Annotated in this window: 54 protein-coding genes, 1 tRNA gene and 1 riboswitch (1 of these 56 running past the window's edge); of the genes, 34 read left to right on the top strand and 21 right to left on the bottom strand. The window is 71.4% G+C overall.

The features are described from left to right. Positions 1-90: 90 nt before the first annotated feature. Genes AB0G35_RS13270 through AB0G35_RS13280 form a run of 3 tightly spaced genes read right to left on the bottom strand, consistent with a single transcriptional unit; the run spans position 91 to position 2,483 of the window. Complete coding sequence (locus AB0G35_RS13270; RefSeq protein ID WP_360947916.1) at positions 91-1,356, bottom strand: betaine/proline/choline family ABC transporter ATP-binding protein; 1,266 nt, start codon at positions 1,354-1,356, stop codon at positions 91-93. Continuing rightward, positions 1,349-1,996, bottom strand: a complete 648-nt coding sequence (locus tag AB0G35_RS13275) for an ABC transporter permease (protein ID WP_360947918.1) — start codon at positions 1,994-1,996, stop codon at positions 1,349-1,351. The genes AB0G35_RS13270 and AB0G35_RS13275 overlap by 8 nt, the downstream gene beginning before the upstream one ends. A 19-nt stretch (positions 1,997-2,015) precedes the next feature. Further along, positions 2,016-2,483, bottom strand: a complete 468-nt coding sequence (locus tag AB0G35_RS13280; RefSeq protein WP_360947920.1) for an Lrp/AsnC family transcriptional regulator — start codon at positions 2,481-2,483, stop codon at positions 2,016-2,018. Between the two features lie 129 nt (positions 2,484-2,612). On the opposite strand from AB0G35_RS13280, the gene hppD reads away from it, so the two are divergent. From hppD to AB0G35_RS13300, 4 genes are all read left to right on the top strand, one after another. After that, positions 2,613-3,770, top strand: coding sequence for a 4-hydroxyphenylpyruvate dioxygenase (hppD, locus tag AB0G35_RS13285; protein WP_360947922.1), 1,158 nt, complete (start codon positions 2,613-2,615; stop codon positions 3,768-3,770). A gap of 130 nt (positions 3,771-3,900) precedes the next feature. After that, positions 3,901-5,265: an FAD-linked oxidase C-terminal domain-containing protein gene (locus AB0G35_RS13290; RefSeq protein ID WP_360947924.1), complete on the top strand. Its 1,365-nt coding sequence runs from the start codon at positions 3,901-3,903 to the stop codon at positions 5,263-5,265. 63 nt (positions 5,266-5,328) lie between these two features. Then, positions 5,329-5,619 carry a ribosomal protein L7/L12 gene (locus AB0G35_RS13295; RefSeq protein WP_360947926.1) on the top strand — a complete coding sequence of 97 codons (291 nt, stop codon included), beginning with the start codon at positions 5,329-5,331 and terminating at the stop codon, positions 5,617-5,619. Between the two features lie 255 nt (positions 5,620-5,874). Continuing rightward, complete coding sequence (locus AB0G35_RS13300; protein WP_360947928.1) at positions 5,875-7,320, top strand: NAD(P)/FAD-dependent oxidoreductase; 1,446 nt, start codon at positions 5,875-5,877, stop codon at positions 7,318-7,320. Positions 7,321-7,330: 10 nt separating this feature from the next. Here AB0G35_RS13300 and AB0G35_RS13305 read toward each other — a convergent pair whose 3' ends face one another. Continuing rightward, positions 7,331-7,816 carry an SsgA family sporulation/cell division regulator gene (locus tag AB0G35_RS13305; RefSeq protein WP_360947930.1) on the bottom strand — a complete coding sequence of 162 codons (486 nt, stop codon included), beginning with the start codon at positions 7,814-7,816 and terminating at the stop codon, positions 7,331-7,333. 240 nt (positions 7,817-8,056) lie between these two features. Between AB0G35_RS13305 and AB0G35_RS13310 the strand changes: the two genes are divergently transcribed. Together AB0G35_RS13310 and AB0G35_RS13315 are read left to right on the top strand one after the other, a co-directional pair. After that, the gene (locus tag AB0G35_RS13310; RefSeq protein WP_360947932.1) at positions 8,057-9,646 is read left to right on the top strand and encodes an RDD family protein; all 1,590 of its coding nucleotides are present in this window, start codon (positions 8,057-8,059) and stop codon (positions 9,644-9,646) included. Positions 9,647-9,864: 218 nt separating this feature from the next. Further along, positions 9,865-10,575: an RDD family protein gene (locus AB0G35_RS13315; protein WP_360947934.1), complete on the top strand. Its 711-nt coding sequence runs from the start codon at positions 9,865-9,867 to the stop codon at positions 10,573-10,575. Between the two features lie 197 nt (positions 10,576-10,772). On the opposite strand, the gene AB0G35_RS13320 is transcribed toward AB0G35_RS13315, so the two are convergent. After that, positions 10,773-11,102, bottom strand: a complete 330-nt coding sequence (locus AB0G35_RS13320; protein ID WP_360947936.1) for a hypothetical protein — start codon at positions 11,100-11,102, stop codon at positions 10,773-10,775. A gap of 441 nt (positions 11,103-11,543) precedes the next feature. On the opposite strand from AB0G35_RS13320, the gene AB0G35_RS13325 reads away from it, so the two are divergent. Beyond that, a complete protein-coding gene (locus tag AB0G35_RS13325; protein WP_360947938.1) occupies positions 11,544-13,934 on the top strand; it encodes an immune inhibitor A domain-containing protein in 2,391 nt (796 codons plus the stop codon). Between the two features lie 123 nt (positions 13,935-14,057). Then, the gene (locus AB0G35_RS13330) at positions 14,058-14,474 is read left to right on the top strand and encodes a hypothetical protein (RefSeq protein WP_360947940.1); all 417 of its coding nucleotides are present in this window, start codon (positions 14,058-14,060) and stop codon (positions 14,472-14,474) included. Positions 14,475-14,724: 250 nt separating this feature from the next. Here AB0G35_RS13330 and AB0G35_RS13335 read toward each other — a convergent pair whose 3' ends face one another. Then, positions 14,725-15,321 (bottom strand): isochorismatase family protein, encoded by a 597-nt coding sequence (locus AB0G35_RS13335; RefSeq protein ID WP_360947942.1) that lies wholly within the window; start codon positions 15,319-15,321, stop codon positions 14,725-14,727. Positions 15,322-15,993: 672 nt separating this feature from the next. Further along, positions 15,994-17,322: a nicotinate phosphoribosyltransferase gene (locus AB0G35_RS13340; RefSeq protein WP_360947944.1), complete on the bottom strand. Its 1,329-nt coding sequence runs from the start codon at positions 17,320-17,322 to the stop codon at positions 15,994-15,996. 451 nt (positions 17,323-17,773) lie between these two features. On the opposite strand from AB0G35_RS13340, the gene clpS reads away from it, so the two are divergent. The 8 genes from clpS to AB0G35_RS13380 all read left to right on the top strand — a co-directional run bounded on the left by clpS (position 17,774) and on the right by AB0G35_RS13380 (position 23,814). After that, positions 17,774-18,070: an ATP-dependent Clp protease adapter ClpS gene (gene clpS / locus AB0G35_RS13345; RefSeq protein ID WP_030414513.1), complete on the top strand. Its 297-nt coding sequence runs from the start codon at positions 17,774-17,776 to the stop codon at positions 18,068-18,070. Further along, positions 18,067-18,663 carry a DUF2017 domain-containing protein gene (locus AB0G35_RS13350; RefSeq protein ID WP_360947946.1) on the top strand — a complete coding sequence of 199 codons (597 nt, stop codon included), beginning with the start codon at positions 18,067-18,069 and terminating at the stop codon, positions 18,661-18,663. The genes clpS and AB0G35_RS13350 overlap by 4 nt, the downstream gene beginning before the upstream one ends. Before the next feature lie 462 nt (positions 18,664-19,125). Continuing rightward, positions 19,126-20,583 (top strand): amino acid permease, encoded by a 1,458-nt coding sequence (locus AB0G35_RS13355; protein ID WP_360947948.1) that lies wholly within the window; start codon positions 19,126-19,128, stop codon positions 20,581-20,583. 78 nt (positions 20,584-20,661) lie between these two features. Further along, positions 20,662-21,087: a M67 family metallopeptidase gene (locus tag AB0G35_RS13360; protein WP_360947950.1), complete on the top strand. Its 426-nt coding sequence runs from the start codon at positions 20,662-20,664 to the stop codon at positions 21,085-21,087. Between the two features lie 131 nt (positions 21,088-21,218). Further along, positions 21,219-21,392: a putative leader peptide gene (locus AB0G35_RS13365; RefSeq protein WP_199816418.1), complete on the top strand. Its 174-nt coding sequence runs from the start codon at positions 21,219-21,221 to the stop codon at positions 21,390-21,392. Positions 21,393-21,538: 146 nt separating this feature from the next. After that, entirely contained in the window at positions 21,539-21,817 is a 279-nt protein-coding gene (locus AB0G35_RS13370; RefSeq protein WP_360947952.1) for a MoaD/ThiS family protein, read from the top strand. 2 nt (positions 21,818-21,819) lie between these two features. Continuing rightward, a complete protein-coding gene (locus tag AB0G35_RS13375; RefSeq protein ID WP_360947954.1) occupies positions 21,820-22,770 on the top strand; it encodes a cysteine synthase in 951 nt (316 codons plus the stop codon). Positions 22,771-23,061: 291 nt separating this feature from the next. After that, entirely contained in the window at positions 23,062-23,814 is a 753-nt protein-coding gene (locus AB0G35_RS13380; RefSeq protein WP_360947956.1) for an MBL fold metallo-hydrolase, read from the top strand. A gap of 104 nt (positions 23,815-23,918) precedes the next feature. On the opposite strand, the gene AB0G35_RS13385 is transcribed toward AB0G35_RS13380, so the two are convergent. Further along, positions 23,919-25,172 (bottom strand): PTS transporter subunit EIIC, encoded by a 1,254-nt coding sequence (locus AB0G35_RS13385; protein ID WP_360947958.1) that lies wholly within the window; start codon positions 25,170-25,172, stop codon positions 23,919-23,921. 234 nt (positions 25,173-25,406) lie between these two features. After that, a complete protein-coding gene (locus AB0G35_RS13390; RefSeq protein ID WP_360947960.1) occupies positions 25,407-26,720 on the bottom strand; it encodes a PTS transporter subunit EIIC in 1,314 nt (437 codons plus the stop codon). 251 nt (positions 26,721-26,971) lie between these two features. Between AB0G35_RS13390 and AB0G35_RS13395 the strand changes: the two genes are divergently transcribed. From AB0G35_RS13395 to rdgB, 4 genes are all read left to right on the top strand, one after another. Then, positions 26,972-27,211 carry a PTS glucose/sucrose transporter subunit IIB gene (locus tag AB0G35_RS13395; RefSeq protein ID WP_261951214.1) on the top strand — a complete coding sequence of 80 codons (240 nt, stop codon included), beginning with the start codon at positions 26,972-26,974 and terminating at the stop codon, positions 27,209-27,211. A 119-nt stretch (positions 27,212-27,330) separates the two neighbouring features. After that, positions 27,331-28,062 carry a ribonuclease PH gene (gene rph, locus AB0G35_RS13400; protein ID WP_360947962.1) on the top strand — a complete coding sequence of 244 codons (732 nt, stop codon included), beginning with the start codon at positions 27,331-27,333 and terminating at the stop codon, positions 28,060-28,062. A 280-nt stretch (positions 28,063-28,342) separates the two neighbouring features. Beyond that, entirely contained in the window at positions 28,343-28,741 is a 399-nt protein-coding gene (locus AB0G35_RS13405; protein ID WP_360947964.1) for a hypothetical protein, read from the top strand. Between the two features lie 79 nt (positions 28,742-28,820). After that, entirely contained in the window at positions 28,821-29,456 is a 636-nt protein-coding gene (rdgB, locus tag AB0G35_RS13410) for an RdgB/HAM1 family non-canonical purine NTP pyrophosphatase (protein ID WP_360947966.1), read from the top strand. A 62-nt stretch (positions 29,457-29,518) separates the two neighbouring features. On the opposite strand, the gene AB0G35_RS13415 is transcribed toward rdgB, so the two are convergent. From AB0G35_RS13415 to AB0G35_RS13425, 3 genes are all read right to left on the bottom strand, one after another. Further along, a tRNA-Leu gene (locus AB0G35_RS13415) sits at positions 29,519-29,602 on the bottom strand. After that, on the bottom strand, positions 29,602-30,033 hold the full coding sequence (locus tag AB0G35_RS13420; protein WP_360947968.1) for an HNH endonuclease: 432 nt from the start codon (positions 30,031-30,033) through the stop codon (positions 29,602-29,604). The genes AB0G35_RS13415 and AB0G35_RS13420 overlap by 1 nt, the downstream gene beginning before the upstream one ends. Before the next feature lie 375 nt (positions 30,034-30,408). Continuing rightward, positions 30,409-31,947, bottom strand: a complete 1,539-nt coding sequence (locus tag AB0G35_RS13425; RefSeq protein ID WP_360947970.1) for an MFS transporter — start codon at positions 31,945-31,947, stop codon at positions 30,409-30,411. A gap of 336 nt (positions 31,948-32,283) precedes the next feature. Between AB0G35_RS13425 and AB0G35_RS13430 the strand changes: the two genes are divergently transcribed. Together AB0G35_RS13430 and AB0G35_RS13435 are read left to right on the top strand one after the other, a co-directional pair. Next, positions 32,284-32,790 (top strand): hypothetical protein, encoded by a 507-nt coding sequence (locus AB0G35_RS13430; protein ID WP_360947972.1) that lies wholly within the window; start codon positions 32,284-32,286, stop codon positions 32,788-32,790. A gap of 38 nt (positions 32,791-32,828) precedes the next feature. Continuing rightward, a complete protein-coding gene (locus AB0G35_RS13435; RefSeq protein WP_360947974.1) occupies positions 32,829-34,064 on the top strand; it encodes a HAMP domain-containing sensor histidine kinase in 1,236 nt (411 codons plus the stop codon). 58 nt (positions 34,065-34,122) lie between these two features. Here AB0G35_RS13435 and bcp read toward each other — a convergent pair whose 3' ends face one another. Beyond that, the gene (gene bcp / locus AB0G35_RS13440) at positions 34,123-34,590 is read right to left on the bottom strand and encodes a thioredoxin-dependent thiol peroxidase (protein ID WP_360947976.1); all 468 of its coding nucleotides are present in this window, start codon (positions 34,588-34,590) and stop codon (positions 34,123-34,125) included. 179 nt (positions 34,591-34,769) lie between these two features. On the opposite strand from bcp, the gene AB0G35_RS13445 reads away from it, so the two are divergent. The 3 genes from AB0G35_RS13445 to AB0G35_RS13455 all read left to right on the top strand — a co-directional run bounded on the left by AB0G35_RS13445 (position 34,770) and on the right by AB0G35_RS13455 (position 36,062). Continuing rightward, positions 34,770-35,087 (top strand): DUF3618 domain-containing protein, encoded by a 318-nt coding sequence (locus tag AB0G35_RS13445; protein WP_360947978.1) that lies wholly within the window; start codon positions 34,770-34,772, stop codon positions 35,085-35,087. 176 nt (positions 35,088-35,263) lie between these two features. Then, positions 35,264-35,566, top strand: a complete 303-nt coding sequence (locus tag AB0G35_RS13450; protein WP_052287519.1) for a co-chaperone GroES — start codon at positions 35,264-35,266, stop codon at positions 35,564-35,566. Between the two features lie 76 nt (positions 35,567-35,642). After that, positions 35,643-35,710, top strand: a riboswitch (guanidine-III (ykkC-III) riboswitch). A 31-nt stretch (positions 35,711-35,741) separates the two neighbouring features. After that, positions 35,742-36,062: a multidrug efflux SMR transporter gene (locus AB0G35_RS13455; protein ID WP_360947980.1), complete on the top strand. Its 321-nt coding sequence runs from the start codon at positions 35,742-35,744 to the stop codon at positions 36,060-36,062. Between the two features lie 28 nt (positions 36,063-36,090). Here the strand turns inward: AB0G35_RS13455 and AB0G35_RS13460 are convergent, their stop codons facing one another. Next, on the bottom strand, positions 36,091-38,292 hold the full coding sequence (locus AB0G35_RS13460) for a transglycosylase domain-containing protein (protein ID WP_360947982.1): 2,202 nt from the start codon (positions 38,290-38,292) through the stop codon (positions 36,091-36,093). Positions 38,293-38,584: 292 nt separating this feature from the next. Between AB0G35_RS13460 and AB0G35_RS13465 the strand changes: the two genes are divergently transcribed. From AB0G35_RS13465 to AB0G35_RS13480, 4 genes are all read left to right on the top strand, one after another. Then, positions 38,585-39,382 (top strand): ABC-2 family transporter protein, encoded by a 798-nt coding sequence (locus AB0G35_RS13465; protein WP_360947984.1) that lies wholly within the window; start codon positions 38,585-38,587, stop codon positions 39,380-39,382. Between the two features lie 82 nt (positions 39,383-39,464). Beyond that, entirely contained in the window at positions 39,465-40,229 is a 765-nt protein-coding gene (locus AB0G35_RS13470) for an ABC transporter permease (protein WP_360948231.1), read from the top strand. A gap of 56 nt (positions 40,230-40,285) precedes the next feature. Beyond that, complete coding sequence (locus tag AB0G35_RS13475) at positions 40,286-41,317, top strand: ATP-binding cassette domain-containing protein (RefSeq protein ID WP_360947986.1); 1,032 nt, start codon at positions 40,286-40,288, stop codon at positions 41,315-41,317. Between the two features lie 54 nt (positions 41,318-41,371). Then, the gene (locus tag AB0G35_RS13480) at positions 41,372-42,094 is read left to right on the top strand and encodes a DUF1707 domain-containing protein (protein WP_360947988.1); all 723 of its coding nucleotides are present in this window, start codon (positions 41,372-41,374) and stop codon (positions 42,092-42,094) included. Between the two features lie 117 nt (positions 42,095-42,211). Here the strand turns inward: AB0G35_RS13480 and AB0G35_RS13485 are convergent, their stop codons facing one another. Beyond that, positions 42,212-43,522, bottom strand: coding sequence for an SGNH/GDSL hydrolase family protein (locus AB0G35_RS13485; protein ID WP_360947990.1), 1,311 nt, complete (start codon positions 43,520-43,522; stop codon positions 42,212-42,214). A gap of 282 nt (positions 43,523-43,804) precedes the next feature. Between AB0G35_RS13485 and AB0G35_RS13490 the strand changes: the two genes are divergently transcribed. From AB0G35_RS13490 to AB0G35_RS13500, 3 genes are all read left to right on the top strand, one after another. Beyond that, the gene (locus AB0G35_RS13490) at positions 43,805-45,157 is read left to right on the top strand and encodes a DUF445 domain-containing protein (protein ID WP_360947992.1); all 1,353 of its coding nucleotides are present in this window, start codon (positions 43,805-43,807) and stop codon (positions 45,155-45,157) included. Positions 45,158-45,278: 121 nt separating this feature from the next. Next, entirely contained in the window at positions 45,279-45,500 is a 222-nt protein-coding gene (locus tag AB0G35_RS13495) for a DUF3311 domain-containing protein (protein ID WP_360947994.1), read from the top strand. Between the two features lie 8 nt (positions 45,501-45,508). Then, positions 45,509-47,017 carry a sodium:solute symporter family protein gene (locus tag AB0G35_RS13500; RefSeq protein ID WP_360948233.1) on the top strand — a complete coding sequence of 503 codons (1,509 nt, stop codon included), beginning with the start codon at positions 45,509-45,511 and terminating at the stop codon, positions 47,015-47,017. Here the strand turns inward: AB0G35_RS13500 and AB0G35_RS13505 are convergent. From AB0G35_RS13505 to AB0G35_RS13515, 3 genes are all read right to left on the bottom strand, one after another. Then, positions 47,001-47,963, bottom strand: a complete 963-nt coding sequence (locus tag AB0G35_RS13505) for an SCO0930 family lipoprotein (protein WP_360947996.1) — start codon at positions 47,961-47,963, stop codon at positions 47,001-47,003. The two genes, AB0G35_RS13500 and AB0G35_RS13505, sit on opposite strands and share 17 nt — an antisense overlap. Positions 47,964-48,115: 152 nt before the next feature. Then, positions 48,116-49,666: an NADH-ubiquinone oxidoreductase-F iron-sulfur binding region domain-containing protein gene (locus AB0G35_RS13510; protein ID WP_360947998.1), complete on the bottom strand. Its 1,551-nt coding sequence runs from the start codon at positions 49,664-49,666 to the stop codon at positions 48,116-48,118. Beyond that, positions 49,663-50,421 carry a hypothetical protein gene (locus AB0G35_RS13515; protein ID WP_360948000.1) on the bottom strand — a complete coding sequence of 253 codons (759 nt, stop codon included), beginning with the start codon at positions 50,419-50,421 and terminating at the stop codon, positions 49,663-49,665. Before AB0G35_RS13515 ends, AB0G35_RS13510 begins: the two co-directional genes overlap by 4 nt. Before the next feature lie 568 nt (positions 50,422-50,989). Here AB0G35_RS13515 and AB0G35_RS13520 point away from each other — a divergent pair. After that, entirely contained in the window at positions 50,990-51,811 is an 822-nt protein-coding gene (locus AB0G35_RS13520) for a helix-turn-helix domain-containing protein (protein ID WP_360948002.1), read from the top strand. A gap of 146 nt (positions 51,812-51,957) precedes the next feature. Here AB0G35_RS13520 and AB0G35_RS13525 read toward each other — a convergent pair whose 3' ends face one another. After that, a complete protein-coding gene (locus AB0G35_RS13525; protein WP_360948004.1) occupies positions 51,958-52,572 on the bottom strand; it encodes a TetR/AcrR family transcriptional regulator in 615 nt (204 codons plus the stop codon). Positions 52,573-52,692: 120 nt separating this feature from the next. Here AB0G35_RS13525 and AB0G35_RS13530 point away from each other — a divergent pair, with 120 nt between their 5' ends. Then, the gene (locus AB0G35_RS13530; RefSeq protein WP_360948006.1) at positions 52,693-53,652 is read left to right on the top strand and encodes an alpha/beta fold hydrolase; all 960 of its coding nucleotides are present in this window, start codon (positions 52,693-52,695) and stop codon (positions 53,650-53,652) included. Between the two features lie 102 nt (positions 53,653-53,754). On the opposite strand, the gene AB0G35_RS13535 is transcribed toward AB0G35_RS13530, so the two are convergent. Next, a complete protein-coding gene (locus AB0G35_RS13535) occupies positions 53,755-55,224 on the bottom strand; it encodes a DUF1996 domain-containing protein (RefSeq protein ID WP_360948235.1) in 1,470 nt (489 codons plus the stop codon). Between the two features lie 247 nt (positions 55,225-55,471). Next, positions 55,472-55,757: the 3' end of a DUF4142 domain-containing protein gene (locus tag AB0G35_RS13540; protein ID WP_360948008.1), read on the bottom strand. It continues 362 nt past the right edge of the window; 286 of the gene's 648 nt are visible here — the last part of the coding sequence; its start codon lies beyond the right edge, outside the window — the gene reads right to left on this strand; the stop codon is at positions 55,472-55,474.

Consider the following 55,757-nt stretch of genomic DNA (forward strand, 5'->3'; position numbering starts at 1 on the left):
CTGCTACGACCCCGCCATCCACCAAGCCAACGACAAGATCAACATGGCCGCCGACACGCCCTTGGCGGCATAGGGGTTGACTCAGGAAACTCATGCCCTGCTCCCCCCGCCCTCGTCCAGCCCCTCCTGTTCCCGCTGGGTGAGGCGGGTGCGCTGCTCCTGGAGCTCGTGCTGGTGCTCGACGGCCTCCAGGCGGTCGGCCTCCAGCAGTTCGTGGACGTTGTTCATCAGCGTCTCCATGTCGACCACGCCGATGTACTCGCCGCGCCGCCCGGTGACCGCGACCCGGCCCGCGTTGTCGGTGAGCACCGCCTCCAGGGCGTCCCGCAGCGTCGCGTCCCGGGTGACGGTGTCGGTGACCAGGGTGCCGGCCCGCGCCAGGGTCTCCGTGGCGCGGGCGAGGTCGCTGCGGCGCAGCCATTTGTACGGGCGGCGGTTGCGGTCCAGCAGCAGCAGTTCGTGCTGCGTCCCGGACCGCAGCCGGTCGAAGATCGACTCCAGCGGGTCGTCGATCCCGGCGGTGGGGAAGTCCACCACGCCCACGTCCCGTACGCGGGTGAGGTTCAGGCGTTTCAACGCGGCCCCGGCGCCCACGAAGCCGGACACGAAGTCGTCCGCCGGGTTGGTGAGGATCGCCTCGGGGGTGTCGAACTGCGCGATGTGCGAGCGCTCCCGAAGGACCGCGATGCGGTCGCCGAGCTTGATGGCCTCGTCGAAGTCGTGGGTGACGAAGCAGATGGTCTTGTGCAGCTCGTGCTGGAGCCGGATCAGCTCGTCCTGGAGGTGGTCGCGGGTGATCGGGTCGACCGCGCCGAACGGCTCGTCCATCAGCAGCACCGGCGGGTCGGCGGCCAGCGCCCGGGCCACCCCGACCCGCTGCTGCTGCCCGCCGGAGAGCTGGCGCGGATAGCGGTCGTGGAATTCGCCGGGGTCCAGCCCGACCAGGTCGAGCATCTCCTCGACCCGGCTCTTGGTCCGGCTCTTCGACCAGCCGATCATCTTCGGGACCAGCGCGATGTTCTGGGCGACGGTCATGTGCGGGAACAGGCCGGACGCCTGGATGGCGTAGCCGACCGTGCGGCGCAGCTTGACCGGGTCGATGTCGGTGACGTCCTCGTCGCCGATCCGGATCCGGCCCGAGGTCGGCTCGATCAGCCGGTTGATCATCTTCAGGGTGGTGGACTTGCCGCAGCCGGACGGCCCCACGAAGATCACCGTCTCGCCGGCCTTGATCTCCATGGAGACGTCCTCGACCGCCGGGGCGGGGTTGCCCGGGTAGGTCTTGGTGAGGTTCTCCAGCCGGATGTTCGCGCCGGAGGCGGCGGGCGCCGCCGGCTGGTCGGTCGTCTCAGGCACGGATCCCCCTGGAGATGGTCAGGCGTCCGATCAGGACGTACGCGGCGTCGAAGAGGAGCGCGAGCACGGCGATGCCGACCGTGCCGGCCAGTACCTGGTTGAGCGAGTTGGCGCTGCCCAGCGACGCGATCCCGCGGAAGATCTCGTTGCCCAGGCCCGGCCCGGAGGCGAACGCGGCGATCGCGGCGATGCCCATCAGCATCTGCGTGGCGACCCGGATGCCGGTGAGGATCGGCGGCCAGGCCAGCGGGAGTTCGACCCGGAACAGCCGGGCGGCCCGCGACATTCCGATGCCCTTGGCCGCGTCCACCAGCGCCGGATCCACCCCGCGCAGCCCCACGATGGCGTTGCGGACCACCGGCAGCAGCCCGTACAGGGTCAGGGCGATCACCGTCGGGGCGACGCCCAGGCCGACGATCGGGATCAGCAGACCGATCAGGGCCAGCGAGGGGATGGTCAGGACCGTGGCGGTGGTGGTCGTGGCGAGCGAGCCCGCCCAGTCGCTGCGGTAGGTCACCACGCCGAGGAACACCCCCAGCAGGGTGGCGATCACCATGCACTGGAACACCGCGCTGGCGTGCTGATACGCATCCGTCAGCAGCTGGGCGTGCCGGGTGCTGACGTACTCCCAGAAGCTCACCGTCGCTCTCCTCGCTCGGTCAGTCTCCCGATGCCTGCTTTACCAGCGGGATGATCCGCAACGGAACCGGATTTTCCATCACGATCGCCGTAGAGGCCCGCACAATGCCATCAAAGCCCACAACCAGATCGATCACCCGCTGCAGATCGGCGTTGGAGCGGGCGACGAGCCTGCAGAGCATGTCCCCGTGTCCCGTCGTTGTATGCAGCTCCAGCACCTCGGGAACGGTGGTCAAGTGGGCCCGCACGTCATTTCCTTGGCCCTGTTTGATCTCCAGGGTGGCGAACGCGGTGACCGGATAACCGAGGGCCGCCGGGTCCACCTCCGGTCCGAAGCCGCGGATCACTCCATTCGACTGAAGCCGGTCGAGCCGGGCCTGCACCGTCCCGCGCGCCACCCCCAGCCGCCGGGACGCCTCCAGCACCCCGATCCGCGGCTCCACGGCGAGCAGCTCCAGCAGCGCCCCGTCAAGATGATCGATCGCCAATGTTCGCTCCCTCGGTTTCGATGGTCATCATGTACAGATAGCCCGGCGTGTTCGCGCGATTGCTATACATAGTGCCCAGCGGTTCCACAAACTATTGCGCATCTTGTGGATCGGAGGGACTCTGCGGCCATGGCAGACACCACGATGCACACCCAGCCCACCACCCCCCGCTCGGCCCGGCAGGCGGACCCCTTCCCGGTCAAGGGGATGGACGCGGTCGTCTTCGCCGTAGGGAACGCCAAGCAGGCCGCGCACTACTACTCCACCGCCTTCGGCATGAAGCGGGTCGCCTACTCCGGACCGGAGAACGGCAGCCGCGAGACCGCGAGTTACGTGCTCGAATCCGGCGGCGCCCGGTTCGTGTTCACCTCCGTCGTCAAGCCCGTCACGGAGCGGGGCCGCTTCCTCGCCGGCCACGTCGCCGCCCACGGCGACGGCGTCGTCGACCTCGCCATCGAGGTGCCCGACGCCCGGGCCGCCTACGAGTACGCCGTCGCGCACGGCGCCAAGGGCCTCGAAGAGCCCTACGAGCTCAAGGACGAGCACGGCATCGTCGTCCTCGCGGCCATCGCCACCTACGGCGAGACCCGGCACACCCTCGTCGAGCGCACCGGCTACGACGGCCCCTACCTGCCCGGCTACGTCGCCGCCGACCCGGTCGTCGAGCCCCCGCAGAAACGGTTCTTCCAGGCGGTCGACCACTGCGTCGGCAACGTCGAACTCGGCCGGATGAACGAGTGGGTCGCCTTCTACAACAAGGTCATGGGCTTCACCAACATGAAGGAGTTCGTCGGCGACGACATCGCCACCGAATACTCCGCCCTGATGTCCAAGGTCGTCGCCGACGGCACCAAGAAGGTCAAGTTCCCGATCAACGAACCGGCCATCGCCAAGAAGAAGTCCCAGATCGACGAATACCTGGAGTTCTACGGCGGCCCCGGCGTCCAGCACATCGCGCTGGCCACCAACGACATCGTCAGCACCGTCCGGCAGATGCGCGCCGCCGGCGTCGAATTCCTCGACGTGCCCGACTCCTACTACGACACCCTCGGCGAATGGGTCGGCGACACCCGCGTCCCCATCGAGGAACTGCGCGAACTGAAGATCCTCGCCGACCGCGACGAGGACGGCTACCTGCTGCAGATCTTCACCAAGCCCGTCCAGGACCGCCCGACCGTCTTCTTCGAGATGATCGAACGGCACGGCTCCCTCGGCTTCGGCAAGGGCAACTTCAAGGCCCTCTTCGAGGCCATCGAGCGCGAACAGGCCAAGCGCGGCAACCTCTGACGCCCGCCCGTCCGCCCGTCCGCCCGCCCGTCCGTCGCCGGAAGAACGGCGCGGCGCGCCGGCCCCTGGCCGGGCCCCGTGGGCCGTACACGATCTTCCGTGTAGGGCCCACGGATGCGAGGCTTACCGCATGGACCTCATCGGACACCTGCGCGCCGGGCTCCCCGCCGAAGCCCTCCTCACCGACCCCGAGGTGACCGGCTCCTACGCCCGCGACATGGCCAACTTCTGCGCGGCGGGCAAGCCCGCCGTCGTCGTCCTGCCGCGCACCGTCGAGCAGGTCCAGCACGTCATGCGGACGGCCACCGCCCTCGGCGTGCCCGTCGTCCCCCAGGGCGCCCGCACCGGCGTGTCCGGCGCCGCCAACGCCACCGACGGCTGCATCGTGCTGTCCCTGGTGAAGATGGACCGCATCCTGGAGATCAACCCCGCCGACCGGCTCGCCGTCGTCGAACCCGGGGTCATCAACGCCGTCCTCTCCCGCGCCGTGAACGAACACGGCCTCTGCTACCCGCCGGACCCCTCCAGTTGGGAGATGTGCACGATCGGCGGCAACATCGGCACCGCCGCCGGCGGCCTGTGCTGCGTCAAGTACGGCGTCACCGCCGAGTACGTCCTCGGCCTCGACGTCGTCCTCGCCGACGGCCGCCTGCTGACCACCGGCCGCCGCACCGCCAAGGGCGTGGCCGGCTACGACCTCACCCGGCTCTTCGTCGGCTCCGAGGGCAGCCTCGGCGTCGTCGTCCGCGCCACCCTCGCCCTCAAGCCCGACCCGCCCCAACAGCTCGCCATGGTCGCCGAGTTCGCGTCCGTGGCGGCCGCCGGACGGGCCGTCTGCGAGATCATGGCCCGCGGCCACGCCCCCTCCCTGCTGGAACTGATGGACCGCACCAGCATCCGCGCCGTCAACGACATGGCGCAGATGGGCCTGCCCGAATCCACCGAGGTGCTGCTGCTGGCCGCCTTCGACACCCCCGACCCGTCCGCCGACCTCGCCGCCGTCGGCGCGCTGTGCGAGGAGGCCGGCGCCACCCAGGTCGTCCCCGCCGAGGGCGCCGCCGAGTCCGACCTGCTGCTGCAGGCCCGCCGGCTCGCCTTCACCGCCCTGGAACGCCTCAAGCCCGCCATGCTCATCGACGACGTGTGCGTCCCCCGCTCCCAGCTCGCCGCCATGCTGCAGGGCACCACCGCCATCGCCGACGCCTACGGCCTCACCATCGGCGTCTGCGCCCACGCCGGCGACGGCAACACCCACCCCCTGGTCTGCTTCGACCCGGCCGACCCCGACGAGGAGCGGCGCGCCCACGCGTCCTTCGACGAGATCATGGCGCTCGGCCTGCGCCTGGGCGGCACCATCACCGGCGAACACGGCGTCGGCCTGCTGAAGAAGGACTGGCTCGCCCGCGAACTCGGCCCCGTCGGAATGGAGTTGCACCGCAGCATCAAGCAGGTCTTCGACCCCCAGGGCATTCTCAACCCCGGCAAACTGTTCTGACCGGCAAGGGGGTTGCACCCCTGTCGTGCCCATGCCGCCCGCCCCGGCCGTAGAGTTCCCGCCATGGAAAACCTGCTTCCCGGCATAGCCCTCGTCGTCCTCGCCCTCGCCGTGGTGTCCTCCTCCACCGACCGCCGCTCCAAAACACTGGAGCGGCGCCTCACCCGCCTGGAACACAAGGTGGACCTGCTCCTCGCCCACGCCGGCATCGAGGAGCCGCAGGACCCCCGCCTGGCCGAGATCGACGAACTGCTGGCGCAGGGCAAGAAGATCCAGGCGATCAAGCTCCACCGCGAGGTGACCGGCGCCGGACTCGCCGAGGCCAAGGAAGCGGTCGAACGCCGGATCCGGTGACGCCCGACGGGCGGATCCGGTGACGCCCGACGGGCGGACGCGGAGACGGCCCGCCGTACGGAGGCGGCCCGCCCGCGGGCGTACCGCGCACGTCCCGACGGGCCCACCCGGCACGGCAGACGCACGCGCGCCCGTCCCGCGGGCGGATGCGGGGACGGCCCCGTGGGCAGAGGATGGCCAGAAGGGGCCCGGGCCCCGCGGCCCGTCCCGCGGCCCGTACCGGGCCGCCCCGCCCACCACAGGGAGCGAGAGCCGATGGCAGCGACCCCAGCGACCCCGGCCGCCGACGAGGCCTACGACGTCATCGTGCTCGGCGCCGGACCCACCGGCGAGAACCTCGCCGACCGCGCCCACGCAGCCGGTCTGAGCGCCGTCATCGTCGAGAGCGAACTGGTCGGCGGCGAATGCTCCTACTGGGCCTGCATGCCCAGCAAGGCCCTGCTCCGCCCGGTCACCGCACGCTCCGAGGCCCGCCGCGTCCCCGGCCTCCAGGACGCCGTCGGCGGCCCCCTGGACACCCCCGCCGTCCTCACCCGCCGCGACGCCGTCGCCGCCCACTGGAAGGACGACGGACAGGTCCGCTGGCTCGACTCGGCCGGCATCGACCTCGTCCGCGGTCACGGCCGGCTCGCCGGCCCCCGCCGCGTCGTCGTCGACCGCGAGCGCACCCTGACCGCCCGGCACGCCGTCGCGGTCTGCACCGGCAGCCGCCCGGTCCTCCCGCCCGTCCCCGGCCTCGCTGAGGCCCGCCCCTGGACCAGCCGCGACGCCACCAGCTCCAAAGCCGTACCCGGCCACCTCGTCGTGGTCGGCGGCGGCGTCGTCGGCGTCGAGATGGCCACCGCCTGGCGCGCCCTGGGCGCCTCCGTCACGCTCCTGGTCCGCGGCGACGGACTGCTGCCCCGCATGGAACCCTTCGCCGGCCACCTCGTCGCCGCCTCACTCACCGAGGCCGGCGTCGACCTGCGCACCGGCGTCGAGGTCCGCGAGGTCCGCCGGGAGACCCCCGGCGGCCCGGTCACCGTCGCCCTCGACACCGAGGACGAGATCGTCGCCGACGAACTGCTCGTCGCCACCGGCCGCGCCCCGCGCACCGACGACATCGGCCTGGAAACCGTCGGCCTGGACCCCGGCTCCTGGTTCGACGTCGACGACAGCTGCCGGGTGAGCGGCGTGACCGGCGGCTGGCTCTACGGCGTCGGCGACGTCAACCGCCGCGCCCTCCTGACCCACCAGGGCAAATACCAGGCCAGGATCGCCGGCGCCGCCATCACCGCCCGCGCCCGCGGCGTCCCCATCCTGGAATCCGACCCCTGGGGCGCCCACGCCGCCACCGCGGACACCCGCGCCGTCCCCCAGGTCGTCTTCAGCGACCCCGAAGCCGCCTCGGTCGGCCTGACCGCCGCCGCGGCCGAACGCGCCGGACACCGCTTCCGCGTGGTCGACCAGGACCTGGGCGCGGTCGCCGGGGCCTTCCTGTACGCCGACGGCTACCGCGGCCGCGCCCGCATGGTCGTCGACCTGGACCGCGAGGTGCTGCTCGGCGCCACCTTCGTCGGCCCGGGCGTCGGCGAACTGCTGCACTCGGCAACCGTCGCGGTGGCCGGCGAGGTCCCCATCGAGCGGCTGTGGCACGCGGTGCCCGCCTACCCGACCATCAGCGAGGTGTGGCTGCGGCTGCTGGAGACCTACCGCGGCTGACCGGCCGGCCCTACGCCCCCGGCCCCTGCGACTCGTCCGGCGACCAGCCGGACGACTCGCCGCCCGGCCGCAGCTCGTCCCGGGACGCCATCGCGAACAGCTCGCTCAGCCCCTTGTCCAGGCCCAGAAGCCCCTGCTCCGCCCCCGGCGGCACCACCCGAAGGGTGCGCTCCAGCCACGCCGACACCGCCGTCGCCGGCGCCTCCAGCAGCGCCTCCCCGTCCGGCGAGTCCAACGCCATGCACACCAGGCTCCGGCCGTCCACCTTCACCGGCCACACCCGCACATCGCCCTCGCCGCACGGCCGGAACACGCCCTCCACGAGCAACTCCCGGGCGAACGTCCAGGTCACCGGCGCGTCCGAACCGACATGGAAGGTGACATGGACGGCGTAGGGGTCATCCGTCCGGTACGTCAGCCGCGCCGGCACCGGAACGCTGCGCTCCGGGGACAGCACCAGGCCCAGTTCCAGTTCTCGTTCCACCACGGTGTGCATGAGGTCCGCCTCTCCAATCCCGTTTCCGCGGACGCCCTGGGAACGGGCCCGCACCAGGAGAGAGGCACCAGGTGCCGGACTCTTACACGACTTCGTACAACTTTTTTCCCGGGCCTCTTCCAGGTGGTCGTGGGCGGGCACGGCCACCGCGTGACCCGGGGTCTGATAGATGTGGACGCCGCGTTGCGGCAGACTGCACCCCACACCCACCAGGCCGAGAACAGATACGGGACTTCGGACATGAGCGCCCCTACCTCAGGATCCGCCGGCGGTAGCCCCACGCCAGGCTTCTACCCGGACCCGTCCATCCCCGGCTACATCCGGTACTGGAACGGTGCCGCATGGGTTCCGGGCACCAGCCGCCCCGCCCCCGCCGAGGGCGAGGCGATGCCCGCGGCGCCGCCCGGCACGGCACCGACGCCCGCCGTCGAGGAGACCGGCCCGGTCTTCCTCGACGAGGAGGAACCGGCCGGCGACGCCGGGCTCCCCGCGGTACGCCGCAGCGGCGAGGTCGAGCCCCGGCCCGCCGCCGCGAGCTGGGACGACCCGGCCCGGCTGCACGGCACCGGCCCGGAACCGGCCACCGCCTGGCAGGCCGACGCCTCCCGGCAGAGCGGTTTCGGCAACGAGGCCGACCGCATCTCCTGGGGCGCCCAGGACCAGAGCCCGCCCGGCACGCCGTCCGGCGCCGCCTCCTGGGGCTCGGTGCCCCCGCAGCGCGACGAACAGCCCGCCGCCGACCCCGCGTCCGGCGACGTGCCCGGCACGTCCTCCACCGCGACGCCCGCGCCCGGCGCCCCCCGCACCCCCTCCGACGGGACGGTCGCCATCCGCGCCGTCAACCCGGCCGCCCGCCGCGGGAACTCCGGCGACCAGGGCACCACGGCGATCCGCGCGGTCCGCCCCGGCGCCGCCAAGCCCGCCAAGCCCGCCAAGCCCGCCAAGGGCAACGAGACCATGGCGATCCGCGTCGCGGGAGGCGGCCGCACCACCTCCCGGACGCCCGACGGCGCCCCGCAGTCGCTGCCGTCCGTCGGCGGCCAGGCCCAGGGCCGCCCCGCGCAGCAGAGCCCCGCGCAGCAGAGCCCCGCCCAGCAGAGCCTCGCGCAGCAGAACCCGCCCCAGAGCCCCGTACCCCAGAACCCGGCCCCGCAGCAGGCGCAGCCCGCCCCCGGCGGGCAGCCGTCCGCGCCCCCGGCCGGATTCCCGGCGCAGAACGCCGCCGCGCCCGCCCCGTCCGCGCCCCCGGCCTCCGGGCCCGCCCAGGGCGCCGGCGCCGACGGCGTCATCCCCTGGAAGCCGCCGAACGCCGCGGACGCCTTCTTCGCGGCCGCCCAGGCCGCGCAGGGCCACCCGGCCGGACTCGGCCGCCGGCTGGCCGCCCGGCTGATCGACACCGTGGTGCTGGGCGCGATCACCGCCGCCGCCGCGATCCCCATGTGGGGGACGGTCACCGACCACATCGACGCCAAGGTCGAGGCGGCCAGGCAGTCCGGCCGTCAGGTGACGGTCTATCTGATCGACGGCACCACCGCGCCGGTCTTCGCCACGATCCTCGCCGTGCTGCTCATCGGCGGTGCGCTCTACGAGGCGCTGCCGGTCCTCAAGTGGGGCCGCACGCTGGGCAAGAAGCTGTGCGGCGTACGGGTGCTGGACATCGAGAGCCACGACACCCCGATGCTCGCCGGCGCGCTCAAGCGCTGGTTCTGCTACAGCGTGCTCGGCGTCCTCGCGGTCGGCCTGGTGAACGTCGCCTGGTGCCTGTTCGACCGGCCGTGGCGGCAGTGCTGGCACGACAAGCTGGCCCGGACGTTCGTCGCCGCCGACTGATCCGCCCGCCTCTCGGCATCCGCCCGCCCGTCGGTTCCGGCTGATCCGCCCGCCCGTCGGCCGGCTGATCCGCCCGCCCGTCGGCCGGCTGATCCGCCCGCCCGTCGGCCGGCTGATCCGCCCGCCCCTTGGCTCCGGCTGATCCGCCCGACCGGAATCCGTCCCCCGAACGGACTTCGCCGGATGCGGCCGGCCGCGCCAAGGGGTCGACTCGGGCCATGAGCACCGACCAGCCCGGCAACGGCTCCCCCCGTAACCACACACCGCAGGGCGGCGGCACGGGCGGCGGCGAAGGCGGCGCACCGCCCCCGGGCGGGACCCCGCCGCCCGGGGGCACACCTCCGGGTGGGCCCCCGCCGCCCGGTGGGACCCCGCCACCCGGTGGTGCGCCGCCCTACGGCGGCCCCCCGTACGGCGGCGGCCCCTACGGTGACCCCTACGGCAGCGGCTACGGCGCCGACCCGCTGGCCGGGATGCCGCCGCTGGCCAACCGCGGCCGCCGGCTCGTCGCGCGCATCATCGACGCCATCCTCATCGGCGTCCCGGTGTCCATCATCATGTACGTGATCGTCGGCGGGGTGGACTACTTCAGCACCAGCAGCACCCAGGCCGGCAGACAGTCCACGGTGTCCGGCGTCACGATGCTCGCGTACCTGATCTACGAAGGGCTGATGCTCGCCAACAGGGGCCAGACCGTCGGCAAGATGGCGATGAAGATCCGCGTGGCGATGCTCGCGAACGGCTCGATCCCGACCGGCCAGGCCGCCTGGATCCGGGCCGCGGTCTACACCCTGCCGGAGATCGTGCCGTGCTGCGGCTTCATCTTCTGGCTGATCAACGTCCTGTGGTGCACATGGGACAAGCCGTACCAGCAGTGCCTGCACGACAAGGCGGCGAAAACGGTGGTGGTCTCCACGGAACCGCAGTAGCCGGACCTCGGAGATCCGCCACGGCCTCGGCCCCGGCCCCGGCCACGGAGCACCCGGCCACGAAGCCCGGAGCCCGAAGAACCGGAGCCCGATCCCGGACTCAGCGCTCAGCGCTCGGCGCGCGTACGCGCGGACTTCGGCCTTCGGGGGAGGGGGCGTGTGTCCGGGGGTGGGGGGACGCTGCGGCGGCTCGGGGCTCAGCGCGAGTGCTCGCCGGCCCGGGCCTCCGCCGCACCGGCCGTCTCGCTCACCCGGTGCCGCGCCACCCGGTCGTACGGCGACGGCACGGCCCGGAGCGGGGCGGGCGCATCGGGCGACTTGGCCCGCACGACGTGCCGGCGGACGACCCGGGACACCCCGGGCATCGGCGCGGTCATCGCGACCAGCAGCCCGAGCCCGAGTCCGGCGATGGCGATGACCGCGACCCCGATCCCGGTCTGCGTCTGCGAGAGCAGCAGCATCGCGAGGGTGGAGAGAAAGACGGTGGCCGAACCGTAGGCGAGCTGGGTGGCGGTCGGACGAGGCATGGCGAAATCCGTCCTCGGAGGGTCGGCAGGGAGGGTCGGTCAAGGGCGCGCCATCACACGAGCCTACGGTCCTTACTGCCCGAGCGGAACGGCAAGTAAGCGTGACCTAACCCACCGGGCGGGGCACAGGGGGCGCACACGGCACGCGCGTGAACGTATGTGCGGGAGCGTCCTGGCTGTTGACATAGGGGGCGCATGCCCGGCGGGCATATACGCCCGGCCCCTGCGCAAGCTATCCGGATCCGATCCTTCCGCCCCCGGCCTCAACTCGGTGTCGCCGCAGGGGAGTTCGCCGTTTCGACCGCTGTCCGATACCCGTAATTGGCGGACCGGTTAACGTACTTCCCTGATGTGGCCAAGTCAAGACCTGTCTTTTCCTCCGTAGTTCGGGTCGAATGCCCCTCGAACAGTGACCGTGTTCGAAGGGGAGGACCGCTCGAAGTGAGAGAGCAGAGAAGACCGTTCAGACCGGCCGCCCTGGCCACGGCGATCGCCGTGATAGGGGCGGCCGCTTTGTCTTCGGGGGTGGCGGCGGCCGACGCGCAGGGCCCGTCGCCGGTGGCCCGGCACCAGGACCCGGCGCCCGAGCACAGCGTGGACCACGACCTCAAGGGCCCCTACAGCGACCGGCAGGAGGCCGCCCGCAAGGAGGCGGTCCAGCAGGTCATCTCCGGTGAGGCCAAGGCCACCGACCGGGACGGCTCGAAGGTCGTCAAGCTCGGCCGCAGCAAGTACGTCGAGCTGGCACGGCAGAAGACCGACAAGATCTTCACCGTGCTCGTGGACTTCGGCGACAAGGTCGACAACACCACGATGTTCGACCCGGACGGCGACGGCCCCAAGCCGCCGATCAAGAAGTACGGCGGCGAAGCCGGCCCCGCGCACAACCAGATAGCCCAGCCGGACCGTGCCAAGGACAACAGCACGGCCTGGCAGAAGGACTACAACCAGCGGCACTACCAGGACCTGTACTTCTCGCACGACAAGAAGAAGCAGTCGCTCGCCAAGTACTACGAGAAGCAGTCCTCGGGCCGCTACTCCGTCGACGGCGAGGTCTCCGACTGGGTCAAGGTCGACTGGAACGAGGCCCGCTACGGCTCCAACTACTGCGGCCAGACCAACTGCGCCAACGCCTGGGACCTGATCCGCGACGGCGTCAACCAGTGGGCCAAGGACCAGAAGGCCAAGGGCCGCACCGACGCCCAGATCAAGGCCGACCTCGCCAAGTACGACCAGTGGGACCGCTACGACCACGACGGCGACGGCAACTTCAACGAGCCCGACGGCTACATCGACCACTTCCAGATCGTGCACGCTGGTGAGGACGAGTCCGCGGGCGGCGGCGTCCAGAAGACCAACGCGATCTGGGCGCACCGCTGGTACGCGTACGGCAGCGACGCCGGCAAGACCGGCCCCGCGGCCAACAAGGCGGGCGGCACGCAGATCGGCGACACCGGCATCTGGGTCGGCGACTACACCATGCAGCCGGAGAACGGCGGCCTCGGCGTCTTCGCCCACGAATACGGCCACGACCTGGGCCTGCCGGACGAGTACGACACCACCGGCACCGGCGAGTCCTCCGTCGACTTCTGGTCGCTGATGTCGGGCGGCTCCTGGCTCGGCACCGGCAAGGACGCCATCGGCGACCTGCCCGGCGACATGAGCGCCTGGGACAAGCTGCAGCTGGGCTGGCTCAACTACGCCAAGGCGAAGGCCGCGACGAAGTCCACCCACAAGCTGGGCGTCGCCGAGTACAACACCAAGAACAAGCAGGCGGTCGTCGTCGAACTGCCCGCCAAGGCCGTCAAGACCGAGATCGTCCCGCCCGCGGAAGGCTCCAAGCAGTGGTGGAGCGGCATGGGCGACGACCTGAAGAACACCCTCACCCGCTCCGTGGACCTCACCGGCAAGGCGAAGGCGTCGCTGAACCTCAAGGGCTGGTGGGACATCGAGAAGGACTACGACTTCCTCTACGCCGAGGTCTCCACGGACGGCGGCGCCAACTGGACCGCCCTGGACGGCACCGCGGGCGGCAAGGCCATCCCGCGTGACGGCAGCGACAAGCCCGCCCTGACCGGCACCGTCACCGCCTACCAGGACCTCGTCTACCCGCTGGACGCCTACGCCGGCAAGAAGATCGACCTGCGCTTCCGCTACCAGACCGACGGCGGCGCCGCCCAGAAGGGCTTCGCGGCCGACGGCATCAGCGTGGTCGCCGACGGCACGCCGCTGTTCAGCGACAACGCCGAGGGCGACGACAACGGCTGGAGCAGCAAGGGCTTCTCCCGCATCGGCGCGTCCTTCACCAAGGACTACCCGCAGTACTACATCGCCGAGAACCGCCAGTACGTGTCGTACGACAAGACCCTCAAGGTCGGCCCGTACAACTTCGGCTGGCGGACGGCCAAGCCGACCTGGGTGGAGCACTTCCCGTACCAGAACGGCGTGCTGATCTGGCTGTGGGACACCTCGCAGGCGGACAACAACGTCGGCCAGCACCCGGGCCGCGGCCTGATCCTCCCGGTCGACGCGCACCCGACGGCCGAGCACTGGACGGACGGCACGCTGATGCGCAACCGCTTCCAGTCCTACGACTCGACCTTCACCCGCTTCCGGACCGACGCGCTGACCCTCCACAAGGACGGCGCCGAGGTCAAGATCAGCTCGAAGAAGGGCGTCACGCTCTTCGACGACCGGCACGGCGTCTACTACGACAAGACCAACCCGACCGGCGGTGTGATCGTTCCTGACACCAACACCCGGATCAAGATCACCAAGGAGGCCCGGGACGGCTCCACGGTGACGATCAAGGTCGCCTCTGCTGGTAAGTAAAAGATAAAACCAGCAGGTCAACACGCGATCGGCCGTTGCCCCCTAGCGGGCGGCGGCCGATTCGCGTTTAGATGCGTCCTACAGTTCCTTGTTGACGCCAAGTCTCACGGGGGAGATATGCACATGTCCGGCGGCGGTTTCACCAGGCTTCCCGGCGGAAGCGTGGTGGTCGCCCTGTCCCTGCCCAGACCGGCCCACGGCCCGCGCTCCGGCCCGTACGAGTGCGGCTGCCGGGTCCGGGTCCTGGTGCACGCCGTGAACCGCCAGCGCGCCCTGACCAGGCTGCGCAACCTCGGCCTGCGCGCGGTCTACCTCCGCGGCAACACCGAGCCGCCCACCCCGGACGAGGTCACGGCCGTCCTGCACCACCCCGACGGCCTCGTCTGGCGCGAGACCCCCGACGACGACACCGAGTCCTGGCACCCCATACGCGCCCTCTGGCGTCCCCGCCCCGTCCATCCGACCCGCCCGCCCCACCCGACCCCCGAGCCCGGCCCCCTCACGGCGGACGAGGACGAACGACCGGCTTCGGCGGCTTGAGACAAGACCCAGCCCTGGGATGCACCGGGCCACCTCGCGGACGGCCGGACGCACAGGTCCGGCTTGCGGGGCGGCCCGGGCGGGGAGGGAGCCTGCCGGGGGTGGCCTGGCCGGGCGGCGGGCCTGTCGGGGGCGGCCTGGCGGGGGTGCTGCCCGGCTTGTGGGCCGCTCGACTTGCGGGGCCGCTCGACCTGGGGGCGGCTCGGCTTGCGGGGCCGCGCTCGGCCTGTGGGGTCGCCCGGTCTGGTGATCAGCCGCCCAGAACGACCGGCTTGCCGGTCAGCTCCGCGCCGGCCGCCCGCAGCTCCTCCAGCGCCCGCTCGGTCGTACGGGCGGCCACCCCCGCGGTCAGCTCCAGCAGCACATGCGTACGCAACCCTGCCGCGACCGCGTCCAGGGCGGTACGCCGTACGCAGTGATCGGTCGCGATGCCGACCACGTCCACCTCGGTGACGTCGTGCGCGCGCAGCCAGTCGGCGAGCCCGGTGCCGTTCTCGTCGGCACCCTCGAAACCGCTGTACGCGGCGGAGTACGCGCCCTTGTCGAAGACCGCGTCGATCGCGCCGGAGGCGATGGCCGGGGCGAAGTTCGGGTGGAAGCCGCTGCCCTCCGTGCCGGCCACGCAGTGCGCCGGCCAGGAGTGCTCGTAGTCCGGGTGGTCGGAGAAGTGGCTGCCCGGATCGATGTGGTGGTCGCGGGTGGCCACGACGTGTCGGTAGCAGCTGCCGGCGGTCTCGGCGATCAGATCGGTGATGGCCGCCGCGACATCCGCACCTCCCGCCACCGCGAGGCTGCCGCCCTCGCAGAAGTCGTTCTGCACGTCAACGACGATCAATGCCCGGTGCATGGTGCGTGCCTTCCGGCTGGGAATCGGTAAGAGGGCGCGGAGCGCGGAGCGGTGGTGTGACCGAGGGTAGCCACTGCCGGGCATTTCCGGGAGTGCCCCACCCTTGCCCTCCTCACCCCGCACCCCTCGGCTCTCCTCACCCCGCACCCCTCGACTGGTGACTACACACTGTGATAAATTTCAGGGAACAAATAACGCTCCGTAATCGTTGCCGGAAAAGAAGGAGGCCCGCCCGGCCGAAGCAACAGCAGGCGCCCAGCATGCCAACAGGCCCCCCGCGTACGACGTATGCGACGCAGGACATGCATGCCCACGCACCGCACGGAGACAGAACAGGTCCACGCACCGCACAGAGGCAGGTCCACGCACCGCACAGAGAACAGAGACGAGTACCCGCCCGCACCCACCCGCCCGTCAGCCCCGCCCCCACCGGCCGGCCCCACGACACAGCCCAGCCAGCCCCGCTTCCGCCCAGCCGGCTCGTCCACCGTCCCCACCCCGTCCCACCCCAAGCCCCCCACAGGTGTACTGAGCCTCCGGGGCAGGTGCGCTGAGCCCCCAGGCCAACCAGCCACATCAACAGGTCACACAGGCCAGGCCAATAGGTCGCACAGGCCAGGTCGACAGGTCACACAGGCCAGACCAACAGGTCACACAGGCCAGACCCACAGGTCACACGAACTCCGTCGGCAGCACCGGTTCGCCGCGTGACAGCTGGGTGGCCGACAGGGGCAGGCGGGCGCGGGCGGCGATGTGGCGGTCGCGGGGGGCGTCCAGCGGTTCGCGGGCCACGACCTCGCCCCCGGTCACCAACGGCACCTGCAGCTGGTGGTCCGCAAGTTCCGCCGGAACCGGCCCGGTGCCGACGACCTCGGCCTCCGCCACGCCGTTCTCGTCGAGCCGGCGGGCGGCCCATTTGCGGCCGCCGGCCGAGGACTTGGCGCCCATCGACTTCTTCGCGACCGGCCGCAGCGGGGCGCCCGGCGCGTTGCTGTCGGCACGGGCGACCAGCTTGTAGACCATCGAGCAGGTCGGGTGTCCGCTGCCGGTCACCAGCTGGGTGCCGACCCCGTACGCGTCCACCGGGGCGGCGGCCAGCGAGGCGATGGCGTACTCGTCCAGGTCGCTGGTCACCACGATCTTCGTCTTCCCGGCGCCCAGTTCGTCCAGCTGCTGGCGGACCCGGTGGGCGATGAGCAGCAGGTCGCCGGAGTCGATCCGGACGGCGCCCAGGCCGGGGCCGGCCACCTCGACGGCGGTGCGCACCGCCTCGGCGACGTCGAAGGTGTCCACGAGCAGGGTGGTGCCGCTGCCCAGGGTCTCCACCTGGGCGGTGAAGGCGTCGCGCTCGGTGTCGTGGAGGAGGGTGAAGGCGTGCGCGCTGGTGCCGACGGTGGGGATGTTGTAGCGGAAGCCGGCGGCCAGGTCGGAGGTGACGTGGAAGCCGCCGACGTAGGCGGCGCGGGCCGCGGCGACGGCGGAGAGTTCGTGGGTGCGGCGTGCGCCCATCTCCATCAAGGGGCGGTCGCCGGCTGCCACGGCCATCCGGGAGGCGGCCGCGGCCACCGCGGAGTCGTGGTTGAGGATCGAGAGGATGACCGTCTCCAGGAGGACGGCCTCCGCGAAGGTGCCCTCGACGCGCATGATCGGCGAGCCGGGGAAGTAGACCTCGCCCTCGGGGTAGCCCCAGATGTCGCCGCGGAAGCGGTAGTCGGCGAGCCAGTCCAGGGTCGGCTCGTCGAGGATGCCGCGCTGACGCAGGAAGTCGAGGATCGTGTCGTCGAAGCGGAAGTTCTCCACCGCGTCGAGCACCCGGCCGGTGCCGGCCACCACGCCGTAGCGGCGGCCCTCGGGCAGCCGGCGGGTGAAGACCTCGAAGACGGCGCGCCGGTCCGCAGTGCCGGACCGCAACGCGGCCTGCAGCATGGTGAGTTCGTACTGGTCGGTGAAGAGCGCAGTCGACGGCACGGCCACCGGCAGCCCCAGGTCTGCTGTGTTCATGGAGGAGATGCTACCCCCAATACTCGTCACTTTGACGATAGTGGTCGAGGCCTCAGATCCGGCCCCCGGCGACGGACCTGCTTCGGCTCCCGACGCCCAACCTGCTTCGGCCCTCCCTACCCCTCTCGCCCCTCTCGGCTCACGCCCGGCCCCCGCTCCGGCCCCACCCGTGCCCCACTCGCCCGGCCTTCCTGCCGCGCTCATCTCGCACCCGAGCGGAACTCCGCGCCGGCCACCCAAGCGACCCCGCTCCCGCCTGCGGCACTCCGCCGCCGGCGCCCCCTCCCCCCGCCCCACCCGTAACAACGCCCCCCGCCCCCACAACCCACCCCCGACGCGGCCCAGGTGAGGGGCATTTGTGCATGGCAGGCCGGTGGGTGGCAGCATGGGGCGTGTGAGCGCCCACCCGTCACCCACGATCACGCTCCGGCCGCACCACTGCACGCTCAGTGTGCCGGTCGAGATCGAGCGTCCCGAGTCGAGCGAGGCCCCGTTCGAGGTGCCCGAGCCGGACGTTCCGTGGGTCACGATCGTCCACAACGACCCCGTCAACCTCATGAGCTACGTCTCCTATGTCTTCCAGACGTACTTCGGTTACTCCAAGGACAAGGCGCACCAGTTGATGCTCGACGTCCATCACAAGGGCCGCGCGGTCGTCTCCAGCGGCAGTCGCGAGGAAATGGAACGGGACGTACAGGCCATGCACGGCTACGGCCTGTGGGCGACCCTGCAGCAGGACCGCCGATGACCGGACACTTCGAGCCGCTGCCCGACGGTGGCGCGGCGGTACCGCTCGACGAGGTCGAGATCTCCATCCTGCGCAGCCTCGCCGTCCAGCTGATGGAGCTGATCGGCCCGGGTGAGCAGGCCGCCGGCGACGAGGGCGAGGACCTGCTGGCGTCGGTGTTCAACGACGGCCCCAGCGAGCCGCCGGCCGACCCGGTCCTGGCGCGGCTCTTCCCCGATGCGTACGGCGGCCCGGACCTGGTCCCGGACGACGACGTGCGGGCCGCCGCGGCGGAGTTCCGCCGTTATACGGAGAACGATCTGCGGGCCCGTAAGCGGGCGGACGCGCTCGCGCTGATCCGGGCGCTGGACACCCTCTCGCCGTCCGGCGGGGACACGGCGGTGCTACGGCTGAGCGCCGAGGAGTGCCGGCAGTGGCTGGGTGCCCTCAACGACCTCAGGCTGGCCATCGGCACGCGCCTGGAGGTCACCGACGAGGAGGACGGCGGCGAGCTGCTGCGGCTGCCGGACAGTGATCCGCGCAAGCCGATGGTGATGGCGTACCTGTGGCTGGGCGGGCTGCAGGAAACGCTCGTCGAGTCGTTGACGGCCTGAAATCTACTTGCCTGTGCCATGTATCGCGGTTGCCGATGGCGGTCGGCCGCCCTGTCGGTGGCGCAGAGGGGTGGATTCGGCCGTGGGTTGGTGTCCCGGGGGTAGGTAAAAGGCCGCCCGGAGGGGAGGAGTCGGGCCTATTGCCCGACGTGTCCGGGTGTGGCGGGGGAGGGGCGTTCGCTCAGCGGAGGCTCAAATCCGGATAACGATCGCGTCACACCCAGCCGGGTAGTGCACTGTCATTCACCCCTCTTGTCCGTATTTGCCGGGCGTGTGACGTATCTCATCCCTAGGCGATCAAGTTAACGCCGTGATAAATGTTCACGACCTGCCGCGAGTGACGCCACCCTTGTCGCCGCGGGAGCGCTGAGCCGGCCGACCGTCGGCGTGCAGGACTCCATCCGGGGGGATCGGGACCCGATCCGGACAGACCGGGTCGGTATGGAGAAAGGCGCACCACTCATGACCTCTGTGCAGGTCGACAAGCAGCACGACGGCAACGAGGCAGCTGGAAAGGCCCCAGAAGAGGGCTACCAGCGGGGTCTGGGCAACCGGCAGATCCAGATGATCGCCATTGGTGGCGCCATCGGTACGGGCCTTTTCCTGGGAGCAGGGAAGGCCATTTCGATGGCCGGGCCGAGCATCATCCTCGCCTACGCCATCGTCGGTCTGGTCATCTTCTTCATCATGCGGGCCCTGGGCGAACTGCTCATGTACCGGCCCGTTTCCGGGTCTTTCTCGGAATACGGCCGGGAATTCCTCGGCCCGTTCATCGGCTTTGTGACCGGCTGGACGTACTGGCTTTTCTGGGTCGTCACCGGCATTACCGAGGTCACCGCCGCGGCCACCTATGTCCAGTACTGGAACAAGGGCATACCGCAATGGGTGTCGGCGCTGGTCTTCACCGTCGCGCTCTTCGGGATCAACCTGATCTCGGTGAAGCTCTTCGGTGAGCTCGAATTCTGGTTCTCGATGGTCAAGGTCACCGCGATCATCGGCATGATCCTGATCGGCCTCGGCGTGATCACCCTCGGCTTCTCCGACGCCGGTGACACCGCCTCGTTCAGCCTGCTCTGGTCCCACGGCGGGTTCTTCCCCAAGGGCATCGGCGGCACGCTGATGACGCTGCAGATCGTGATGTTCGCCTTCCTGGCCGTCGAACTCGTCGGCGTCACCGCCGGTGAGGCGACCAACCCGAAGAAGGTCCTGCCGCAGGCGATCAACACCGTGCCGTGGCGGATCGGCCTCTTCTACATCGGTGCGCTGATCATCATCCTGTCCGTGGTCAGCTGGACGGCCTTCAAGCCGGGCGTGAGCCCCTTCGTCGCCGCCTTCCAGCAGATCGGCCTGCCCGCCGGCGCCGGCATCGTCAACTTCGTCGTGCTGACCGCCGCGCTCTCCTCGGCCAACTCCGGTATGTACTCCACCGGCCGGATGCTGCGCGACCTGGCGCTCAACGGCCAGGGCCCGAAGTTCTTCACCAAGCTCAGCAAGAACGGCCTGCCCACCTGGGGCACCGGTGTCTCCGTCGCGATGATGCTGGCCGGCGTCTGGATCAACTACCAGTGGCCCGGCGACGCGTTCAACTACGTCGTCTCCTTCGCCACCATCTCCGGTATGTGGGCCTGGATCGTCATCCTGCTCTCGCAGCTGCGCTACCGGGCCAAGGCGAACCGCGGTGAGCTCCCGCAGTCCGAGTTCAAGGCCCCCGGCAGCCCGTACACCTCGGTGTTCGCGCTGGCCTTCATCGGCATGGTGATCGTGATGATGGGTCTCGACCCGGACGCCCGGATCTCGCTCTACGCGGCCCCGGTCTGGGCGCTCATCATGGGCGTCGGCTACCTGTGCATCCAGCGCAAGAACGCAGCCAACGCAGCCAACGCCGCCAACGCCGCCGACGCCCCGGCGAACCAGGGCTGACCGACCGCCTGTCCAGCATGCGGGCCGGCGCGTACCACTCTTCGGTACGCGCCGGCCCGCGTGTCTATTCTTGGCGCCATGCTGACCCTCACCAAGGCCGTCTACGACCAGATCGTCGAGCACGCCCGCCAGGACCACCCCGACGAGGCCTGCGGCGTGGTCGCGGGCCCGGCCGGCAGCGGCCGCCCCGAGCGGTTCATCCCGATGCTGAACGCCGCCCGCTCACCCACGTTCTACGAATTCGACTCCTCGGACCTGCTCAAGCTCTACCGCGAGATGGACGACCGGGACGAGGAGCCGGTGATCATCTACCACTCGCACACCGCCACCGAGGCCTACCCCTCGCGCACCGACATCTCCTACGCCAACGAGCCGGGCGCCCACTACGTGCTGGTCTCCACCGCCGACACCGACGACGCCGGGCCGTTCCAGTTCCGCTCGTTCCGGATCGTCGACGGCACGGTCACCGAGGAAGAGGTCGAGGTCGTCGCGGAGTACTCCTGACCGCCCGGAAAGCGCGCCCGGGCGGCCGGACGGCCGGCGCGGGAAGATCGCGTCCCAACTGGCGTACACCAACCGTCCGCATGGTGGGACGTGGTTCCAATACCCGGACCGGGAATCGATACGATGCCCGCATGGTTGACCACGACGTGAGCGAGAAGAGGCCGGGCATGCTGCTGCTCGCTCCGCTCGCCACGCGTCGCTCCGCATCGGCCCTGCTGGGCGCGTTCGGCTGCGGAGCCGCACGGCTGCACGTCGATCTGTGCCGCCTGTCCAGCGCCATCTGTCCGCGCTGCGCCGCCGGCTGACCCGGCCCGCCCGGGCGCGCGGCGCGCGCCACCGGCACCCGCCACTCCGCACGTCCCGCGTCCCCCGTCGCCCACCCGGCCGACCCGCCGCCGTGCAACGGGACGCACCGCACCGCCACCGCACCCACTCCCACAGGAGCACTCCCATGGCCATCGAGGTCCGAATCCCCACCATCCTGCGCACCTACACCGACGGTCAGAAGGCCGTCGAGGGCAACGGCGAGACCCTCGCCGACCTCTTCGCCGACCTCGACAGCCGGCACGCGGGCATCCGCGAGCGCCTCGTCGAGGGCGAGCAGCTGCGCCGCTTCGTGAACGTCTACCTCAACGACGAGGACGTGCGCTTCCTGGAAGGCATCTCCACCAAGCTGGCCGACGGCGACAACGTGACGATCCTGCCGGCCGTCGCCGGCGGAATGGTCTGAGCGTGCGGTACGACTCCCCGCTGGCGGCGGTCGGGAACACCCCTCTCGTCCGCCTCCCGCGCCTCTCGCCCTCCGAGGACGTCCGTATCTGGGCGAAGCTGGAGGACCGCAACCCCACGGGCTCGGTCAAGGACCGCCCGGCGCTGCACATGATCGAGCAGGCCGAGAAGGACGGCCGGCTCACCCCCGGCTGCACGATCCTGGAGCCCACCAGCGGCAACACCGGCATCTCGCTCGCCATGGCGGCCAAGCTCAAGGGCTACCGCATGGTGTGCGTCATGCCGGAGAACACCTCTTCCGAGCGGCGCGAGCTGCTCGCCATGTGGGGCGCCGAGATCATCTCCTCGCCCGCGGCCGGCGGCTCCAACACCGCCGTCCGGGTCGCCAAGGAGCTCGCCGCGGAGCACCCGGACTGGGTGATGCTCTACCAGTACGGCAACCCCGACAACGCCGGTGCGCACTACGCCACCACCGGCCCCGAGATCCTCGCCGACCTGCCCTCGGTCACCCACTTCGTGGCCGGCCTGGGCACCACCGGCACCCTGATGGGCGTCGGCCGCTACCTGCGCGAGCAGGTCCCCGGCGTCCAGATCGTGGCCGCCGAACCGCGCTACGACGACGTGGTCTACGGCCTGCGCAACCTCGACGAGGGCTTCATCCCCGAGCTGTACGACGAGTCGGTGCTCACCACCCGCTTCTCGGTCGGCTCCGAGGACGCGGTACGCCGCACCCGTGAACTCCTCGCCGAGGAAGGGATCTTCGCCGGCATCTCGACCGGCGCGGCGCTGCACGCCGCGATCGGCGTCGGCCGGAAGGCGGTCCGCGCCGGAAAGAGCGCCGACATCGTCTTCGTCGTCGCCGACGGCGGCTGGAAGTACCTCTCGACCGGTGTCTACACCGCCGAGTCCACCGAGGCGGCGATCGCCACCCTGCACGGGCAGCTCTGGGCGTAGCGGTACCGCCGCCGGGTCGTTCCAGCGGGGGCTGGGGCGGCCGCGGCGGCGGGCGGCACAGGCCCTCGGGGGCCGCTTGCGGCGGGCGTCGTACGGCCGTGCGGGCGGTCAGCCCGGACTGGTGATTCCAACCACAGCTCGCCCCGCCGGAGGAGCCACCGGACCTTTTGCGCCTTACGCTCGGGGGCACCGCACAGAACGCCCAGACCCGGCAGCACCCGGCAAGGCCCCGCCGGGAGTACCCGCACGGACCGCCGGCCGCCGCCCCCGCCCACGGAGGTTCACCCCCGTATGAAGCTCACTGTCGTCGGATGCTCGGGGTCGTTCCCTTCCACGGAATCGGCCTGTTCGAGCTACCTCCTGGAGGCCGACGGCTTCAGGCTGCTCCTCGACATGGGCAACGGCGCCCTGGGCGAGCTGCAGCGCCACTCCGGCCTGTACGACCTGGACGCGGTGCTCCTGTCGCACCTGCACGCCGATCACTGCATCGACCTGTGCGGCTACTTCGTGGTGCGCTACTACCGCCCGGACGGCGGCCGGTGCGGCCCGATGCCGGTGTACGGACCGGCCGGCACCGAGCGGCGGCTCACGGTCGCGCACGCCGACGTGCCGCACGACGGGGCGATGAGCGAGGTCTTCGACTTCCGCACGCTGACGCCCGGCACGTTCACCGTCGGGCCGTTCACCATCCGCACCGAGCGGGTCAGACACCCGGTGGAGGCGTTCGGCTTCCGCATCGAGCACAACGGCCGGTCGCTGACGTACTCCGGCGACACCGGGCCGTGCGAGGCGCTGGACTCCCTGGCGGCGGGCAGTGACGTCTTCCTGTGCGAGGCGTCGTTCACCTACGGCAAGGAAGACATCCCGGACCTGCACCTCAACGGCCGGGAGGCCGGCGAGCACGCCCGGCGGGCGGGGGCCGGCCGGCTGGTGCTCACCCACATCCCGCCGTGGACCGACCCGGAGATCAACGTCCGCGACGCGCAGAAGGTCTACGACGGGCCGGTCGAGGTCGCCCGGGCGGGCGCGGTCTACGAGATCTGAGCGGGGCGGACGACGGCGGACGCCGCGCACGACAGGGCCCCGGAACCAGTTGTGGTTCCGGGGCCCTGACGTGTCGAGACGCGGCGCCCGTGGGCGCGGGCGACCTACGCCTTCGTGAGGTCCTCGACCTCCTCCTCGGGCTCCCGGCCCGGGGTGGTGAGGTTGAACTTGCTGATCGCGAACCGGAACAGCACGTAGTAGACCACCGCGAAGGCCAGACCGATCGGGATGATCATCCAGGGCTTGGTGGCGAGGTTCCAGTTCAGCGCGTAGTCGATGAAGCCCGCCGAGAAGGTGAAGCCGTCGTGCACGCCCAGTGCCCAGGTCAGCGCCATCGAGACGGCGGTCAGCACGGCGTGGATGGCGTACAGCACCGGGGCGATGAACATGAACGAGAACTCGATCGGCTCGGTGATGCCGCAGACGAACGAGGTCAGCGCCAGCGAGATCATCATGCCCAGCACGGCCTTGCGGCGCTCGGGGCGGGCGGCGTGCGCGATGGCCAGCGCGGCGGCCGGCAGACCGAACATCATGATCGGGAAGAAGCCGGACATGAACTGGCCGGCGGACGGGTCGCCGGCGAAGAAGCGGCCGATGTCGCCGTGCGCGACCTTGCCGGCGGCGTCGGTGAAGTCACCGAGCTGGAACCACGAGACGGTGTTGACGAACTGGTGCATGCCGATCGGCAGCAGCGCCCGGTTGATCAGGCCGAAGAGGCCGGAGCCGGCCGCGCCGAGCCCGGTCATCCACTGGCCGAAGCTGGAGATGGCGCTGCCCACCGGCTCCCAGACGAGGAGGAAGAGCACGCCGACGGCGGTGCCGACGAACGCCATGATGATCGGGACGAGCCGGCGGCCGTTGAAGAAGCCCAGCCATTCCTTCAGCTTCTTGCGGTGGTAGCGCTGCCAGAGCACCGCGGTGAGCAGACCCATGACGATGCCGCCGAGGACGCCGGGGTTGTTGAGGACCGGCTCGACCCACTTGCCCTTCTCGATGTGGCCCTCGGTGACCGGGAACGCCTTGAGGACGTTGCTGTAGACCAGGAAGCCGACCAGGGCGGCGAGTGCCGTGGAACCGTCGGACTTCTTCGCGAAGCCGATGGCCACGCCTATGCAGAACAGCATCGGCAGGTTGTCGAAGACCGCGCCACCGGCCGCGGCGAAGACCTTGCTGACGTCGATCCAGCCCAGGCCCTTCTCGCCGAAGACGTCCGGCTGGCCGAGGCGGTTGAGGATGCCCGCGGCGGGCAGTACGGCGATCGGCAGCTGGAGGCTGCGGCCGATCTTCTGCAGGCCCTGGAAAAGGCCGGAGCCCCGCTTCTTCGCGGGGGCCGCCTTCGTGGCGGTGGCCGAACTCATCGGATTCCTCCTGGTGAAGCGGGCATACGAAGGGGGGAGGCCCGCTGGTTGGTCTACACCTTGGTCTACACCACCGGTGGTTTAGACCATTCTTAGCATGTAGCCCGGGCATAAAGGAATCCATTCTTCCAAGTGGTGTGGACCACAGGGAACCCGGCCCCCGAAGACGCCCTGCTCACCGGCCCGCCGGGGCTTTCACGCGCCCTTCCGGACCGCCGGGGGAAGCGTCCGCGCCTACTTCACGTTCTCCCGCTCCATCGCGTCCCCCACCTCGTCCGGCTCGCGCCCCGGCGTCTGCAGATCGAATGCCGTGATCGCGAAACGGAAGACGGCGTAGTAGACCGCCGCGAAACACAGCCCGATCGGAATGATCAACCAGGGCTTCGTCGCCAGCCCCCAGTTGATGACGTAGTCGATCAGACCGGCCGAGAAACTGAAGCTGTCGTGCACCCCGAGCGCCCAGCTCACCGCCATCGACGCACCCGTCAGCACGGCATGCATCGCAAACAGCAACGGCGCGACGAACAGGAACGAATACTCGATCGGCTCGGTCACCCCGGTCACGAACGACGTCAGGCCGACCGACAGCATCATCCCCGCGATCTCCTTGCGCCGGTGCGGCTTCGCGCAGTGCGCGATCGCCAACGCCGCCGCCGGCAACGCGAACATCATGATCGGGAAGAAACCCGTGGTGAATTGCCCGGCATGCGGATCGCCCGCCAGGAAACGGTTGATGTCACCGTGCACCACCGTCCCGTCCGGCTTCGTGAAACTGCCGAACTGGAACCACACGAACGTATTCAGGAACTGGTGCAGCCCGACGACCAGCAGCGCACGGTTCGCCACCCCGAAAATGCCCGCACCCCACGAACCCAGCGCCGACAGCCACTCACTGAAACTCGTCAGCGCATCCCCGACCGGCTGCCAGACGAAAAGGCACACCACTGCGAACACCAGGCCGACGAAGGCCATGATGATCGGGACCAGCCGCCGGCCGTTGAAGAACCCCAGCCAGTCCACCAGCTTCACCCGGTGGAAACGCTGCCAGAGCCAGGCCGTCAGAAACCCCATCACAATGCCGCCGAACACCCCCGGATTCTGGAAAGCGGCCTGCGTCACCACCGCCGTCCGGTCCACGCACACCCCGCTCCACAAACCCGCCTGGGTATACGTCTGGCCGGCCGCGCAGCCCGACGGAAACGCGTGCAGCACCGAGAAATAGACCAGGAACCCCGCCACCGCCGCCAGCGCCGTCGAACCGTCCGCCTTCTTCGCCATACCGATCGACACCCCGACGCAGAACAGCAGCGGCAGCCCCAGCCCCGAATCCAGCAGCGCCCCGCCCGCCGCCGCGAACACCCGGCCCACCGCGTCCCAGCCCAGCCCCTTCGCGCCGAACACATCCGGCTGCCCGAGACGGTTGAGGATCCCCGCCGCGGGCAGGACCGCAATCGGCAACTGCAGGCTCCGCCCCATCTTCTGCAGCGCCCGGAAGAGGTCCGACCCCCACTTCCTCCTCGGCTCCGCCGCCGCTGCGTCCGCACTCATCCGCGCCGTCCTCCCGGCAGCCGCCCCGTCGACGGCCGGCCCGCTGCGTACCGCATACTGGTGGTGTAGACCACTTGACGGCGATCGCCTCGCGTGCGCCCGCCGTCGCGTGATCACCGTCCCGGTGATCGCCCACCCGGTGATCGCCATCCTTCGCCAGCGGGCCGACAAACGCCCACATAGTTGGGCTGAACGTGCGTTACGGTGTGAAAACCGCACGGCGGAACCGCCGGCGGCCGAGACAAGCAGGAGTGGACATGGCCAGCAAGGCTGAGAAGATCGTCGCCGGCCTCGGCGGACTCGACAACATCGAAGAGGTCGAAGGCTGCATCACCCGCCTCCGCACCGAGGTCTCCGACGCCTCCCTCGTCGACGAGGCCGCCCTCAAGGCCGCCGGCGCCCACGGCGTCGTCAAGATGGGCACCGCGATCCAGGTCGTCATCGGCACCGACGCCGACCCCATCGCCGCCGAAATCGAAGACATGATGTGAGGACCTGAGCCCGCCGGGCCGGCCCCCGCACCGCGCCCCGCTCACCCTCCCCAAGGCCCCGCCCCCGGACGCCCCCGCCCGGAACGGGGCCTTCACCATTCCCCGATAGGGTCTACGCCATGTCTCGCATCGACGGCCGCACCCCCGAACAGCTCCGCCCCGTCACCATCGAACGCGGCTGGAGCAAGCACGCCGAAGGCTCCGTCCTCATCGCCTTCGGCGACACCAAAGTCTTCTGCACCGCCTCCGTCACCGAAGGCGTACCCCGCTGGCGCAAGGGCACCGGCGAGGGCTGGGTCACCGCCGAGTACTCGATGCTGCCCCGCTCCACCAACACCCGCGGCGACCGGGAATCCGTCCGCGGCAAGATCGGCGGCCGCACCCACGAGATCAGCCGCCTCATCGGCCGCTCGCTGCGCGCCGTCATCGACTACAAGGCCCTCGGCGAGAACACCATCGTCCTCGACTGCGACGTCCTCCAGGCCGACGGCGGTACCCGCACCGCGGCCATCACCGGCGCGTACGTGGCGCTCGCCGACGCCGTCACCTGGGCCCAGAACCACAAGCTCGTCAAGCACGGCCGCAAACCGCTCACCGGCACCGTCTCCGCGGTCAGCGTCGGCATCGTCGACGGCACCCCGCTCCTCGACCTCTGCTACGAGGAGGACGTCCGCGCCGAGACCGACATGAACGTCGTCTGCACCGGCGACGGCCGCTTCGTCGAGGTCCAGGGCACCGCCGAGGCCGCCCCCTTCGCCCGCCACGAACTCAACGCCCTCCTCGACCTGGCCGTCAGCGGCTGCACCGAACTCGACGCCATCCAGCGGACGGCGCTGGAGGGCACACGCTGACGCGCGGGACGGCGCCGGCGGGCACGCGCTGACGCACAGGACGGCGCCGGCGAACACGCGCTGACGTCACGGGAACGGGCGACGGACCGCGGGCAGCGGGGCCCTGCCGTCTTCCCCGCGCCCGGATCACGCCAATGTCAGGCGGTCCGGCGGCCGGATCATGCCGCCGCCGGACCGCCGGGCAACCAAACAGCCCCCGCCCCGCGTTTCCTCCTTTGCCTGCACATGACCTGGGGCGCCTGCCCCGGCTCATGCCCCGCCGAGGAAGGAAACGCACCCCATGGCCCGCCGCACCCGCCGCCCCGCCCCCATCGCCCTCGCCGCGTTAGCCGCCGCCACCCTCACCGTCCCGCTCCTCTCCGCCTGCGGAGCCGTCCAGAAGGCCGTGGACTGCGCCAAGACCGCGACCTCCGTCGTCAACGCCGTCGACAAACTCCAGCAGGCCGCGGACAACGCCCTCACCGATCCGCAGAAGACCCAGCAGGCGCTCGACAACATCGACAGCAACCTGCGCAAGCTCAGCAAGGAGGCCAACGACCCCGAGCTCTCCAAGGCCATAGACAAGACCAACACCGGCATCAAGAACGCCCGCAAGGACATCGAGAACAACAAGGCCCCCGACATCCAGCCGATCGTCGACGGCACGAGCCAGATGACCAAGATCTGCACCCCGGGCTGACCGGCGGGCCGACCGGTGTACGGCGGCGGTGTCCCGCCCCGGGGGCACCTCCCGGCACCACGCCCGGGATAATCGGCCCATGCAGCCAGAAACCGGCGGACGCCCCGCGACCCCCCGCCGCCTGATCCTCGCCACCCGCAACGCCGGCAAGATCCGCGAGCTCCACGCCATCCTGGACGCGGCCGGTCTCGACGTCGAACTCGTCGGCGCCGACGCCTATCCCGAGGTCCCGGACGTCAAGGAAACCGGCGTCACGTTCGCCGAGAACGCCCTCCTCAAGGCGCACGCCCTGGCCCGGGCCACCGGCCACCCGGCCGTCGCCGACGACTCCGGCCTCTGCGTCGACGTCCTCGGCGGCGCCCCGGGCATCTTCTCCGCCCGCTGGGCCGGCAAGCACGGCGACGACCGGGCCAACCTCGACCTCCTGCTCGCCCAACTCGCCGACATCGCCGAGGAACACCGCGCGGCCCACTTCGCCTGCGCCGCGGCCCTCGCCCTCCCGGACGGCACCGAACGCGTCGTCGAGGGCAAGCTCGAAGGCACCCTCCGCCACGCCCCCACCGGCACCGGCGGCTTCGGCTACGACCCGGTCCTCCAGCCCCTCGGCGAGACCCGCACCTGCGCCGAACTCACCCCGGACGAGAAGAACGCCATCAGCCACCGTGGGAAGGCGTTCCGGGCGCTGGTGCCGGTGGTGCGGGAGTTGTTGGGCTGAGCCGGCCCGCACACACAGAAACGGCCTGCGAACCGTAACCTTCGATTCGCAGGCCGTTCATGTGCGGCGGAAGGGATTCGAACCCTCAAGCCCGATCAGGGGCCACAGATCCTAAGTCTGCTGCGTCGCCGTTGCGCCACCGCCGCTAGCTGCCTGCCATCGTACCGGGAGTCGTCTGCCGCCTTCTGCCTCCCCTGCACCACGTGCTCGTGACCGCGTGGCAGTTGGGGCACAGCAACCGAAGGTTCTCCCGCCGGTTGTCGCGCCAGTCCCCGTTGATGTGATCGACCTCCAACGACATGGGTCTGCCCAGCCACTCGGGCGCGACGCCACACCTGGCGCACCGGTCCGGCACGCCGACTTCGCGAAGCGCGCGGCGCAGGCGCTTGGTTGCGATCCGATGCCGGCCGCTGTGCCGTACCAGCACGTCTTCCGGCTGTTTGGCGTTCGTTGCCCGCTTGCCCCGCTGGTGTGCCTGGCCCAGGAAGTGCGTGGTGGTGAAGCCTTCCTCGGCGATCCACGTGTGCAGTCGGGCGCGTTGTCCGCCGCTGTTCGGCCGGTCCAGGCGGCGTAGCACCTCTGCGAGGGAGGACGACGCAGCGACCGCGGTCTGCAACTCGCCGCGCGTGGGCCGGGCGCGCCTGAAGCCTCTCCCTGGTCCACTTGCCCCCCTCCCGCTCGAAGTGCGACGTGTCGACCCCCAGCTTCTCCATCCGCTCCCGGAGGTAGTTCCGTTTCGCCCCCTTCGGGTCCACCCCCAGCTTCCCCAACGCCTCCGGCAGCGTGCGTGACGACGTCACGGCCGCTTCCAGACGCTCCCGGGTGTACGGACTGACCGGCATTGCTTCCCCCTCGTCCCCGCACCGGGACCGCCCCGGCGCTCGCTCGAACAGAACAACGATCGAACGCCGGGGCGGTTACGCAGCGTCAGGAGGAGAGGTGACAGGCCGGGTCAGAAGCGGGGCTCCTGGGTCTGGGCCGTGATGAGTTCGACGGCTTCCTCCTTGGTGGCCACCGAGGGCGGGGAGCCGTCGAGGGGCTGTTGGGCGGTTTCCTTCATGCAGGCGACGGCGATGACGCCGACGAGGGCGGCGCCCATCGTGTAGTACGCCGGGACCATCACGTTCTGGCCGAAGGCGTCCATGAGGGCGGTGATGACGAGCGGGGTGGTGCCGCCGAAGAGGGAGACCGCGAGGTTGTAGCCGATGGAGAGGGAGCCGTAGCGGACGCTGGTGGGGAACAGGGCGGGCAGGGCCGCGGACATGGTGCCCAGGAGGCAGACCAGGGAGAGGCCGAGGAGGGCCATGCCGAGGCAGACCGTGAGGACGGTGCCCTGTTTGACCAGGAGGAAGGCCGGGATGGCCAGGAGGAAGAAGCCGAGCATGCCGGCCATCAGGAGGGGCTTGCGGCCGTAGCGGTCGTTGAGTTTGCCGACCGAGCTGATGACGCACATCAGGGCGATCATCGTGCCGAGGAGGATCAGCAGGCCGTGGGACTCCTCGTAGTGGAGGGTGTCCGTCAGGTAGGTCGGCATGTAGGAGAGCAGCATGTAGTCGGTGATGTTGTACGCGCCGACCAGTGCGATGCAGAGGATGAGGGTGGGCCACTGCTGGGCGAAGATTTCGCCCAGTTTCTTTTTCGGGGCGTTTTCGGAGAGGTGGGAGAATTCCGCTTCGGCCTCGACGACGGAGCCGGTGGCGTTGTGGGTGTGGGCGGCTTCGAATTTCTGGAAGGCGGGGGTCTCGTCGAGCTTGACCCGCAGGTAGAGGCCGACCAGGCCGAGCGGGCCGGCGATGAGGAAGGGCAGGCGCCAGGCCCAGGAGTCCATCGCGTCGTCGCCCAGCGCGGTGGTCAGGAGCAGGACGATGCCGGCGGCGCCGGTGTAGCCGATGAGGGTGCCGAGTTCGAGGAAGCTGCCGAAGAAGCCGCGCTTCTTGTCGGGGGCGTATTCGGCGATGAAGGTCGAGGCGCCGCCGTATTCGCCGCCGGTGGAGAAGCCCTGGAGGAGGCGGAAGAGGATGAGCAGGGCCGGGGACCAGAAGCCGATGGCGGCGTAGGACGGGATGAGGCCGATGCAGAAGGTGCCCAGGGCCATCATGATCATGGTGAGGGCGAGGACCTTCTTGCGGCCGATGCGGTCGCCGAGCGGGCCGAAGTAGGCGCCGCCGAGGGGCCGTACGAGGAAGGCGACGGCGAAGGTCGCGAAGGACGACAGCAGGCTGGTGGTGGCGCTGCCGCCGGGGAAGAAGACCTTGCCGATGGTGACCGCGAGGTAGCTGTAGATCCCGAAGTCGAACCATTCCATGGCGTTGCCAAGGGCGGCGGCCTTCACCGCGCGTTTGACGACGCGTTCGTCGGTGACGGTGATGTCGGTGCGCCGGAGCCGGGGGTTTCTTCGCCGGGCGACGGCGCGGAAGAGCCACCGGTGGCGTTTGACCGCTTCCCGGTCCTGTTCGGGAGCGCGTTCGGCTTCTGTGCTACCGGTCGGCACGAGGCGGTCCTCTCGGTCGGTCGGCGCGCGGGGCGCGGCGGGTGCGACGGATACGACAGGTGCGCCTGCGCGGTGGCGCGCGGATCAAACCACTCTGGCGGTACGAAGCGATGTACGTCACGTGTGGGTGGGCCGTCCGGGGTGGGTGGGGGCGGATGATCGGGGGTGCGCCAGGGGTGCGGCGGTGCTTGTTACAGGACTGGTACACAGCCGCGCGGTCACCGCAGTATTCGGGCAATCAGCCTGTGTCGCGGGGGCGGGAGAGTGGGGTCGCCGGGCGTGGCAGTCGTGTTTGCTGGTGGGGGTACGGGGTGTGGTCCCCGGGAGGAGATCGTGATGAGCGACCGCGAAGGGTCCCGCTGGGTGCGGGGGCGTACCGCGCTGGTGGCCTTTGTCGTGGTGACGGCGCTGGCGGCCGGCGGGGTGTGGTTCAGCCAGGTGTCGGACCGGGCGTCGGCGGTGGATGCGGCGCCGAAGACGTCGGCGGTGCAGGAGGTCAAGGAGGACGCCAAGCAGTCGGGGGGGCTGCCGGGGGTGCGGGACTGCGGTATCGGGGAGCCCGAGGTGAAGCCGCAGGTGATCACGTTGACGTGTGCGGATGCGGGGATGGTGGCGACCGCGATCACGTGGAAGAAGTACGGGGCGCGGGATGCCCTGGGGGTGGGTGTGGTGCAGGTGGAGAAGACTGCCGCCGGTGGGGGGACGGATTCGGGTTTTCCGGCGACGTTCCGGCTGTACAACCCGAAGCCGGTGGACGGCGGGCTGGCGTTCACGGGTCTTGAGGTGACGTACGAGGGGTCGACGCCGCTCGGGGACACGACGGAGATGTACGACCTCGCGTGATGGGGATTCGAGGCCGGATCGCCCTGGCCATTTCGTGTATGACGGCGCTGGCTGTGGTGGTGCTCGGGTTTGCCGTGCACCACATAGCGGATGCGGAGCGGGAGCGGTCGGCGCGGGCGTATCAGGACGACCGGTTGAGTTCGGCGCTGCAGATCTACGAGCGGGACGGCACGCTGGCGCTGGGTGCGAAGTTGAACGATGCGACGTTGCCGGGGCCGTTGCGGGACGCGGTGTTCAAGAGCCGTTCGGGGACGTATGTGAGCGGTGGTGAGGATCCGCGGGTGTGGGCGGCGACCGGGGTCGGTGACGGCGGTGGGGGCCGGCCGGCGCGGTCGTTGTCGGTGTCGGCGGCGTATCCGGACGATGATCCGGCGCAGGTGGCGCTGGACCGGGCGCTGTTGGTGGCGGGGTGCGGCACGGTCGTGTTGATGGCGGTGGTGTCGTGGTTCGTGGCGCAGCGGTTGTCGCGGCGGTTGCGGCTGAGTGCGGCGGCGGCGCGGCGGATCGCGGCGGGGGAGCCGCCGGATGCGGATGCGCTGGCGAGCAACGGCCGGGACGAGGTGGCCGAGTTGGGCCGGAGTGTGCATCACATGGCGATGTCGTTGGCGGCGCGGGTGGAGGCCGAGCGGGAGTTCACCGCGGATGTGGCGCACGAGTTGCGGACGCCGGTGGCGGGGCTGGTGGCGGCGGCGGAGTTGTTGCCGCAGCCGCGGGCGGTGGAGTTGGTCCGGGACCGGGCGCAGGCGATGCGGCGGCTGGTGGAGGATCTGCTGGAGGTGTCGCGGCTGGACGCGGGGGTGGAGCGGGCGGATCTCGACGCCTGTGAGTTGCCGTCGCTGGTGCGGGGGATCGTGAAGCGGGCGGCGCGGCAGCGTGGGGTGGACGATGTGTCGGTGGCCGTGGAGGGGGAGTCGCGGATCGTGGAGACCGATCGCCGGCGGGTGGAGCGGGTGCTGGTGAATCTGCTGGCGAACGCGGCCAAGCACGGGAAGCCGCCGATCGAGGTGGTGGTGGCCGGGTCGCGGATCGTGGTGCGGGATCACGGGCCGGGGTATCCGGCGGAGTTGTGCGCGGAGGGGCCGCGGCGGTTCCGTACGGCGGCGCCGGAGCGGGGGACCGGGCACGGTCTGGGGCTGACGATCGCGGTGGGTCAGGCGGAGGTGCTGGGGGCGCGGCTGGACTTCGGCGCCGCCGCGGAGGGCGGCGCCGAGGCCGTGCTGGAGCTGCCGGACCGGGCGGCGGTGGCGGTGCCGGTGGCCGCTTCGGGGCCGTAGGGCGGTCTTCCGGGTCGTCCGGGGCTTCCGGGCCGCTCCGGAAGACGCGTCCCGGGGGTTACAGCCCGAGGTCCTTGATGATCTTGGCGACGTGGCCGGTGGCCTTGACGTTGTAGAGGGCGCGTTCGACCTTGCCGTCCTCGTCGACGATGACGGTGGAGCGGATGACGCCGGTGACGGTCTTGCCGTAGAGCTTCTTCTCGCCGAAGGCGCCGTAGCTCTCCAGGACGGACTTGTCGGGGTCGCCGAGGAGGGTGACCTTGAGGTCTTCCTTCTCGCGGAACTTGGCGAGCTTCTCCGGCTTGTCGGGGGAGATGCCGATGACGTCGTAGCCGTGGCCGGCGAGGAGGTCGAGGTTGTCGGTGAAGTCGCAGGCCTGCTTGGTGCAGCCGGGGGTGAGGGCGGCGGGGTAGAAGTAGACGATGACCTTGCGGCCCTGGTGGTCGGCGAGCGAGACCTGCTTGCCGTCCGCGTCGGGCAGGGTGAAGGCGGGGGCGGTGTCGCCGGGCTGCAGTCGCTCGCTCATGGTTCTCCTCGTACGGCGGTGTCAGCGGGATCGGTACGCCTTCGACATTAGCCACCGGGGCCGACAGCCGGGGGCCGTGGGGGCTGCCGGTGCGCGAAACGGGGGTGCTGTGGGGCGCGCGACGGTGTGAGCTGACAGACTGTCCATCACGAATGGCGCGAGACGACGGAGGCAGCGCGGTGGCGGAGGCCAGGACCCCGGCGCAGATCGAGGCGGACATCGTCCGCAGGCGGCAGGAGCTCGCCGTCACGCTCGACGAGATCGGTGTGCGGCTGCACCCGAAGACGATCATGGGTGAGGCGAAGGCGAAGGCGATGGCGGCGGTGGACCGCACGGCCGGGCGGGCGTATGTGGTCACCCACCGTGCGCTCGCGGACGTGCGGGGGCAGCTGGTGTCGGAGGACGGGGCGCCGCGGCTGGAGCGGATCGTTCCGGTGGCGTTGGTCGGGGTGGCCGTGGTGGGGCTGCTGACGCTGCGGGCCAAGCGGCGCGACTGAGCGGCGGCCCGGCCGGGCGGTCGCGCGCCGGAGCGGCGGCGGGGCCGGACGGTGGGCGGGGCGCCGGCGGCCGGGCCGATCCGGGCCGCGGTGCGTGATCGGGGCGCCGGGCCAGGTACGGTCATGGCGTGAGCCCGAATAACACCAAGGACACCCACGACAAGCTCCCGATCCGGATGCTGCACGACCGTGTGCTGGTCCGGACGGACATCCCCGAGGGCGAGCGCCGCTCGTCCGGGGGCATCGTCATTCCCGCGACCGCGGCGGTCGGCCGGCGCCTGGCCTGGGCCGAGGTCGTCGCCGTGGGGCAGAACGTGCGGACCGTCGAGGTGGGCGACCGGGTGCTGTACGACCCGGAGGACCGGGCCGAGGTCGAGGTGCGCGGTGTGGCGTACGTGCTGATGCGCGAGCGGGACCTGCACGCGGTGGCCGCGGAGCGGCTGGAGGGCGCGGAGGACTCGACGGGGCTGTACCTGTAGCCGGTACCGGCGGCGGGTGCGCGGTACGGAATGCGGGCGGTGGCCGGGGTCACCGCCCGTTCCGCTGCCCGGCGCGGCCCGCTTTGCTAGCCTCGAAGGACCCGACGAGACGCGCCGTACCGGGTCAGGACAAGACGACGCACCCCTGTTGAAGCCTGTTCACGGAGGTGCCGTCATGGCGTGGGTCCTGCTGCTGGTCGCCGGTCTGCTGGAGGTCGGCTGGTCGATCGGGATGAAGTTCACCGAGGGGTTCACCCGGCTGTGGCCCAGCGTGTTCACCGGCGCGGGCATCCTGACCAGCATGCTGCTGCTGTCGTACGCGGCCCGGTCCCTGCCGATCGGGACCGCCTACGGGGTGTGGGTCGGTATCGGGGCGGCGGGTGCCGCGGTGGTCGGCATGGTGGTGCTCGGTGAGCCGGCCACGGCGGCCCGGATCTTCTTCATCTGTCTGCTGCTGGTGGCCGTGGTCGGCCTGAAGGCGACGTCCGGCCACTGAGCCGCCCGCCGTACGGGTTTGCCCCGCGTCACATGCCCCATCGGGCGCGCAGCCGCCGGCTCAGTGCGTCGCCGTCCGGGCCCAGGGTGGGGAAGTCGTTCGTGGGCTCGGTGGTGGGCGGCGTCGGTGTCGGGAAGGTGGGGGAGGGCGGTCCGGTGGTCGGCGGGGTCGGCCGGCCGGTGGTCGGGGTGGGCCGGGTCGGGGAGTCGGACGGTCCGGGGGAGGGCTGGTCGGAGTCGTCGGGGGACGGTGAGTCGCTGTCGGAGGGTTCGACCGACGGTGCGGGGTCGGCGCCGTCGGCGAGCTCCAGGTCGAAGTCGTGGACGGGGCGGCCGCGGAGGGCGGCCGCGGTGTAGTCGGCCCAGATCTGGGCGGGGAAGTCGCCGCCGTTGATCCGGTCCAGGCCCGCCGCGCCGTACAGCGGCTCCTGTGCGGCGGTCTCCGGGTGCTGGCCGAGGACGGCGACGACGGTGGCGAGGTCGGGGGTGTAGCCGGCGAACCAGGCCGCCTTGTCCTGTTCGGCGGTGCCGGTCTTGCCGGCGGCGGGCCGCCCGGCGGCCTGGGCGGCGGTGCCGGTGCCGCCGTCGACGACGCTGCGCAGGATGGAGGTGGTGGTGTCGGCGGCCTCGCGCGGGATGGCTTCGGTCGTCTCGCGGTCGGGCAGCTCGATCTCCTCGTCCCCCTTGGTGATCTTGTTGATGAGGGTGTAGGGGCGGCGTTCGCCGTGCCGGGCGAGGGTGGTGTACGCCTGGGTCATGTCCAGGATGCTGGGGGTGGCGGTGCCCAGGGCGATCGCGCCGCGGGAGGCGGCGAGGCCGGGGGCGTCGGCGGGGATGCCGAGGTCGACGGCGGTGTCCTTGACCTGGTCCGGGCCGACGTCGATGCCCATCTGGGCGTAGACGGCGTTGACGGACTTGTCGGTGGCCTCGGTGACGGTGATCGGCCCGTAGGAGCGGTCGTCCTCGTTGGCGGGCGCGAAGCCGGTGGCGTGGCCGTGGCTGACGGTCATCCGCTTGTTGTCGCCGTCGTAGACGGTGTTGGGGGTGATGAGGTCGCCGTCCTGGGTGGTGGCGTGGTGCTGCACGGCGGAGGCGAAGACGAACGGCTTGAAGGTGGAGCCGACCTGGTAGTCGCGGCGGGTGGCGCTGTTGACGTACTGCTTGGCGTAGTCGATGCCGCCGTAGAGGGCGACGACCCGGCCGGTGCGGACGTCGATGGAGGCGCCGCCGGCGCGGACGTAGCCGTCGGGGGTGCGGGAGTCGTCGAGGCGGTCCATCAGGCGGGAGTCGACCGCGTGCACGAAGGCGTTCTGGCGCCGTCGGCTGAGGGTGGTGGTGATGCGGTAGCCGCCGGTGCGCAGGGTGTCCTCGTCGAGGACGTGGTGGTCGGTGAGGTAGTCCTTGACCGCTTCGACGAGGTAGCCGCGCTGGCCGGTCAGTCCGGGCGAGGTGCGGGCGGGGCGGGGCACCGGGAAGCGCATCGCGGCGCGTTCGCCGGGGCTGAGCCACTTCTGCTTGACCATGCCGTCCAGGACGTAGTGCCAGCGGGCCAGGGCGCGCGGGGTGTTCGCGGGGTGGGCGGTGACGTCGTAGACGCTGGGGGCGTTGAGGAGCGCCGCGAGGTAGGCGCCCTGGGCGGTGGTGAGCTGCACCGAGTCGACGCCGTAGTAGGCCTGGGCGGCGGCCTGGATGCCGTAGGCGTTGCGGCCGTAGTAGCTGGAGTTGAGGTAGCCCTGGAGGATGTTGTCCTTGCTGACCCGGCGGTCCAGCTTGACCGCGATGAAGAACTCCTTGGCCTTGCGGGCCAGGGTCTGTTCCTGGCCGAGGTAGTAGTTCTTGACGTACTGCTGGGTGATGGTGGAGCCGGACTGCTTGCCCTTGCCGGTGAGGGTGTTCCAGGCGGCCCGCAGCATGGCGGCGGGGTCGACGGCGGATTCGGAGTAGAAGTCGCGGTCCTCGGCGGCGAGCACGGCCTGCTGCACGGGCTTGGGCACCTGGCCGAGCGTCACGTTCTGCCGGTTGACGTCACCGTCGCGGGCCAGTTCGGAGCCGTCGGAGTAGAGGTAGACGTTGCTCTGTGCCTTGGCGGCGCTGTTGGCGGGCGGGATGTCGACGAGCAGGTAGCCGGCGATCAGTGCGCCGATGACGATCAGCAGGAATCCCAGCACGGTGCCGAGCACCGTGCGCCAGCTGGGCAGCGCGCGCCGCCAGACCGTGCGATGTCCGCTCATGTCGGTATGGACTCCTCGGCCTCCGCCGAGGGTTGTACCGCGGCGGAACGGTGTCGTGTCGGGTGTTGTGCGCCGTACGCCGGAAAAGCACCTGTTGCCCGTGGGGAAACTCTCGCATCATGCGTCCCGTTCAGTGGGGTTGGCGCGCACCCTGTCCCGCCACCGGACCGGCCGAATGGCGCCCATGGGTCACCCGCAAGGGTGGTAATTCGATGGTGCCCGCCGCGCCGACGACTTAGGCTCCGGTGCTTTGTCGTCCGAACGGGAACGAGAACGGGCCGGGTGAGCGTGCGTGTGGTGCGTGGCGGTGGCGGCCGGCAGCTTCCGGCGGTACGCCACCTATCGGGTCGCGACGGCGGCCGGGGTCTTCACCAACACCGTCTTCGGCTTCATCGTGGCGTACACCTTCGTGGCCCTGTGGTCCGAGCGGCCGCATCTGGGCGGCTACGGGCAGGCGCAGGCGCTGACCTTCGTCTGGGTCGCGCAGGCGCTGCTGGCGGCGTCGGCACTGATGGGCGGCGGCGGCCTGGAGGAGCTCCAGGAGCGGATCCGCACCGGTGACGTCGCGGTGGACCTGTACCGGCCGGCGGACCTGCAGCTGTGGTGGCTGGCCGCGGACCTGGGCCGGGCCGGGCTGCAGCTGATCGGCCGCGGGGTGGTGCCGATGGCGGTGGGCGCGCTGGTCTTCCCGCTGGCGCTGCCCGGTGACCTGCTGACCTGGGGCTGGTTCCTGCTGTCGGTGCTGCTGGGCATCGTGGTCAGCTTCGGGCTGCGCTATCTGGTGGCGCTGGCGTCGTTCTGGCTGCTGGACGGCTCCGGGCTGTCCCTGATCAGCGGGCTGGCCTGCATCTTCTTCTCCGGGATGCTGCTGCCGCTGCGGGTCTTCCCCGGCGGCTTCGGGGAGGTCGTCCAGCTGCTGCCGTGGGCGGCGATCCTGCAGGTGCCGGCCGATGTGCTGATCGGCGCGCGCAGCGGCGGCGCGCTGCTGCGCGGGCTGGTGTTCCAGGCGGCGTGGGGCGCGGCGCTGCTGGCGCTGGGCCGGCTGGTGCAGTCCGCGGCGACCCGCAGGGTGGTGGTGCAGGGTGGCTGACGACGGCGGGCGGACCGGGACGCGGGACGGATGGCGGGCGGGGGCCGCCCAAGGGCTGTACGCGTACGGGCTGATCGTGCGGATGTGGGTGCGCTCGACCCTCGCCTACCGGGCGTCGTTCGTGATGATGGCGTTCGGCAACTTCGCCGCCTGCGCGCTGGACTTCGTCGCGATCCTGCTGATGTTCTCGCAGATCGACGCGCTCGGCGGCTTCTCGCTGCCCGAAGTGGCCTTCCTGTACGGCACGTCCGGGCTGTCGCTGGGCCTCGCCGATCTGCTGCTGGGCAGCATGGACCGGCTGGGCCGGCGGGTCCGCGACGGCACCCTCGACGTCCTGCTGCTGCGCCCCGCCCCGGTGTTCGCGCAGGTCGCCGCCGACCGGTTCGCGCTGCGCCGGCTGGGCCGGATCACCCAGGCGCTGCTGGTGCTCGGCTGGTCGGTGACCCGGCTCGACGTGGACTGGACGGTGGGCCGGGTGCTGCTGGTGGTGCTGATGGCGCTGTGCGGTACGGCCATCTTCGGGGCGGTCTTCACCACCGGCGCCGCCTTCCAGTTCTGGGCGCAGGACGCGGCCGAGGTGCAGAACTCCTTCACCTACGGCGGCAATACGCTGCTGCAGTACCCGCCGACGGTGTTCGCCAAGGACATGGTGCGCGGCGTCACCTTCGTCGTCCCGCTGGCCTTCGTCAACTGGCTGCCGGCCCTGCGCCTGCTGGGCCGCCCCGACCCGCTCGGCCTGCCCGGCTGGGTGGACTTCCTCGGCCCCGCCGTGGCCGCGCTGATGTGCGCGGGCGCGGCGCTGGCCTGGCGGTACGGCCTGCGCGGCTACCGCAGCACCGGCAGCTGACGCACCGTCAGCAGCCGTTCCCGTACGACGCCCGACTCCACGGAAGGAAGCGCACGATGACCGCCTCCGACAGCACCGGCCCGGAGCCGCTGATCGACGTCCGCGGCATCGAGAAGGTCTTCTCGGTACGGCGCAAGGCCGGCCGGCTGCGCCGGGTGCGCGAGGAGGTGCGGGCCGTCGACGGCATCACCTTCCAGGTGCCGCGCGGCGAGATGGTCGGCTACATCGGCCCGAACGGCGCGGGCAAGTCCACCACCATCAAGATGCTCACCGGCATCCTCGTGCCCAGCGGCGGCCGGCTGCGGATCGCCGGGATCGACCCCGCGCGCGAACGGACCCGGCTCGCCCGCCGGATCGGGGTGGTCTTCGGCCAGCGCACCACCCTGTGGTGGGACCTGCCGCTCGCCGACTCCTACGAGCTGGTGCGCCGGATGTACCGGATCCCCGACGCCGTCTACCGCGCCAACCTGGCGCGCTGCGTCGAACTGCTCGATCTGGCCCCGCTGCTGGCCGTACCCGTGCGGCAGCTCTCCCTCGGGCAGCGGATGCGCGGCGACATCGCGGCGGCCCTGCTGCACGACCCGGAGGTGCTCTACCTCGACGAGCCGACCATCGGGCTCGACGTCATCAGCAAGGCGAAAGTACGGGAATTCGTCCGCGAGGTGAACGCCGAGCGGGGCACCACGGTCCTGCTCACCACCCACGACCTGACCGACATCGAGCAGCTGTGCCGCCGGGTGATGGTCATCGACCACGGCCGGCTGGTCTACGACGGGGGGCTGGACGGGCTGCGTGCGGCGGCCGACGGCGAACGCACCCTCGTGGTCGACCTGGAACGCGAACTGCCGCCCATCGAGGGCGTTCCCGGCGCCCGTACGGTCCGGGTGGAGGGCCCGCGGCAGTGGCTGGTGTTCCCGGCGGCACAGAGCGCGGCGCCGCTGGTCACCGCGGTCGCCGAGCGCTATCCGCTGGTGGATCTGTCGCTGCGCGAACCGGACGTCGAGTCGCTGATCGCCGAACTGTACGCCCGCGGCGCGACCCGCACCGGGCCCGACCGCACCCCGGACGGCCAGGGCGCCCCGGCCTAGCGGCCCAGCGGAGAACACCGGTCCGCCACCCGCCCCGCCGCTTAGGCTGTCCGTATGACTGACGACCTCCCGGTGCCGCGGGCCTCCGCCGCCGAGCTGCGTGCCTCCGACGCCGACCGTGAGCGGGTCGCCGAGATCCTGCGGGACGCCCTCGCCGAGGGGCGGCTGGACATGGCGGAGTTCGACGAACGGCTGGAAGCCGCCTATCTGGCCCGTACGTACGGGGAGTTGGCGCCGCTCACCGCCGACCTGCCGGCCGCGGCGGCACCCGCCCCGGTATCGCCCGCCCCGGTGTCGCTGCGCAAGGACACCGCCGCGGTGGACTCCTGGGCCGGACGGATCGTCAGCGACGCCCGCGGCGCGACGACGGGCCTGGCGTTCATGGGCGGCTTCCAGCGCAAGGGCCGCTGGACGATCGGCCGCCGTTTCACCGCGGTCTGCTGCATGGCCGGCGGGGAGATCGACCTGCGCGAGGCGGATTTCGCCGCCTCCGAGGTCGTGATCGACTGCTGGGCGTTCATGTCCGGCGTCAACGTCATCGTGCCGCCGGGCGTCGAGGTCGACGTCCGGGGCCTGGGCATCCTGGGCGGCTTCGACTCCCGCGAGGACGGCGTCCCCGGCGATCCCGGCGCGCCGCGGGTGATCGTCCGGGGCCTGGCCCTGATGGGGGCCGTCGGGGTCGAGCGCAAACTGCGCGCGTCCGAAAAGCGCCGCCTGAAGGAGGAACGCCGCCGTCTGAAGGCCGAGGAACGCGCCCGCCGCAAGGAACTCGGCTGACGTCGGGCCCCTTTCGGGGCCCGCCCGGCTCCCGGGCGCCGTCCGCCGGCTGCTCGATGACCGCCTGACCGCGGGGCGGGGTGACCACCCGGTCGGCGCAACGCGCCGGGACCGGCGCTACAGGGACGCCGGGGCGGACTGCTTGAGGAGGCCGAGGTCGACCGTGTTGGCCATGGCGCGGTAGCCCTCGTCGCTCGGGTGGAGGTGGTCGCCGGAGTCGTAGACGGGGCGGAGCCGGACCGGGGCGGCGGGGTCGCGGAGGGCCTTGTCGAAGTCGACGACCTCGTCGTAGACGGTGCCGGAGCGGATGATGTGGTTGACCCGTTCGCGGACCGAGTTCAGCTGGGCGGAGTAGCCGCGGTGCCCGCCGAACGGCGTAAGGGTGGAGCCGGTGACGCGCAGGCCGCGGGCGTGCGCGTCCCGCACGATCTGCCGCATGCCGGCGACGATCTTCTGCGGGTCGAGCTGGCGCGGGGACTTGAACAGGTCGTTCAGGCCGATCTCGACGATGACCGCCTTCACGCCGGTGCGGGACAGCGCGTCGCGGTCGAGGCGGGACAGCACGCTGGGGCCGTTGTTCGGCGAGAAGCGGCTGCCGTTGACGAGCAGGCGGTTGCCGCTGATGCCCTGGTTGAGGACGCCGTAGCGGGGCGCGCCGGGCTCGTTGCGCAGCCGGGCGGCCAGGAAGTCCGTCCAGCGGTGGTTGGCGCCCGCCGTGGAGGTGATGCCGTCGGTGATCGAGTCGCCGATGGCGACCACCGAACCCTGCGCCTCGGTGCTCCACACGTCGACCCCGGTCAGATAGCGCCAGTAGGGGCTCTGCTCGGTGTAGGCGGCGCCGGTGCCGTCCTCGGCGCGGTCGCCGCGCGCCAGGTAGGAGGTCTGCCGGGCGTACGGGTGGTAGGTGGCCGGTCCGGACGGGGAGGGGGAGTACGTGGTGACCAGGAGGTCCGTGTCGCCGGGGACCTTCAGCCGGGTCGGGTCGCTGCTGACCGCGCCGCCCGCGGGGATGGTCACCGCGGGCTTGCCGCCGAAGGACAGCCGGCGCATCGTGCCGTCCGCGGCGGTGGGGTCGCTGGGGGCCGCGGCCAGCGCCACCGTGGCGTGGCTGACCACCAGCGGCCGGGTGCCGTAGAGGTTGGAGAGCTGGATGCGGACGCCGGAGCCGCCGACGCTGGTGTGCACGACGTTGCGTATCGACATCCCCGCGTAGCCGTCCAGGGTGCCCGGCTCGGCCGCCGCGGCGGCCGCCGACCAGGTCCCGACCCACTGTCCGGAGACGGCCGGTGCGGCGGGGTCGCGCGGCTTGTGCGGGGAGTTGCCCGGTCCGCCGTCCTCGCCGCCGAAGCCGGCGAATATCGCGGCCGAGATCAGCAACACCACTGCCGCCAGGCCGGCGAGCAGGGCGTAACCCACACTTTTCTTCATGCGGGAGGGGTCTCCTGGGGAAAGCGGAGCTCCAGGCTCCGGGCGGGCAAGGGCAGCGGGCGGGCAGCGGCACCGTTGGCGTCCGGTCGGTCCTCCATGATCCCACGGACCTCCCGGGAGCCGCCCGGCGCCCCGCTCGGAGCCGCCCCCGGCGGGCGCCGGGAACTCGTGGTTCGCTCCAGGAGTAGGTCACAGTGGGACATACGGCCGGACCGGTGGCCGGACCCGCGGCGCAGCATAGGCCGTGGGAGTGGCGGGGGCACGGTGGGAGCGGTGGAGCGGATGGAACGGGCGAGAACGGACAGGGCGCCGGCGCGGGACGCTTCCCCGGCGCCGGGCGCCGCGGCGGCGCGCGGCCCGGTGGCGCCGGCCGGCGGCTTCGTCTACGGTGCCGCCGACGAGGAGCGGCGGCGCGCCGTACGCCGGATGAAGACGCTGGCCACCGGTCTGCTGCTGGCCGTCGCGCTGGTCTACGCGCTGGCGACGTGGGCCGGCCGGGCCGGTGCCGGCGGCTGGACCGGGTTCGTCGCGGCGGCCGCGGAGGCCGGCATGGTCGGTGCGCTGGCCGACTGGTTCGCGGTCACCGCACTGTTCAAACGGCCCATGGGACTACCGATCCCACACACCGCCATCATTCCCACGAGAAAGGACCAACTCGGACAGAGTCTGGGGGATTTCGTCGGTGAGAACTTCCTCTCCGCCGACGTCGTCCGCCGCCGGCTGCGGTCCGTGGGCATCGGCCGCCGCCTCGGCGGCTGGCTCGCCGAGCCGCGGAACGCCGACCGGGTCACTGCCGAACTCTCCACCGCGCTGCGCGGCGCGCTGACCGTCCTGCGCGACTCCGACGTCCAGGCGGTGGTCGGCGAGGCGATCACCCGCCGCGCCGACGCCCAGGAGATCGCGCCCGGCCTCGGCACCCTGCTGGAGAAGGTCGTCGCCGAGGGCGGCCACCGGCGGGTGGTGGACCTGGTCGTCGCCCGCGCCCACGACTGGCTGGTCGAGCACGGCGACTCCGTCATGGCGGCGGTCTCCGGCGGCGCCCCCGGATGGACGCCCCGGTTCGTCGACCGCAAGGTCGGCGACCGGGTCTACAAGGAACTGCTGCGCTTCGTCACCGAGATGCGGGACATGCCCGAGCACCCCGCGCGCGGCGCCGTCGACCGCTTCCTGCGGGACTTCGCGGACGACCTGCAGACCGACCCGGACACCAGGGCCCGGGTCGAGCACCTGAAGTCCGAGGTCCTCGGCCGCGGCGAGGTCCAGGACCTGATCGCCTCGGCCTGGGGCGCGGTCCGCGCGATGATCGTCACCGCCGCGGAGGACGAACACAGCGAACTGCGGCTCCGGGTCCGGGCCGGACTGCTCTCCCTGGGCCGCCGGCTGTCCGACGAGGAGCGGCTGCAGGGCAAGGTGGACGGCTGGCTGGAGGGCGCGGCGGTGTACGTCGTGTCGACGTATCAGCACGAGATCACGTCCCTGATCACCGACACCGTCGCCGGCTGGGACGCGGCCCACACGTCCCGCAAGATCGAGGCTCACATCGGCCGCGACCTGCAGTTCATCCGCATCAACGGCACGGTGGTGGGGGCGCTGGCGGGGCTTGCGATCTACTCCGTGTCGCAGGCGCTGGGGTGAGACTTCCCACGTAGTCGGCTGCGGCGCCGCACCGCGCGCAACGGCGAGCAACACCCGCGGCGGGAAGGCCAGGTACGTGGGGGCTACAGCCAAGCGCAGCGGACGGGCCTACCCTCAACCCGTGCGAAAGCGTTCGAGAAGCCGCCCCGCCCTGCTGTGGCTGGTGCTGCCCTACCTCCTCTTCCTGGCCGTGCTGCCGGCGGCGAACCGTGTCGTGCCGACCGTGCTGGGTCTGCCGTTCCTGTTCTTCTGGATGCTGGTGGCGACGCTCGCCACGCCGCTGGCCGTGTGGCTGGCGCGGCGGGGTGAGCGGGCGCGGGGCCGGGACGGGGAGGGGGCGTGAACGACACCGTGAACGCGACGGTCTCCACGGCCCTGTTCGGCGGGTTCATGGTCGTCACCGTCGTCCTCGGGCTGCTCGCCGTCCGGGGCCGGGGTTCCGGCGGCGGGCTCGCGGAGTGGTCCGTGGGCGGCCGCAGCCTCGGCACCGTCTTCATCTGGGTGCTGATGGCCGGCGAGAGCTACACCAGCTTCAGCTACCTGGGCGCGGCCGGCTGGGGCTACAACTTCGGTGCGCCGGTGCTGTACGTGGTGGCGTACATGTCCTGCGGCTATGCGCTGGGGTACGTGGTCGGGCCGATGCTGTGGCGGTACGCCCGCCGGCACGGGCTCGTCGGGATCACCGACATCGTCGCCCACCGCTACCGGCGGCCGTGGCTGGGTGCCGCGGTGGCCGTTCTCGCGACGGTGTGCCTGCTGCCGTACATCCAGCTGCAGATCACCGGCATGGGCGTGGTCGTCTCGACCCTCTCGTACGGGACCGTCAGCCTCAACTGGGCCTACTTCCTGGGGTTCGCGGTGACCTGCGGCTTCGTCGTGGTCAGCGGGCTGCGGGGCAGTGCCTGGGTGTCGGTGCTCAAGGACGTCCTCGTCATCGGCACCCTCGGGTTCCTCGTGGTGTACGTACCGTTGCACTACTTCGGCGGTTACGGGGAGTTCCTGCACCGGGTCACCGCCGAGAAGGCGGAGTGGCTGACGTTCCCGGGGCACGCCTCGGGCGGGCTGGGACAGGTCTGGTTCGTCACCACCACCCTCGTCAACTCCCTGACGGTGGTGGTCTTCCCGACGACCGTGGCCGGCTACCTCGGTGCCCGTAACGCCGAGGCGCTGCGCCGCAACGCGATGTACCTGCCCTTCTACAACGTGTTGCTGTTCGTGCCGATGCTGCTGGGGCTGGCGGCGCTGTTCGTGGTGCCGGGGCTGACCGGTGCGGACTCCAATCTCGCGTTGTTCAAGCTGGTGGTGGACTCCCTCCCGGCCTGGGCGGTGGGCCTGATCGGGGTGGCCGCCGCGCTCTCCTCCATCGTGCCGATGGCCGTGTTCATGCTGGTCATCGGCACGATGTGGGGGAGGAGCGTGCTGGGTGCGGTACCGCGCCTGGCCACCCGGCAGAAGCTGTGGTCGCAGGTGGTCGTGGTGGCGGCGGGTGCGCTGGCCCTGCTGCTGACGTACACCGCCCCGAACACCCTGGTCCGGCTGTCGCTGATCTCGTACGAGGGCATGGCGCAGCTCGTGCCGATGCTGCTGCTGGGGCTGGTGTGGCGGCGGCTGACGTGGCTCGCCGCGGTGAGCGGCCTGGTGGCGGGGTTCGCGCTGGTCTGTGTCCTGGTCTTCGGGGGACACGACCCGGTGTGGGGGATGAACGCGGGCCTCGTCGGCCTCGCGGTGAATCTGGCGGTGGCGCTGACGGTCACCTGGCTGGGGCCGCGGGAGGCGGACGACCGGCCGGACGCCGAGGTGCTGGCGGTGGACGACGCGTCCCCGGAGGGGGAGACCGAACCGGTCAGGGCGTCGTCGTGATCTTCTTGCCGGTCTTGGAGACCGCGAACCACAGGCCCATCTTGCCCTGGCCGTTGATGTCGCCGGGCTGCTTGTCGCCGGTGAAGGTGTAGACGGGCCAGCAGTCGACGGCCAGCTGGCGGATGCCGTCGGGGCGGGTGACGGTGGAGATGAGCTTGGGGGCGATGCCCTTCAGCTTGGAGCGGTCGGCGGGCTTGGCGGGCTTCCAGGTGTCCAGGCAGGCGTCGTTGCAGCCGAACTTCATCGGCCAGGCGCTGTCCTTGTTGAAGCGGTAGAGGGTCATGCCGTCGCCGTCGACGAGGATCTGGCCCAGCTCGGGCTGGTTGAGCACCGAGACGTCCGCGGCCTCCTGGGCGACCGCCTTCTTGCCCTCGGCGGTCAGCGCGTTCCAGGTGCCGCCGACGCCCTGGCCCTTGGTGTCGCCGGCCTTGGTGTCCTTGGCGTAGCGGTAGGCGGGCCAGCCGCCGATGGTGAGCTGTTTGGTGCCGTCGGCGCGGGTGACCGAGCCCAGTGCGCTCTTGGCGATGCCCGCGGGTGCCGAGGCGCCGTCGGCCGGCACCGGGGGCCAGGTGGTGGCGCAGGAACCGGAGCAGTTGGACTTCGGCGGCTCGGCGGTGTCCTTGTCGAAGCGGTAGAGCGTCATGCCCTTGGAGTCGGTGACGACCGGGCCGAGCTTGGCGTCCTGGTGCAGTGCCAGCGCCCCGGCGCTCGGCCCGGTCTGTGCGGACTTGCCGCTGTCCCCGCCGGCCTGCCCGCCGTAGCCGTCGCTGCCCTGCCCGGAGCCGGAGGAGCCGTAGCCGTAGGCGTCGCTTCCCTGGCCGGCGGGCTGGACGTTGTCGGTGGTGGCCGTTCCGGCGCTCTGGTTGTCGCTGCTGCCGCAGCCGGCGGTGAGCGCCAGGGTGGCGACCGCGGCGGCCGCGAGTCCCGCACGACGACGAATGATCATGGTGTCTCCAATGCCGGTGGGTGAAGTCGGTGGCTGGGGTGGTGCGTTGCTTGCCGGCCGGTTGCCGTCGCACGGGGGTACGGCGGACGGGGTGGCCGGCGTTCACGCCGCACGAAGTTTTTCTCCGCGTGCCAAAAAGCGTGCACGGACGGTCAGTTGCCGCCCTGGACGCGCAGCGCGAGGGCCGGGCAGCGGCGTACCGCGAGCTGTGCCCGGCGCCGCATCCGGGCCGGCAGCGGCATGCTGGCCCGCTCCGGATAGCCGTCCGGGCCGAGTTTGACGACGCCGGGCACGACGTCCGCGCACAGGCCGTGGCCGCGGCACAGCGTCCAGTCGACCAGCAGCCGTTCCTGCGGCGGGGCGGCGGGCTTGGCCGGGGCGGACACCGTGGTGGGCAACGCGGCGGGGGGCGGCCGGTGCCCGGTGACCGGCAGGGCCCCGGTCACCGGGCGGCCGCACCCGAACCCGCGCGCATGGCGCTCGAACTCCTCGGGGAAGGCGGCGAGGGCCGAGGCCACGAAGCGCGCGGTGCCGTCCGGGTGGCTGCAGGCGCCGCGCTTCTGCACGGCACGCATCCGGTCCTGCACGGCCTGCAGGGCGGCCTCTCCGCCGCCCCGCACGGCCAGGTCGAGTTGGTCGGCGAGGGCCGGCAGGCCCAGGACGCAGGGGCCGCACTGCCCGGCGGACTCGGCGGCCATCCACTGCGCGACCCGTACCGTCTCCCCGGCCGGACAGGTGTCGTACGGCAGCGGCAGTACCGCGCCCGCGCCCAGTACGGCATCGCACTCGGCCAGCGAGTCCCGGGACAGCGTCACGGTCTGCGCGTCCGTGGGGGAGACGAACGTGCCGTGGTAGCCGCCGATCAGCACGCCCTGCCCCTGATCCATCCCGCACAGTGCCAGGACCCGGGCCAGCGGCACCCCGTAGGGGACCTCCACCACCCGGTTGCCGGCGACGGTCAGCAGCAGGGTGCCCGGCTCCGTGGGCAGGCCCGCGGTCCGGTAGCCGAGGGCGCCGAGCCGGGCCGCCACGGCGAGCTGGGCGTAGGTCTCGGTGTTCGACAGCAGCGTCGGCACCCCGTTCAGCCCGCGCTCGCTGGAGCGGATCTTGCGGCCCGAGGGCAGTCCGGGCCCGCCGCCCAGCCCGTTGGTCATCGCGCTGCCCTCGCCGGTGACGAACCGCTCGGTCAGCAGGGTGACCCGTAAAGCCGGCCGCACCGGGCCCCGTTCGGCGATCGCCCGCCGCACCGAGTCCTCGACGTCCGTGCGGGTCACCCCCAGGGCGACCTCCTGGGCGCCGAGCGCGTCGGCGGCCAGCAGCGCGCCGTCCAGCACCAGGTGCGGGGCGTGCAGCAGCATCGCGGTGTCCTTGAGGCAACTCGGCTCGCCCTCGCTGCCGTTGACCACCACCGCGGCCTTGCCCTCGGCGCGCGCCATGCCGTCCAGCACCGCGCTCACCTTGCGGGCGAACGGGAAGCCGGCGCCGCCGCGGCCGCGCAGATCGATGTCCTCGGCGAGCGCCACCAGTTCCTGCGCGGTGAGCTGCGGCAGGCTGCCGTGCCGGGCCAGATGCGCCACCCGGTCCATGCGCGGCATCTCGTCGAGCCCGGCCAGCAGTCGTGGCGGGCCGAACGACGCCAGCGTCGGTACGGGCTCCGGCGCGGACAGCGCCGGCAGCAGACGGGTGGGGGCGGGGGCGGTCATGGGAGTTCTCCTGAGTTCGTGCGGGCATCGCGCAGCCGCAGCGCCAGCCGAACGGCCACCGCGACGAGACAGACGGCGTACCCGGCCAGCGCCCAGCCGGCCGCCGCGCGGCCGGACTTGAGGCCGTGCACCAGCGCCAGCGCCCACGCCAGGTAGGCGCTCATGTGCAGCGCCCGCCACCAGCGGGACGCCGCGATGCCGGTGAACGCACCGCGCACCGCGCCGGTCACCGCGACGGCGACGAACACGTAGGCGGCGAGCGTGCCCAGGCCGATGAGCACCGGGCGGGCGCCGTCGGTGAAGGGCACGGCGACGGACGCCGCGCCGGTGTGGCCCTCGGCGACCTTGACCCAGATGTGCAGGCCGAGGAAGCCGAGTCCGGCGACGCCGGTGCCGCGGTGCACGGCCTGGGCGAGCAGCCGGTGGCCGGTCTGCAGCACCATGCGGTCGGTGGCCGCCAGGCCCCACAGCACCGTCACCGACAGCGAGACCAGCGCGAGGACGCCCGCGCCGAAGTCCAAAAAGCGCATCAGGGTGTCCATCGCGCCGGAGTGCAGGGTGACGGCGATGAAGAGCAGCAGCGCGGCCGGAAGTGCCGGGCGCAGCAGGGCGGTCGGGGCGGGGCCGCCGGGCTTACGGCGGCCCGGCGGCCCGGGTTCGTTCGGGGGCCGCCGGGCGCGCGTGCGGTCCGGCGAGGGCCGGGCGCGGTGTGTTGCCCGGCGGCTCTGACGGGTCTGCAAACGCGGTGCGGACATCGGACCTCCCGGTGTCGGGGCACGGGTGCGGGACACGAATTCCGGTGAAATTCCGTCGGCGGGGTATTTGCCCGAAGCTATTGCGGGGCTTTTGTGCGGGTGACCCCCGGTAACGTTCAACATTCCGTAACCGGGCGGATACACAGGGCCGTAAACCGGATGTGCAAAAGCATCTACGAGCGCGTTCAAGCTTTCGTAAGGTTTATCGCGCTGTGACAAATTCCTGCACCGGCGTCGCGATCGCGCCGGGGGACTCCGGATGATGCCCAGTCAGGCGCACGGGGGCGCCCTTCCCCAGTCCAACCCCCCATCCCCGCCAGGATCGAGGTAACTGATGTGTGATCTCCTGAACCGCATCTGGTCGCGTCCCCGAGGCGAGTGGACCCGGGTAGTCAGAAATGCACTCCCGGGCCTCGCCGAGGAGGTCGTCGCGGAGTTGCAACGCGGATTTCCCGCATTGGCGGCACTTCTCGGCGATACCCCCGTGGAAGAGGCTCAATGGGCCCTAGAACAGGCGTTGCTGACAGTTCTGGGTTACCAAAAAGAGTCGGAAAGTAAACGTCCGGCCGTGTCATCGGTGGTCACGCCGATGCCGGTCGCCCGGGCCCGACAGGACCTCTTCGAAGTGCTCGCCGGTCAACGGGAGACCCCGGAGGAGGGATTGGGCGAGCTGGCCCGCGCGGCCGGCTGGCCGGTCCCGGACACCCTCCAGGCGGTCGTCCTCGCCACCCCCGCCGAGGCGCCCCAACTCGCCGCCGCACTGGGCCATGCACTCATCGGCTCGGTCGACGGCTACACCTGTCTCTTCGTCCCGGACCCGGCCACCCAGACCCGGGCCCGCCTGGAGGCCGCCCTCAAGGGCCGTGCCGCCGCGGTCGGCCACTCCGTACCCGCGACCGACACCGCCTCCTCCCTCCGCTGGGCCCGCTACCTCCTCACGCTGGCCCCCGGCCGGGTCGGCCCGGAGGCCCGGCCCGCCTTCGTCGACGACCACCTCTCCGCCCTGCTCCTCCTCCAGGACGAGTCCCTCGCCGACGCCCTCACCTCCCGCTGGCTGGGCCCGCTGGAGGAACTGACCCCCCGCCAGAGCGAACGCCTCGAAGTCACCCTGCTCGCCTGGCTGGAGGGCGGCGGCGCCCCGGAGGCGGCGAAACTCCTGCATGTCCACCCCCAAACGGTCCGCTACCGTCTCCGCCAGATCGAGAAGCTCTTCGGCCCGGTCCTCCGCGACCCCCGCACCCGCTTCGAACTCGAAATGGCGCTGCGCAGCCGCCGTCTCATGGCCCACGTCCGCTCCTACCGGGCCCGCGCCGGCCGCCGCGCCCGCACCGTCGCCTCCTCCATACGACCACTGGGCGTGGCCCGGGAGGCGCGGGTGAACGGGTTGTGAGGCCGCGGAGGCCGACGAGAACGTCCCGGCGCGTCCGCTGATCTGACCACGGCGGCCCGCCGCCGGGTTCGGCCCCGTCCCGGTATCCGGGGCGGGGCCCCAGTGCTGCCCTGGCCGTGCCCCGCCCGGGAAGCGCGGCCCCGGAGTCAGCCCCGCCCCTCCGCCTCGAAGATCCGGTCCAGGTGGTGCCGGAGGACCGTGACGGCCGAGTCGGGGGTGCGGTGGCCCACCAGGATGCTGGTGCCGAGGCCGGCGGAGAGGGCGAGGAGGGTGATGGCTTCGGTGCGGGCGTCCAGGTCGGGGTGGGTGAGGCCGGCGGCCCGTGCCTGGTGCAGCAGGTCGGCGAGGGCGTCCTCGGCGGCGGCGGGCTGCTGGAGGAAGGGCTGGGCGGCGAGGGCCGGTTCGGTCACGGACAGCACCGCGTACGAGGTGTGGACGAGGTGGAAGGTGCGGCTCTCCTCGTCGGTGGGGAGGGACGTCATGAGGAGGGATTCCACGGCGGCGCGCGGGCCGGGGGCGGTGCCGGCGGACCGGATGCGGGCGGCGACGCGTTCGCCGAAGCGGGCGGTCAGCTGCTCCAGGCCGTAGAGCAGCAGCTTTTCCTTGGTCTCGAAGTAGTACTGCACCAGCCGCAGGGACACGCCGGCCTCCGCCGCCACGTCCCGCATGCCGACGGCGTGCAGGCCGCGCCGGCCGGCGACCCGTACGAGGGCCTCGGCGATCTGGGTGCGCCGCTCTGCGTGGTCCACGCGTTTGGGCATGGGGCGTGTCTCCGCTCGTCGTTTTCCGTCATCGGCCCGGAGGTCCGTGGGGCGATTTTGATGATACCGCCGTATCAACAACGTGGTACGGTCGTATCACGAAAACCAGGCGCCCCGGAGGTGACCGTGTCCCCGTCCACGACCCGTAGCCGGGCCGATGTCGGCCGCTATGTGAACGACACCCTGCGCGACCGCTACTTCGCGGCCTGCGATGCGGTCTACGCGCTCGGCGCCCCCATCCGTGAAGAGCTGGACGTGGAGACGTCCTACGGGACGACGCACGTCTACCGGTACGGCCCGGCGGACCCGGCGGCGGCGCAGCGCACGCCCGTCGTCCTGGTGCACGGATCGGGCAGCTGCTCCGCGATGTGGTACCCGAACACCCCCGCGCTCAGCGCCGAACGGACGGTCTACGCGATCGACACCCCGGGCGACGCGGGCCGCAGCGTGCACCGCGAACCCCTGCACCGGCCCGAGGACGCCGCGCGGTGGCTGGACGAGACGCTGGCCGCGCTCGGCCTGGACCGGGTGCACCTGGTCGGTTCCTCGTACGGGGGGTGGCTGGTCCTGAACCAGGCGCACCGCGCGCCCGGCCGGCTCGTCTCGGTCACGCCGCTGGACCCGGGCGGCCTGGAGAAGGTGGGGCTGCGCTTCTTCGTCTGGATCTTCGTCAGCCTCTTCGCGACCTCGGCGCCGCGGGCCCTGCGCCCCGCGCTGGCGAAATGGCTGGAGCAGCCGGTGCTGGTGGTGCCGGAACTGCGCACGATGATCAGGGCGGGCGTCCGGGCCTTCCGCATCCGCCGCCCGGCGCCGCTGCCGCTGTCCGAGGACGCACTCCGCAGCATCCGCACCCCGATGTACCTGGTGCTCGGCAAGCGGAGCCTGCTGCTGCACCCGAAGCGGCAGGTCGAGCGGGTGCCGCGGCTGATTCCCGGGGCCCGCGCCGAGATCGTCTCCGCCACCGGCCACGGACCGCAGATCGATCACGCGGACGTGGTCAACGAGCGGATGCTGGCGTTCATGGAGTCCGTGGACCTCGCGGAGGACCGGGGGCATGCGCCGTCCGGCCTCGGGGGGTGAGGGGCCCCTGCCGTGACGCGCCACTTCCCCGGGACGGCTGCCCGTCCCGGGGAAGTGGCGCATCAGTGCGTCAGCGCATCAGCGCATCGGTGAACCGGCGGCTCAGCGGCACTTCTGGCCGTTGTTGATGCAGGAAACCGCCTTGTTCATCAAGTCGTCCGACATCACGTTGATGAAGTCGCCGTGGTCGGTGACGGGTTTGTGCAGCTGCTCGGGGAAGCTGTCGACGGCGAAGCTGGCGCCCTGGGGGACGTCGTAGGTGATCCGCTCGACCAGCTGCGGGATCGCCTTGAAGTTGTTGGGGCAGTTGCCGTTCTGGTCGGAGAACGCCACGTGGTCGCGGTGGTTGCCGCTGTCGATGTCCCGGCCGTCCCAGCAGTTCTGGAACGCGAAGGTGCGGACGACCTGCGAACCGCTGGGGCAGATCGGGTACTTGTCCTTGAGCTGGCGGTCCTCGAAACCGGTGCACGACCAGGAGGCGTTGGCGTTCTTCGTGCCGTTGGTGAACGCCTTCGCGTCACCGGTGATGATGCGCAGGAAGCGCGGCATCGCCTCCACCTGGCCGGCCTGGCTGCCGCGGAAGGTGAGGGTCGCCGTGGCCGGGGTCAGCACCGAGCCGACGTTGGCGTCCTGTGCGGCGCCCGGCTTCTGCTCGGCGTTCCCGTCGAGCTTGCGCAGCACCGGCCAGTAGTAGGTGGACTGGTCACCGTTGGTGCAGGTGGTGTCGGAGGAGGCGAGGGAGTCGTTGTTGGAGAAGGCGTCGGTGGTCTTGTTGCCGACGTAGTCGTGGGTGTGGTGGGCGCCGTTGCTGACGCCCGGCGTGACGATGACGTTGTCGGGGTTGAAGTGCCCCTCCTCGTTGCGGCCGCACTCGGTGGTGAAGGTGCCGGTCGTGGCGTTGCCGCCGCGGGGCGCGGCGAACGGCGGGTCCCCGGCGTTGGGCTGGACGGTGGTGATGTCGACGAAGTCGTCGGGGGAGGGGCCACCGGGCCGGCCCTGCTGCTGGTCGCCGTTCTGGCCCTGCTGCTGACCCGGGTCCTGGTTCTGCTGCTGACCGCCGTCCTGACCCGGCTGCTGGGTCTGCTGCTGGCCGCCGTCCTGGGTCTGGGGCTGCTGGCCCTGGTACCAGCCGTCCTGGGTGGACTTCGTCGAGTCGTAACCGCCGGTGCCCGCGCCCTCGTTGACGGGCTTCATGGTGCAGCCGCTCATCTTCCACAGGTACGACGGCCGTTTGGCGTCCCGGGCGATCGCGGTGATCATCGTGCTGATGGTCCGCTGCCGCTGCTGTTTGAGCTGGGTGAGGACCGCGCTGCCGCTGCCCTCCATCATCCGGTGGTAGGCGTCGTGCACCTGACGGTCGAGCGTCGCCAGGCCCTTGGAGACCTGGAGCTGGGCGCTGTGCGGGACCGTGCGGAGCCGTATCCCCACGTCCGGACAGGAGATCGTGCTGGCCAGGACGGTGTGCTGATGGCCGGCCGTCGGCTCCGAGTCGGAGCCGCCGGCCAGCGCCGTGGTCGCGACCGCGGCGAGGCCGCCGCCGCCCAGCAGGAGCGCGGCCGCGGCGACCAGCATTCTGTTCGTCAGGCGGGAGCGTTTGTGGGACTGCTGGCGCTGTTGCCGTGGGCGGTGCCCTTGCCGTTGCGTCATGGGATCACTTCGCTTCGTCCGGTGTAGGGGGTGAGGGTGAATGCGCCTGATGGGGCGGCCGGTCGGCGTGGGTCACGGTGGCCGGGCGCCCCGGTGGGCAGTGCCTGGTGGGACGGGCGCGACCCGGCTGCCGTCCGCCGCGGGGCCGGGGTACGGCCCGCCGCCGGGCGGCTCAGCTGCTGTGCAGGGTGTTGAAGTCCACCTGGCCGGTGTTCTCCAGGACCGTGATGTGGTCGAGCACGGTGGAGTTGGCCTTGTTCGCCAGGGAACGCACCATCGTGTTCTGGGTCTGGTCGCGGACCATCGCGATCAGCCCGAAGACCTTGCCGTGCGACCGGCGCAGCAGCTCGGCGAAGAGACGGGGGTACTCGGCGTCCGACGCGGAGTTCAACTGCCCCAGCCAGCCCTGCTGTTCGGCGCTGGGCTGGTTGGGCAGCGGGATGCCCAGGGCCCGGCCG

Source organism: Streptomyces sp. NPDC021749 (genome assembly GCF_040640655.1).
In the GTDB taxonomy this organism is placed as follows: Bacteria; Actinomycetota; Actinomycetes; order Streptomycetales; family Streptomycetaceae; genus Streptomyces.

Coding starts and splice junctions, on each gene's coding strand:
- hppD (WP_360947922.1), top strand. CDS start 2,613: ATGGCAGACACCACGATGCACACCCAGCCCACCACCCCCCGCTCGGCC.
- AB0G35_RS13290 (WP_360947924.1), top strand. CDS start 3,901: ATGGACCTCATCGGACACCTGCGCGCCGGGCTCCCCGCCGAAGCCCTC.
- AB0G35_RS13295 (WP_360947926.1), top strand. CDS start 5,329: ATGGAAAACCTGCTTCCCGGCATAGCCCTCGTCGTCCTCGCCCTCGCC.
- AB0G35_RS13300 (WP_360947928.1), top strand. CDS start 5,875: ATGGCAGCGACCCCAGCGACCCCGGCCGCCGACGAGGCCTACGACGTC.
- AB0G35_RS13305 (WP_360947930.1), bottom strand. CDS start 7,816: ATGCACACCGTGGTGGAACGAGAACTGGAACTGGGCCTGGTGCTGTCC.
- AB0G35_RS13310 (WP_360947932.1), top strand. CDS start 8,057: ATGAGCGCCCCTACCTCAGGATCCGCCGGCGGTAGCCCCACGCCAGGC.
- AB0G35_RS13315 (WP_360947934.1), top strand. CDS start 9,865: ATGAGCACCGACCAGCCCGGCAACGGCTCCCCCCGTAACCACACACCG.
- AB0G35_RS13320 (WP_360947936.1), bottom strand. CDS start 11,102: ATGCCTCGTCCGACCGCCACCCAGCTCGCCTACGGTTCGGCCACCGTC.
- AB0G35_RS13330 (WP_360947940.1), top strand. CDS start 14,058: ATGTCCGGCGGCGGTTTCACCAGGCTTCCCGGCGGAAGCGTGGTGGTC.
- AB0G35_RS13335 (WP_360947942.1), bottom strand. CDS start 15,321: ATGCACCGGGCATTGATCGTCGTTGACGTGCAGAACGACTTCTGCGAG.
- AB0G35_RS13340 (WP_360947944.1), bottom strand. CDS start 17,322: ATGAACACAGCAGACCTGGGGCTGCCGGTGGCCGTGCCGTCGACTGCG.
- AB0G35_RS13350 (WP_360947946.1), top strand. CDS start 18,067: ATGACCGGACACTTCGAGCCGCTGCCCGACGGTGGCGCGGCGGTACCG.
- AB0G35_RS13355 (WP_360947948.1), top strand. CDS start 19,126: ATGACCTCTGTGCAGGTCGACAAGCAGCACGACGGCAACGAGGCAGCT.
- AB0G35_RS13360 (WP_360947950.1), top strand. CDS start 20,662: ATGCTGACCCTCACCAAGGCCGTCTACGACCAGATCGTCGAGCACGCC.
- AB0G35_RS13365 (WP_199816418.1), top strand. CDS start 21,219: ATGGTTGACCACGACGTGAGCGAGAAGAGGCCGGGCATGCTGCTGCTC.
- AB0G35_RS13370 (WP_360947952.1), top strand. CDS start 21,539: ATGGCCATCGAGGTCCGAATCCCCACCATCCTGCGCACCTACACCGAC.
- AB0G35_RS13380 (WP_360947956.1), top strand. CDS start 23,062: ATGAAGCTCACTGTCGTCGGATGCTCGGGGTCGTTCCCTTCCACGGAA.
- AB0G35_RS13385 (WP_360947958.1), bottom strand. CDS start 25,172: ATGAGTTCGGCCACCGCCACGAAGGCGGCCCCCGCGAAGAAGCGGGGC.
- AB0G35_RS13390 (WP_360947960.1), bottom strand. CDS start 26,720: ATGAGTGCGGACGCAGCGGCGGCGGAGCCGAGGAGGAAGTGGGGGTCG.
- rph (WP_360947962.1), top strand. CDS start 27,331: ATGTCTCGCATCGACGGCCGCACCCCCGAACAGCTCCGCCCCGTCACC.
- AB0G35_RS13405 (WP_360947964.1), top strand. CDS start 28,343: ATGGCCCGCCGCACCCGCCGCCCCGCCCCCATCGCCCTCGCCGCGTTA.
- rdgB (WP_360947966.1), top strand. CDS start 28,821: ATGCAGCCAGAAACCGGCGGACGCCCCGCGACCCCCCGCCGCCTGATC.
- AB0G35_RS13430 (WP_360947972.1), top strand. CDS start 32,284: ATGAGCGACCGCGAAGGGTCCCGCTGGGTGCGGGGGCGTACCGCGCTG.
- AB0G35_RS13435 (WP_360947974.1), top strand. CDS start 32,829: ATGACGGCGCTGGCTGTGGTGGTGCTCGGGTTTGCCGTGCACCACATA.
- bcp (WP_360947976.1), bottom strand. CDS start 34,590: ATGAGCGAGCGACTGCAGCCCGGCGACACCGCCCCCGCCTTCACCCTG.
- AB0G35_RS13450 (WP_052287519.1), top strand. CDS start 35,264: ATGCTGCACGACCGTGTGCTGGTCCGGACGGACATCCCCGAGGGCGAG.
- AB0G35_RS13455 (WP_360947980.1), top strand. CDS start 35,742: ATGGCGTGGGTCCTGCTGCTGGTCGCCGGTCTGCTGGAGGTCGGCTGG.
- AB0G35_RS13460 (WP_360947982.1), bottom strand. CDS start 38,292: ATGAGCGGACATCGCACGGTCTGGCGGCGCGCGCTGCCCAGCTGGCGC.
- AB0G35_RS13470 (WP_360948231.1), top strand. CDS start 39,465: ATGTGGGTGCGCTCGACCCTCGCCTACCGGGCGTCGTTCGTGATGATG.
- AB0G35_RS13475 (WP_360947986.1), top strand. CDS start 40,286: ATGACCGCCTCCGACAGCACCGGCCCGGAGCCGCTGATCGACGTCCGC.
- AB0G35_RS13480 (WP_360947988.1), top strand. CDS start 41,372: ATGACTGACGACCTCCCGGTGCCGCGGGCCTCCGCCGCCGAGCTGCGT.
- AB0G35_RS13485 (WP_360947990.1), bottom strand. CDS start 43,522: ATGAAGAAAAGTGTGGGTTACGCCCTGCTCGCCGGCCTGGCGGCAGTG.
- AB0G35_RS13490 (WP_360947992.1), top strand. CDS start 43,805: ATGGAACGGGCGAGAACGGACAGGGCGCCGGCGCGGGACGCTTCCCCG.
- AB0G35_RS13505 (WP_360947996.1), bottom strand. CDS start 47,963: ATGATCATTCGTCGTCGTGCGGGACTCGCGGCCGCCGCGGTCGCCACC.
- AB0G35_RS13510 (WP_360947998.1), bottom strand. CDS start 49,666: ATGACCGCCCCCGCCCCCACCCGTCTGCTGCCGGCGCTGTCCGCGCCG.
- AB0G35_RS13515 (WP_360948000.1), bottom strand. CDS start 50,421: ATGTCCGCACCGCGTTTGCAGACCCGTCAGAGCCGCCGGGCAACACAC.
- AB0G35_RS13525 (WP_360948004.1), bottom strand. CDS start 52,572: ATGCCCAAACGCGTGGACCACGCAGAGCGGCGCACCCAGATCGCCGAG.
- AB0G35_RS13535 (WP_360948235.1), bottom strand. CDS start 55,224: ATGCTGGTCGCCGCGGCCGCGCTCCTGCTGGGCGGCGGCGGCCTCGCC.